General features: G+C 67.5%; 52 protein-coding genes (2 of these 52 only partly in view). 22 read left to right on the top strand and 30 right to left on the bottom strand.

Going from position 1 to position 55285, the window contains the following annotated elements:
- The 4 genes from purH to htpX all read right to left on the bottom strand — a co-directional run.
- Positions 1–1415 carry the 5' portion of a bifunctional phosphoribosylaminoimidazolecarboxamide formyltransferase/IMP cyclohydrolase gene (purH, locus tag FHT98_RS11540; protein ID WP_142114117.1) on the bottom strand. 178 nt of this gene lie to the left of the window's left edge, so the window shows 1415 of its 1593 coding nt (coding positions 1–1415); it begins with the start codon at positions 1413–1415; its stop codon lies beyond the left edge, outside the window.
- A 101-nt stretch (positions 1416–1516) separates the two neighbouring features.
- Positions 1517–3235, bottom strand: coding sequence for a heparinase II/III family protein (locus tag FHT98_RS11535; protein ID WP_248309204.1), 1719 nt, complete (start codon positions 3233–3235; stop codon positions 1517–1519).
- Between the two features lie 84 nt (positions 3236–3319).
- Positions 3320–4684, bottom strand: coding sequence for an RsmB/NOP family class I SAM-dependent RNA methyltransferase (locus tag FHT98_RS11530; protein WP_142114115.1), 1365 nt, complete (start codon positions 4682–4684; stop codon positions 3320–3322).
- A gap of 1 nt (position 4685) precedes the next feature.
- Entirely contained in the window at positions 4686–5615 is a 930-nt protein-coding gene (gene htpX / locus FHT98_RS11525) for a zinc metalloprotease HtpX (RefSeq protein ID WP_091861950.1), read from the bottom strand.
- 116 nt (positions 5616–5731) lie between these two features.
- Between htpX and FHT98_RS11520 the strand changes: the two genes are divergently transcribed.
- Positions 5732–5953, top strand: a complete 222-nt coding sequence (locus FHT98_RS11520) for a DUF1674 domain-containing protein (RefSeq protein WP_185745132.1) — start codon at positions 5732–5734, stop codon at positions 5951–5953.
- 85 nt (positions 5954–6038) lie between these two features.
- Entirely contained in the window at positions 6039–7343 is a 1305-nt protein-coding gene (locus FHT98_RS11515; protein WP_142114114.1) for a class I SAM-dependent methyltransferase, read from the top strand.
- Between the two features lie 83 nt (positions 7344–7426).
- Here FHT98_RS11515 and FHT98_RS11510 read toward each other — a convergent pair whose 3' ends face one another.
- Positions 7427–7744, bottom strand: a complete 318-nt coding sequence (locus FHT98_RS11510) for a DUF2853 family protein (RefSeq protein WP_061965698.1) — start codon at positions 7742–7744, stop codon at positions 7427–7429.
- A 241-nt stretch (positions 7745–7985) separates the two neighbouring features.
- Here FHT98_RS11510 and FHT98_RS11505 point away from each other — a divergent pair, with 241 nt between their 5' ends.
- Positions 7986–8933, top strand: a complete 948-nt coding sequence (locus FHT98_RS11505) for a 2-hydroxyacid dehydrogenase (RefSeq protein WP_142114113.1) — start codon at positions 7986–7988, stop codon at positions 8931–8933.
- A 4-nt stretch (positions 8934–8937) separates the two neighbouring features.
- On the opposite strand, the gene FHT98_RS11500 is transcribed toward FHT98_RS11505, so the two are convergent.
- The 4 genes from FHT98_RS11500 to FHT98_RS11485 all read right to left on the bottom strand — a co-directional run bounded on the left by FHT98_RS11500 (position 8938) and on the right by FHT98_RS11485 (position 12440).
- Entirely contained in the window at positions 8938–9450 is a 513-nt protein-coding gene (locus FHT98_RS11500; RefSeq protein WP_142114112.1) for a L,D-transpeptidase, read from the bottom strand.
- A 110-nt stretch (positions 9451–9560) separates the two neighbouring features.
- Positions 9561–10385: a heme ABC transporter ATP-binding protein gene (locus FHT98_RS11495; protein ID WP_142114111.1), complete on the bottom strand. Its 825-nt coding sequence runs from the start codon at positions 10383–10385 to the stop codon at positions 9561–9563.
- A complete protein-coding gene (locus FHT98_RS11490; RefSeq protein WP_142114110.1) occupies positions 10378–11457 on the bottom strand; it encodes a FecCD family ABC transporter permease in 1080 nt (359 codons plus the stop codon). Before FHT98_RS11490 ends, FHT98_RS11495 begins: the two co-directional genes overlap by 8 nt.
- Positions 11458–11480: 23 nt before the next feature.
- Positions 11481–12440 (bottom strand): heme/hemin ABC transporter substrate-binding protein, encoded by a 960-nt coding sequence (locus FHT98_RS11485; protein WP_244492732.1) that lies wholly within the window; start codon positions 12438–12440, stop codon positions 11481–11483.
- A 360-nt stretch (positions 12441–12800) separates the two neighbouring features.
- On the opposite strand from FHT98_RS11485, the gene hmuQ reads away from it, so the two are divergent.
- From hmuQ to FHT98_RS11470, 3 genes are all read left to right on the top strand, one after another.
- Positions 12801–13148 carry a heme-degrading protein HmuQ gene (gene hmuQ, locus FHT98_RS11480; RefSeq protein WP_061965707.1) on the top strand — a complete coding sequence of 116 codons (348 nt, stop codon included), beginning with the start codon at positions 12801–12803 and terminating at the stop codon, positions 13146–13148.
- Between the two features lie 10 nt (positions 13149–13158).
- Positions 13159–13680 carry a heme utilization cystosolic carrier protein HutX gene (gene hutX, locus FHT98_RS11475; RefSeq protein WP_142114109.1) on the top strand — a complete coding sequence of 174 codons (522 nt, stop codon included), beginning with the start codon at positions 13159–13161 and terminating at the stop codon, positions 13678–13680.
- 140 nt (positions 13681–13820) lie between these two features.
- Positions 13821–15278: a hypothetical protein gene (locus tag FHT98_RS11470; protein ID WP_142114108.1), complete on the top strand. Its 1458-nt coding sequence runs from the start codon at positions 13821–13823 to the stop codon at positions 15276–15278.
- A gap of 3 nt (positions 15279–15281) precedes the next feature.
- Here the strand turns inward: FHT98_RS11470 and FHT98_RS11465 are convergent, their stop codons facing one another.
- Positions 15282–16004: a fused DSP-PTPase phosphatase/NAD kinase-like protein gene (locus FHT98_RS11465; RefSeq protein ID WP_248309203.1), complete on the bottom strand. Its 723-nt coding sequence runs from the start codon at positions 16002–16004 to the stop codon at positions 15282–15284.
- Between the two features lie 166 nt (positions 16005–16170).
- On the opposite strand from FHT98_RS11465, the gene ppa reads away from it, so the two are divergent.
- A complete protein-coding gene (gene ppa / locus FHT98_RS11460; RefSeq protein ID WP_142114107.1) occupies positions 16171–16707 on the top strand; it encodes an inorganic diphosphatase in 537 nt (178 codons plus the stop codon).
- Positions 16708–16761: 54 nt separating this feature from the next.
- Here the strand turns inward: ppa and FHT98_RS11455 are convergent, their stop codons facing one another.
- The gene (locus FHT98_RS11455) at positions 16762–17637 is read right to left on the bottom strand and encodes an HpcH/HpaI aldolase/citrate lyase family protein (protein ID WP_142114106.1); all 876 of its coding nucleotides are present in this window, start codon (positions 17635–17637) and stop codon (positions 16762–16764) included.
- Between the two features lie 91 nt (positions 17638–17728).
- Here FHT98_RS11455 and FHT98_RS26730 point away from each other — a divergent pair, with 91 nt between their 5' ends.
- The 6 genes from FHT98_RS26730 (at position 17729) to FHT98_RS11425 (ending at position 24166) form a co-directional block, all read left to right on the top strand.
- Positions 17729–19441: a serine/threonine dehydratase gene (locus FHT98_RS26730; protein WP_142114105.1), complete on the top strand. Its 1713-nt coding sequence runs from the start codon at positions 17729–17731 to the stop codon at positions 19439–19441.
- Positions 19442–19515: 74 nt separating this feature from the next.
- Entirely contained in the window at positions 19516–20577 is a 1062-nt protein-coding gene (locus FHT98_RS11445) for a MaoC family dehydratase (RefSeq protein WP_142114104.1), read from the top strand.
- A 154-nt stretch (positions 20578–20731) separates the two neighbouring features.
- On the top strand, positions 20732–21130 hold the full coding sequence (gene sdhC / locus FHT98_RS11440; RefSeq protein WP_244512133.1) for a succinate dehydrogenase, cytochrome b556 subunit: 399 nt from the start codon (positions 20732–20734) through the stop codon (positions 21128–21130).
- Between the two features lie 11 nt (positions 21131–21141).
- On the top strand, positions 21142–21534 hold the full coding sequence (gene sdhD / locus FHT98_RS11435) for a succinate dehydrogenase, hydrophobic membrane anchor protein (RefSeq protein WP_061965723.1): 393 nt from the start codon (positions 21142–21144) through the stop codon (positions 21532–21534).
- Between the two features lie 4 nt (positions 21535–21538).
- The gene (gene sdhA, locus FHT98_RS11430; RefSeq protein WP_113584095.1) at positions 21539–23371 is read left to right on the top strand and encodes a succinate dehydrogenase flavoprotein subunit; all 1833 of its coding nucleotides are present in this window, start codon (positions 21539–21541) and stop codon (positions 23369–23371) included.
- A gap of 9 nt (positions 23372–23380) precedes the next feature.
- Positions 23381–24166, top strand: coding sequence for a succinate dehydrogenase iron-sulfur subunit (locus FHT98_RS11425; protein ID WP_142114103.1), 786 nt, complete (start codon positions 23381–23383; stop codon positions 24164–24166).
- 298 nt (positions 24167–24464) lie between these two features.
- Here FHT98_RS11425 and FHT98_RS11420 read toward each other — a convergent pair whose 3' ends face one another.
- On the bottom strand, positions 24465–25706 hold the full coding sequence (locus FHT98_RS11420; protein WP_248309202.1) for an NAD(P)/FAD-dependent oxidoreductase: 1242 nt from the start codon (positions 25704–25706) through the stop codon (positions 24465–24467).
- Positions 25703–26506: a glutamine amidotransferase gene (locus tag FHT98_RS11415; protein WP_113584175.1), complete on the bottom strand. Its 804-nt coding sequence runs from the start codon at positions 26504–26506 to the stop codon at positions 25703–25705. Before FHT98_RS11415 ends, FHT98_RS11420 begins: the two co-directional genes overlap by 4 nt.
- A gap of 249 nt (positions 26507–26755) precedes the next feature.
- Between FHT98_RS11415 and FHT98_RS11410 the strand changes: the two genes are divergently transcribed.
- The 3 genes from FHT98_RS11410 (at position 26756) to FHT98_RS11400 (ending at position 31874) form a co-directional block, all read left to right on the top strand.
- Positions 26756–27394, top strand: a complete 639-nt coding sequence (locus FHT98_RS11410; protein ID WP_142114102.1) for a TetR/AcrR family transcriptional regulator — start codon at positions 26756–26758, stop codon at positions 27392–27394.
- A gap of 65 nt (positions 27395–27459) precedes the next feature.
- Positions 27460–28641 carry an efflux RND transporter periplasmic adaptor subunit gene (locus FHT98_RS11405; protein ID WP_185745131.1) on the top strand — a complete coding sequence of 394 codons (1182 nt, stop codon included), beginning with the start codon at positions 27460–27462 and terminating at the stop codon, positions 28639–28641.
- An 11-nt stretch (positions 28642–28652) separates the two neighbouring features.
- Positions 28653–31874 carry an efflux RND transporter permease subunit gene (locus FHT98_RS11400; protein ID WP_142114100.1) on the top strand — a complete coding sequence of 1074 codons (3222 nt, stop codon included), beginning with the start codon at positions 28653–28655 and terminating at the stop codon, positions 31872–31874.
- Position 31875: 1 nt separating this feature from the next.
- On the opposite strand, the gene FHT98_RS11395 is transcribed toward FHT98_RS11400, so the two are convergent.
- Positions 31876–32394, bottom strand: coding sequence for a winged helix-turn-helix transcriptional regulator (locus tag FHT98_RS11395; protein ID WP_142114099.1), 519 nt, complete (start codon positions 32392–32394; stop codon positions 31876–31878).
- Between the two features lie 100 nt (positions 32395–32494).
- Here FHT98_RS11395 and FHT98_RS11390 point away from each other — a divergent pair, with 100 nt between their 5' ends.
- Complete coding sequence (locus tag FHT98_RS11390) at positions 32495–33055, top strand: dihydrofolate reductase family protein (RefSeq protein ID WP_142114098.1); 561 nt, start codon at positions 32495–32497, stop codon at positions 33053–33055.
- A 10-nt stretch (positions 33056–33065) separates the two neighbouring features.
- On the opposite strand, the gene FHT98_RS11385 is transcribed toward FHT98_RS11390, so the two are convergent.
- The gene (locus FHT98_RS11385) at positions 33066–33968 is read right to left on the bottom strand and encodes a DMT family transporter (protein ID WP_142114097.1); all 903 of its coding nucleotides are present in this window, start codon (positions 33966–33968) and stop codon (positions 33066–33068) included.
- A gap of 166 nt (positions 33969–34134) precedes the next feature.
- On the opposite strand from FHT98_RS11385, the gene FHT98_RS11380 reads away from it, so the two are divergent.
- A complete protein-coding gene (locus tag FHT98_RS11380) occupies positions 34135–35001 on the top strand; it encodes a LysR family transcriptional regulator (RefSeq protein WP_142114096.1) in 867 nt (288 codons plus the stop codon).
- 44 nt (positions 35002–35045) lie between these two features.
- Positions 35046–36089, top strand: coding sequence for a GTPase ObgE (obgE, locus tag FHT98_RS11375; protein ID WP_061965742.1), 1044 nt, complete (start codon positions 35046–35048; stop codon positions 36087–36089).
- Between the two features lie 15 nt (positions 36090–36104).
- Here obgE and FHT98_RS11370 read toward each other — a convergent pair whose 3' ends face one another.
- Both FHT98_RS11370 and FHT98_RS11365 read right to left on the bottom strand, forming a co-directional pair.
- Positions 36105–36881: a hypothetical protein gene (locus tag FHT98_RS11370; protein WP_142114095.1), complete on the bottom strand. Its 777-nt coding sequence runs from the start codon at positions 36879–36881 to the stop codon at positions 36105–36107.
- 7 nt (positions 36882–36888) lie between these two features.
- Complete coding sequence (locus FHT98_RS11365) at positions 36889–38025, bottom strand: DSD1 family PLP-dependent enzyme (protein ID WP_142114094.1); 1137 nt, start codon at positions 38023–38025, stop codon at positions 36889–36891.
- A 120-nt stretch (positions 38026–38145) separates the two neighbouring features.
- On the opposite strand from FHT98_RS11365, the gene FHT98_RS11360 reads away from it, so the two are divergent.
- Positions 38146–39966: an ABC transporter ATP-binding protein gene (locus tag FHT98_RS11360; RefSeq protein ID WP_142114093.1), complete on the top strand. Its 1821-nt coding sequence runs from the start codon at positions 38146–38148 to the stop codon at positions 39964–39966.
- Positions 39967–40106: 140 nt separating this feature from the next.
- Here the strand turns inward: FHT98_RS11360 and FHT98_RS11355 are convergent, their stop codons facing one another.
- The 9 genes from FHT98_RS11355 to FHT98_RS11315 form a co-directional block, all read right to left on the bottom strand.
- Positions 40107–40871, bottom strand: coding sequence for a 5'/3'-nucleotidase SurE (locus FHT98_RS11355; protein WP_142114092.1), 765 nt, complete (start codon positions 40869–40871; stop codon positions 40107–40109).
- Positions 40872–40873: 2 nt separating this feature from the next.
- Entirely contained in the window at positions 40874–42019 is a 1146-nt protein-coding gene (locus FHT98_RS11350) for an MBL fold metallo-hydrolase (RefSeq protein ID WP_142114091.1), read from the bottom strand.
- A gap of 10 nt (positions 42020–42029) precedes the next feature.
- On the bottom strand, positions 42030–43121 hold the full coding sequence (locus tag FHT98_RS11345; RefSeq protein WP_142114090.1) for an ABC transporter ATP-binding protein: 1092 nt from the start codon (positions 43119–43121) through the stop codon (positions 42030–42032).
- Positions 43109–44821 carry an ABC transporter permease gene (locus tag FHT98_RS11340; RefSeq protein WP_142114089.1) on the bottom strand — a complete coding sequence of 571 codons (1713 nt, stop codon included), beginning with the start codon at positions 44819–44821 and terminating at the stop codon, positions 43109–43111. Before FHT98_RS11340 ends, FHT98_RS11345 begins: the two co-directional genes overlap by 13 nt.
- Before the next feature lie 17 nt (positions 44822–44838).
- Positions 44839–45846 (bottom strand): ABC transporter substrate-binding protein, encoded by a 1008-nt coding sequence (locus tag FHT98_RS11335; RefSeq protein ID WP_465246907.1) that lies wholly within the window; start codon positions 45844–45846, stop codon positions 44839–44841.
- Between the two features lie 132 nt (positions 45847–45978).
- Positions 45979–47214 carry a dihydrolipoamide acetyltransferase family protein gene (locus tag FHT98_RS11330; protein ID WP_142114088.1) on the bottom strand — a complete coding sequence of 412 codons (1236 nt, stop codon included), beginning with the start codon at positions 47212–47214 and terminating at the stop codon, positions 45979–45981.
- The gene (locus FHT98_RS11325) at positions 47214–48236 is read right to left on the bottom strand and encodes an alpha-ketoacid dehydrogenase subunit beta (RefSeq protein WP_142114087.1); all 1023 of its coding nucleotides are present in this window, start codon (positions 48234–48236) and stop codon (positions 47214–47216) included. Before FHT98_RS11325 ends, FHT98_RS11330 begins: the two co-directional genes overlap by 1 nt.
- On the bottom strand, positions 48226–49227 hold the full coding sequence (locus tag FHT98_RS11320) for a thiamine pyrophosphate-dependent dehydrogenase E1 component subunit alpha (protein WP_142114086.1): 1002 nt from the start codon (positions 49225–49227) through the stop codon (positions 48226–48228). The genes FHT98_RS11325 and FHT98_RS11320 overlap by 11 nt, the downstream gene beginning before the upstream one ends.
- Positions 49224–50585, bottom strand: a complete 1362-nt coding sequence (locus tag FHT98_RS11315; protein ID WP_142114085.1) for an NAD(P)H-dependent oxidoreductase — start codon at positions 50583–50585, stop codon at positions 49224–49226. Before FHT98_RS11315 ends, FHT98_RS11320 begins: the two co-directional genes overlap by 4 nt.
- A gap of 114 nt (positions 50586–50699) precedes the next feature.
- On the opposite strand from FHT98_RS11315, the gene FHT98_RS11310 reads away from it, so the two are divergent.
- On the top strand, positions 50700–51761 hold the full coding sequence (locus tag FHT98_RS11310) for a sugar-binding transcriptional regulator (protein ID WP_113584111.1): 1062 nt from the start codon (positions 50700–50702) through the stop codon (positions 51759–51761).
- The gene (locus FHT98_RS11305) at positions 51751–52107 is read left to right on the top strand and encodes a hypothetical protein (RefSeq protein WP_061965765.1); all 357 of its coding nucleotides are present in this window, start codon (positions 51751–51753) and stop codon (positions 52105–52107) included. Before FHT98_RS11310 ends, FHT98_RS11305 begins: the two co-directional genes overlap by 11 nt.
- A 6-nt stretch (positions 52108–52113) precedes the next feature.
- Here the strand turns inward: FHT98_RS11305 and FHT98_RS11300 are convergent, their stop codons facing one another.
- From FHT98_RS11300 to FHT98_RS11285, 4 genes are all read right to left on the bottom strand, one after another.
- The gene (locus FHT98_RS11300) at positions 52114–52635 is read right to left on the bottom strand and encodes a hypothetical protein (protein ID WP_142114084.1); all 522 of its coding nucleotides are present in this window, start codon (positions 52633–52635) and stop codon (positions 52114–52116) included.
- Between the two features lie 11 nt (positions 52636–52646).
- Complete coding sequence (locus tag FHT98_RS11295; RefSeq protein ID WP_142114083.1) at positions 52647–53576, bottom strand: nucleoside hydrolase; 930 nt, start codon at positions 53574–53576, stop codon at positions 52647–52649.
- A 1-nt stretch (position 53577) separates the two neighbouring features.
- Positions 53578–54342: an ATP-binding cassette domain-containing protein gene (locus FHT98_RS11290; protein ID WP_142114082.1), complete on the bottom strand. Its 765-nt coding sequence runs from the start codon at positions 54340–54342 to the stop codon at positions 53578–53580.
- 135 nt (positions 54343–54477) lie between these two features.
- Positions 54478–55285, bottom strand: the 3' portion of a protein-coding gene (locus FHT98_RS11285; protein WP_142114081.1) for a sugar ABC transporter substrate-binding protein. The gene runs 137 nt beyond the window's last position; only the last 808 of its 945 coding nucleotides appear in the window; its start codon lies beyond the right edge, outside the window — the gene reads right to left on this strand; the stop codon is at positions 54478–54480.

Here is a 55285-nt window from a genome sequence, read left to right as displayed (position 1 = left end):
GAACCCTTGGCCAGGCTCTCCGCAACGCCCGCAGCCTTCGCCGCTTCGGCGGCCTTCCAGGCGGCGATGCGCGAGGAATCGACGCGGCTCATCTGGCCGGCGCCGATGCCGACCGTGGCGAGGTCCTTCGCGTAGACGATCGCGTTCGACTTGACGTGCTTGGCGACGCGGAAGGCGAAGCGCAGATCGGCGAGCTCACGCTCGCTCGGTTGGCGCTTCGTCACGACCTTCAGCTCCATGTCGTCGACGACGGCGTTGTCGCGCGACTGGGCGAGGAAGCCGCCGGAGACGGTGCGCAGCGACAGGCCGGGCGAGCGGACATCGGGCAGGCCGCCGGTCAGCAGCAGGCGCAGGTTCTTCTTGGCGGCGATCATGGCGATCGCCTCCTCGTCGGCATCCGGCGCGATGATGACCTCGGTGAAGACCTCGACGATCTTCTTCGCTGCGGTCGCGTCGAGCTTGCGGTTCAGCGCGACGATGCCGCCGAAGGCCGAGACGGGGTCGCAGGCCAGCGCGCGCTCATAGGCTTCGAGCAGCGAGCCGCCGGCGGCGACGCCGCAAGGGTTGGCGTGCTTGACGATGACGCAGGCGGCCGAGGCCTCGGGGACGAACTCGGCGACGCATTCGAAGGCGGCGTCGGTGTCGTTGATGTTGTTGTAGGAGAGCTGCTTGCCCTGGACCTGACGCGCGGTCGAGACGCCCGGCCGGTTCTCCGGGGTGCGGTAGAAGGCGGCCCATTGATGCGGGTTCTCGCCATAGCGCATGGTTTCGGCGAGCGCGCCGCCGAGCGCGCGGAAATGCGGGGCGGTGTCGCCGAGCTCGTTCGCGAACCAGTTCGAGATCGCCGCGTCATAGGCCGCGGTGCGGGCATAGGCCTTCTGGGCGAGCTTGCGACGCAAAGTCAGCGTGGTCGCGCCCTTCTGGGCCTCGAGATCGGCGAGGACGGACGGATAATCCGCCGGCTCGACGACGACGGCGACGTCATGATGGTTCTTGGCGGCGGCGCGGATCATCGCCGGGCCGCCGATATCGATGTTCTCGATGCAGTCGTCATAGGCCTTGCCAGCCGCGACGGTGGCTTCGAACGGGTAGAGGTTCACGACGAGCAGGTCGATCGGCTGGATGCCGTGGCCGAGCATCGAGGCCTGGTGCTCGGGATGGGAGCGGATCGCGAGCAGGCCGCCATGGACCTTTGGGTGGAGCGTCTTGACCCGGCCGTCCATCATCTCGGGGAAGCCCGTGAGATCGGAGACGTCGCTGACAGGGAGGCCGGCTTCGGCGATCGCCTTGGCGGTGCCGCCGGTCGAGACCAGCGCGATGCCGAGCTTGTGGAGGGCGCGCGCGAAATCGATCAGCCCCGTCTTGTCGGAAACGGAAAGAAGCGCGCGTTCGACGCGGCGAAGCTCATTCGGCATCGGGATCAGGTCCGGCTTGGATTGCGGAAAGGCAGTTTCGGCAGACGCGCGCGGGCTATCATGCTGCGCTGCAAAAGGCAAAAGCCGCCGTCGCAGAACCGTCACGCGTCGGGAGCGGGTTCCGCGGCTTCGCGCTCGGCGATCGCAGCAGCGACCGTCTTGCCGGCACGGGGATTGGCGGTGCTGATCCGGCTAAAGCGCCAGGTCACGCGCGGCGTCGCCACGGCATCGAAGGCGACGACGAACTGTTCGGTGCGCCGCCGCCCGTCCGAGGAGGCAAGGAAGATGCTCTCCTCGATGGCGATGGTCAGGCCGCCGGCCTCGAAGCTCCAGACCTCGCCCGAGGCCAGCGCCAGAAGCGCGCCGCTGCCGTCCCGAACGAGGCTGGCGCGGACATTCGGGTGCAAGTGGAAGCGCAAGGCGGACGCGAGCGCGGTGCGCGTCCCGGTCAGGGCGACCTCGTCCTCGCCGGCCAGTGCGGCGCCGTCGCGGGCGAGCGTCAGGCGGCGGGTATGGGTCGCACCGAGGCTGCGGCGATAACCGTCATGGCTTGCGACCCATTCGGCGCCATCAGCGCCGTCCTGGCGGGCGACGCGGACGTCGCGAGGGCCGGAGACGACGCGCATTTCGCCGAGAACCATGCCGAAATTTGCGCTGGAGCGATCGTCGAGGACGAGCGTCGAATGAGCGGCGGTGCTGCGCGCGGCGAGCTTCAATTCCGGGGGGCCGAAGCGGCTGGCGCCGCAATTGACGATGATGCGCTGCGGGCCGCTGGAGAATTCGAAGGCGAGGCAGCCGGCATGGGCCTCGACCGAATAGGCGCCGCGCGGCGGCGCGCCGGCATCGGTGACCACGATGCTGCGCTCGGCCGCGAGGCGGCTGTAGCCGGAATAGGCGGCATGTTCGGTCGGCCGACCGCGGGCATCGTCATAGGCCGCGAGCGTCGCCATCAGGTCGGGAGGCGTCGTACCCATGCCGTTGAACAGGGCAAGCGCGCCGTCGCCGTGCCGGAACAGGCGTAAGTGCGGCATCATCCGCTCGATCGCGGTCATCACCCCACGCGGTGGCTCGAGCCCGCGAGCGGCGAAGGTCTCGCGCAGGGGCAGGAGGTCGAGCAGGAATTCGATCAACAGGCGTGGATTGCGCGAGAGATGGCCGCCATCGGGCAGGATCTGCTCGTCGAGCTCCTCGGACAGCAGGATCTCGATCCGGCGCCGGTGACCATCCTGCCCGTCGAGGCAGATCGCGGCAAAGGCGATGGCGATCAGGCCGTTCAGCCGGTCGGCCCCTTCGACGGCTCCGGACAGCGCCAGGCTCAGCCGGTCCGTCAGGCGCGAGACATGGCGCAGATAGCGCTCGTAGAAGGCATGGTCGGCGCCTTCCAGCAGCAGCGGGGAATGCGACAGGAAGGCGATCAGCCGACGTGCAGCGACCGCAGGGCGCCGCGCGATGTCATGGCGGTCGCGACGCCTGGCGATGAAATCCTCGACCAGGCTGCGGGCATTGGCGCGGGCAATCGCGGTGTCGGCGGCGCGCATATGGCGCAGCCAGCCGAAGCCGTAGAGCGCCTCGGCCCAGGCATCGCTCGGCGGCGTCGCGTCGAACGGCGATTCTCCGTGGCTGCGCAGGGTGCGCCCGGCGAAGGCGTAATAGCCTGCATAGAAATCGCCGGCCGTCGTCGGGTCGGCGGTGCGCAGGTCATGCGGGGCGAAGAGCAGGCGCGTGGCATTGCTGCGGCCGAAGGGCCAGAGCCTGCGGGTGGCGCCGACGAACTGGCCGCGGGTCCGCCGCGCCGCCCGTCCGATCGCGGCCTGGGCCAACCCCCGTCGCTCAGCCCACCCGCTCAAATCCCCTGTCGACTCCGTGCCCGGGCGCGGCGGTGCGCCGCGCGAATCCTGGCTCCGTCATAGCCTGATCAGGCGGGTTGCGTAAAATCCCGCCCATCCCGAAAGGCGCGGAGTTTCGCCCTGCAATTGGTGCGGCAGGGTCCGGATATCCCCATTCGAGTCGATCGCATCAGCCAAACCGCCGATTTCCTCCGGGCGGACGGGTTCGCGACTAAACTGGGGATTGCGGGCGAGAAAGGCCGCGGTCTGTTCTTCGCCTTCCTGCGGTTCGAGCGAACAGGTGCAGTAGACGAGGCGTCCGCCGGGCTTCGTCAACGCGGCGGCGGCATCGAACAGGCGCGCCTGAAGGGCAGCCAGCCGGTCGCGATCCTCGGGCAATTTCGTCCAGGCGACGTCGGGATGGCGGCGGATCGTGCCAGTCGCGCTGCAAGGCGCATCGAGCAGGACGGCGTCGAAGGGATCGGCCTTCCAGGTCACGGCATCGGCCGTGACCACCTCGGCGGAGAGGCCGAGCCGCGCCAGATTGGCCTTGAGCCGGCGCAGGCGCGGGCCGGAGCGATCGAGCGCGGTGACGCTCGCGCCGGCCGCGGCGATCTGGGCGGTCTTGCCGCCGGGCGCGGCGCAGAGATCGGCGATGCGCTCGCCGGGTTTTGGGGCGAGGAGCTTGACCGGCAGGGCCGCGGCGGCGTCCTGCACCCACCACGCGCCCTCATCGAAGCCCGGCAGGCCGGCGATGGCCTGGCGCTCGCGCAAGCGCACCGAGCCGATCGGCAGGGCGATGCCGTCGAGTTTTTCGGCCCAGCCGGCGGGGTCGGCCTTGACGGTGAGGTCGAGGGGCGGCTCCTCGCGATGGCTCTGCGCCATCGCGGCGGCGGCATCCTCGCCATAGGCCGTGCACCAGCTTTCGACCAGCCAGTCGGGCGTATCGCCGAAGACCTCCGCCTGGGCCTCGGCGAGGACCGCATCGCGCTCGCGGGCGAGGCGGCGCAGCACCGCATTGCCGAGTGCGGCATAGCGGGCCGAGCGCGCGTCCTCGTGCAGGTGGCGGATGGCGAGGTCGACCGCCGCGTGGTCGGGCACGTCGAGGAACAGGATCTGGGCGGCGGCGGCCGTCAGGATCGGCTCGAACGGGCCGGATTTGCGCGGGCTGCCGCGCTCGAGGCGCGCGTCGATGGCGTGCTGGATCGTGCCGAGGCGGCGGAAGGCCGTGACAGCGATGGCGCGGGCGAGGCTCGCATCGGCGGCGTCGAGCCCGGATTCCGGCAACATCCGCTCCAGGGTCTCGTCGAGGGCGGTGCGGGCGCGCAGGACCTCGTCGATGACCGTGGCCGCAAGCCGGCGCGCCGGCAGGCCCGGGGCATCGTCGAGCTTGGGCGGCGTTTCCGGCCGAGCGGGGCGGCGAGAGGAGGATTGATCTGCCATCTCAGCCCCACGGGCCCGGCTGGCGCGGGGCATTGCCCCAGGGATTGCTGTCGGCCTGGGCGGTGAAGCCGGCTCCGCCAGCACTGCGGCCGATGCCGAGCGCACGCGCCTGCTCCATCAGGGCGGCAATGCGGTTGCCGGTGTCGGGGTGTGTCGAAAACAGATTATCCATGCCGCCGCCGGTCAAGGGATTGATGATGAACATGTGCGCCGTAGCAGGCTTGGCCTCGGCTGTCTCGCTGGGGATGTGCTGAACGCCGGCCGCGATCTTGGCGAGTGCGTCGGCGAGCCAGACCGGATTGCCGCAGATCTGGCCGCCGAGCTTGTCGGCCTCGTATTCGCGCGAACGCGAGATCGCCATCTGGATCAAGGCGGCGGCCATCGGCGCGAGGATCGAGAGCAGGATCTGGACGATGAAGTTCGGGCGGTTGTCGCGCGAGCCGAAGAACATGCCGAAGGTGACGAGCGATGAGATCGCGCCGGCGAAGGTCGCGGTGATCGTCATGGTCAGCGTGTCGTGATTCTTGATATGCGCGAGCTCGTGCGCCATCACGCCGGCCAGCTCCTCATAGGTCAGCGTGCGCAGGATGCCGGTGGTCGCCGCGACAGCGGCGTTCTGCGGGTTGCGGCCGGTGGCGAAGGCGTTGGGCTGGTCTTCGTGGATCAGGTAGACGCGCGGCATCGGCATGTTCGCGCGGGCCGCGAGATCTCGCACCATGCCGTAGAGCTCGGGCGCGGTCGCAGCATCGACCTCCTGGGCATTGTGGGCGGCCAGCGCCAGCCGGTCGGAATTCCAGTAGCTGAAGAGATTGGTCACGACGGCAAAGCCGAGCGCCATCAGCATGCCGCCGCCGCCGCCGAGCAGGTAGCCGACCGCGCCGAAAAGCGCCGTCAGGCCCGCCATCAACATACCGGTGCGCACGTAGTTCATCGAAATCCCTTCTCTGGCGCCATCTGGCGTCGGCCCTCGCATCTGCGAGCATCGTGCCCTATGTGGTGAGGGCAATCCCGATCCTGCAAGAGAATCCTGCAAGGAAACGCGCTGAAATGCCCGATAAGACCGATCAGGACAGGCCGATGGATGCGCCGGAAGCCAAGGTACTGTCCCCCGCCGCGCAGCGTGCTCTGGCGGAAGCGGCCGCGCGCCGCGCTGCAATCGATACCCATGCCGCGGAGGTCGCCAGGCAACGCGAGGTCAATGGCCGCGGCGGGCTGGAGCCGGTGCGTTACGACGACTGGGAAGTGAAGGGCATCGCCAGCGATTTCTGATGGACGGGGCTGCGTATGGCCCCGAAACATTGCCAATCCGCGGCTCTGCGTCCAAACAGGCGCCGGATAGCAGCGGATGTGCCTCATGGATAGCAACGACAAGCGCCTCGCGGCCCTGCGCCGCCTTCTTGCCGAGGCGCATGACAAGCTCGGCCTGAAGCTCGGTTTCCGGCTCTGGGACGGGAGCATGGTTCCAGCTTCCTGGCCGGCGGACGGACTCGCAATCGCCATCGCCGACCCCGGCGTTCTGGCCGCGCTGATCCGCAAGCCCAAGCTCGATACGTTGCTCAACCTGCATATCGCCGACCGGCTCGCGATCGTGAACGGCTCGCTCTTCGATCTTGCCGCGGCGCGGCCGGAAGGGAAGGTCGGCAAACTCGCGCGCAACATCCCTAAGGGCGCGGTCTTCGATGTCATCAGGCGCTTCATCTTCGCGCCGGGCACGGCCGAGGCCGCCGTCGATCACCGCAAGGGCGACGAGATCGCGCGGGACGGCGCGCCGGCCACCAACAAGGCCAACATCGCCTACCATTACGACGTCTCGAACGATTTCTACCGGCTCTTCCTCGACGAGGAGATGGTCTATACCTGCGCCTATTTCAGCGAGGATCACGGCGATCTCGAGCGCGCCCAGCGCGACAAGCTCGACATGATCTGCCGGAAGCTGCGCCTGCAGCCCGGCGACCGCTTCCTCGATATCGGCTGCGGCTGGGGCGCGCTGGTCTGTCACGCCGCCCGCCATTACGGGGTCGAGGCTCATGGCGTGACGCTGGCGGAGGAGCAGCTCGCCCTGGCGCGCGAGAAGGTCGAGAGGCTCGGGCTTCAGGGCAAGGTCACGCTCCACCTCAAGGATTTCACCCAGATGGAGGGGGAGTTCGACAAGATCTCCTCGATCGGCATGTTCGAGCATGTCGGCATCCGCAACCATCCGTCCTATTTCCAGGCGGTGAACCGGCTGCTCAGGCCGCGCGGGCTCTATCTGCATCACTGCATCTCGCGCCGCGCCAAGAAGACCGAGAAGGCCTTCAACAAGATGCCGGCCGAGTATCGCGCGCTGGTGCGCTACATCTTTCCCGGCGGCGAGCTCGATCATCTGGGCATGTCGATCGCCAATCTCGAGCGCCACGGCTTCGAGGTCCATGACGTCGAGGGCTGGCGCGAGCATTACCAGCGTACGACGCGGCTGTGGTGGGAAAGGCTCGAAGCCAACAAGGACAAGGCCGAGGCCGAGATCGGTCCGGAGCGGACGCGGATGTGGCTGCTCTATCTCGCCGGCTGTTCGCTGGCCTTCGAGCGCGGCGGGGCGCTGGTCAACCAGACGCTGGTCACGAAGCGGCGCAAGGGGCCGTCCGGCCTGCCGCTGACGCGCGCAGACCTCTATCGCGCCTGAACGGCACTTCGGCCGGCTTGATGCCGGCCTCCCGTCTTCTCCGATGTCGGGAAGGTCGCCCGGCGCGCGGCCGGGCCGAGGTCTTACTTCTTGACGAAGAGGTCGAGCTTTCCGTGATGCTCGGCCAGCAGGTAATAGAAGGTCAGGCGGGACTTGGTCTTGTCGGCCTTCATGTGCTCGCAGATCGCCTTGACGGAGCCGTCGAGATCGCCGGACTTCAGGCCGAGCTTCTTCTTCAGGAAGTTTTCGCGGACGCGATCGAGTTCGGCCGGATCGGAGCAGGCGACGTAGCGGGTATCGGGTTTGCTCATCACCAGTGCATAGGATTTCGACATGCCGGCGAAGGCCGCTTCGTTGAGCGCCTTCTTGGCAAACTTCTTCACGTCGGCGAGATGGTCCATCTGGTAGCCCCTTCCTGGCCCGTACGGGAGTACGGGTGGTTACGTGTCGCGGGCGGAGGTTAACGCGGTTCTTTGCAGGGGGCGAGGGGGCAAAGGAGCAGATTGCGAGATTTCGGAACGGCCCGGACCAGCCTTTGGTCGAAGGCCGGGATTGCGTGGCGCGGATGACGGGGCCAACGCCAGCATGGGTTGAGCCGGCGCCGATCCGGTGCTGCGATGCAGCATCCCCCGGAGCATGACGATGAAGCCGACGATCCTGATGATGCCGCGTATCGCCGCCGAAGCGATCGCCCGCCTGAAGCAGAGCTACACCGTGATCGGACCGGTCGATGGCGACGCTGCGGCCGCGATCCCGGCGGAGGCGAGGGACGCGCGCGTTCTGGTGACCTATGGCGGGCGCCGGACCAGCGCCGAACTGATGGACGCCTTGCCGAAGCTCGAGCTGATCGCCTGCTATGGCTCCGGCGTCGAGGGGGTCGATGCCGCCGCGGCCAAGGCGCGCGGCATCAGGCTCTGCAATGCCGCCGACGCCAATGCGCGCAGCGTCGCCGAATTCGCGATGGGCCTGATGCTCTGCGCCATGCGCGGCATCGGGCAGGGGGAGCGCTTCCTGCGCGACGGCCTCTGGGGCAAGCCGGGGCACTATCCGGTCGCCAACACGCCGGACCTCGCCGGCCGCAAGATCGGCATCTATGGGCTCGGCGCCATCGGCAGCCGGATCGCGAGCCGCGCCGCAGCCTTCGAGATGGAGGTGGGCTATCACAGCCGCTCGCCCAAGCCGGATCTGCCTTACCGCTTCCATGACAGCCTGCCTGGCCTTGCCGCATGGGCCGACGTGCTGGTGGTCGCTGTCCGGGCCAGTGCCGAGACCCGCAACGCCATCGACGATGCCGTGCTGAACGCGCTTGGGCCCGCGGGTTATGTCGTCAATATCGCGCGTGGCCTCGTCATCGATGAGGACGCGCTCTGCGCCGCGCTTGAACAGAAGCGGATCGCCGGCGCGGCGCTCGATGTCTTCGCTGCGGAGCCGCATGTGCCGGGGCGGCTCCGCGCGCTCGACAATGTCGTGCTGACGCCGCATATCGCGGCGAGTTCGCAGGATGCCAAGAAAGAGCAGTTGCGGATGCTGCTCGGCAATCTGGAGGCGTTCTTCGCGGGACGGCCGATCCTTTCGCCGGTCACCCTCTGAAGGATCAGGGCAGGACGACGACCGGGGTTCCCATCTGGACGCGTGCGTAAAGGTCGATCACGTCCTGGTTGTGCATGCGGAAGCAGCCATAGGATGCGGCCTTGCCGACGGTATTCGGCATGTTGGTGCCGTGGATCGCGTATTGTCCGCCGGGACCGAGGCCGATGACGCGCGCGCCCATCGGGTTGCGCGGCGAGCCGCCGGGAATGACGTCGGGCAGGCGGGGATTGTCGCGCTTGACCTCGGCCGGCGGCGCCCAGGCCGGATCGATCTGCAGTTCCTCGACATATTTGACGCCGCGCCACTGCTTGCCGGCCTTGCCGACGGCGATGGTGTAGCGGATCGCCTCGCCGGGCGAGACGACGTAGTAGAGCTTCCGCTCACCGGTGCGGATCACGATGGTGCCGGGGTCGAAGCGCCCGTCGCGCATTCCGACGACCTCGCGGGCCTGCGCAGGTAGCGCAGCCGCAATGGCGGCCGACAGGGCAAGGGTCGCGACAGCGATATGCCGGAACATGTCTGGAACTCCCTGGAAACTGCGGGAGTTGTGCCGCCGCAGCCGTGAAGCGCGGGTTGAGCGATATGGTGAAGCGATGATTCAGGATGAATCACCGGTGAATCAGCGCTTTAGGCCGCCGGCCTAGCCCGGTGCTGCTGCGGCAGCAGGAAGGGCAGGCCGGGCGCGGGCGCGCGGCTCAGCGTCAGGTCGACCTTGAAGACCTGGCGCAGCAGTGCGTCGTCCAGCGTCTTGGCCGGCGGGCCCTGCGCGATGATCCGGCCCTGATCCATCACGACGAGATGGTCGGCATAGGTCACGGAGAGATTGAGGTCGTGCAGCACGATCAGGACGGCAACACCGCGGGCTGCGATGGCGCGGGCCATGTCGAGCAAAGCGAGCTGATGGCAGAGGTCGAGGCTGGCGATCGGTTCGTCGAGGAACAGGACCTGCCGCTGCGCGACGCTGCGGCCGGCTTCGAGCTGGCAGAGCACGCGGGCGAACTGCACGCGCTGCTGCTCGCCGCCGGAGAGCGTCTGATAACGCCGCCCGGCGAGATCGATCACGCCGGCGGCAGTGAGGCTCTCGGCGACGATCGCCTCGCGCCGCTGGCGGGTCAGGGCCCGGCCGATGCCGTCGACGCCGAGGCTCGCGACCTCGTAGACGCTGAAGGGAAAGGCGAGGCGGGCATGCTGGGCCATCACCGAACGCAGGCAGGCGAGACGCCAGGCCGGCACTGCCGCGAGCGGTTCGTCGGCGATGCGGATATCGCCGCCGGCCGGCTTGATCTCGCCGGTCAGCAGCTTGAGCAGGGTCGATTTGCCGGCGCCGTTGGGGCCGATCAGGATGGTCGTCGTGCCCCCGGTGAGCTCGAGGCTGGCATCGCTGACGAGCTTGCGCCCGCTGGCGAGGAAGCTGACGCCATGGCCGGAGAGGATCGGGTTCGCTTCAGACATCGATCAGGCTCGTGCGGCGCAGGAGCAGCCAGAGGAAGAAGGGTGCGCCGATCGTGGCGGTGACGATGCCGATCGGCAGTTCGGCGGGGACGACGATCAGGCGCGCGACGATATCGGCGCCGACCAGCAGCATCGCACCGCCCAAGGCCGAGAGCGGCAGCAGCAGGCGATGGTCCGGGCCGACGCAGAGCCGGATCAGATGCGGCACGACGATGCCGACGAAGCCGATCAGGCCGGCCGTGGCGACGCTGGCGCCGACGGCGAGCGCGACCAGCAGAATCGCCAGCGCCTTGATGCGCTGGACGGGGATGCCGAGATGGTAGGCCTCGGCCTCGCCGAGCATCAGCCCGTTCAGGCCGCGGGCCAGCAACGGCATCAGGAGAAGCAGCGGCAGGATGATCGGCGCGACCACCGTCAGCTTCGTCCAGCTCGCGCCGCCGAGGCTGCCGAGCGACCAGAAGGTCAGGTCGCGCAATTGCCGGTCGTCCGACATGAAGGCGAGCAGGCCGGTCAGTGCGCCCGCGAGCGCACCGAGCGCGACGCCGGCCAGCAGCATCGTGGCGACCGAGGTGCGACCGCCGCGGGTGGCGATGAGATAGAGCGCCAGCGTCGAGATCAGGCCGCCGCAGAAGGCGCCGGCCGGCAGGGCGGCGAAGGGCAGCTTCATCATCGTGCCGGCGAGCAAGCGGTCGCCCAGCACGATGGTGGTGGCTGCCGCCAGTGCCGCGCCGCTGGAGACGCCGACGAGGCCGGGGTCGGCAAGCGGGTTGCGGAACAGCCCCTGCATCAGGGCGCCGGAGACGGCGAGGCCGGCGCCGACGAGCAGGCCGAGAAGCACGCGCGGCAGGCGGATATTGAGGACGACGAGGACATCGCGGCCCTCGAGCAAGGTGGTGTCCCCGGAAAGCCGCGCCATCAAAATCTCGGCGACGCGGCCGGGTGCGATCGAGATCGCACCCTGGCCGATGGCGACCACGGTCAGGAGCAGGCAGGCCAGGGCGAGCCCCGCCACCGCGAGCAGGCCGGTGCGGCGCCGGCCGGCGATCAGCGTCGTCAGAGGCGAGGAGGCCATGGCTGGGGACGGTGCCGCGAGGGTCACGGGGCGGCTGCGGTCTTGAGCGGCGGAATGGCGGCTTCCGGGTAGATCGCGGCCATCAGGTCGCGCGCCGCCATCGGCGTGCGCGGCCCGAAGCCGAGCAGATAGAGCCCGTCCATATGGACCAGCCGCTTGCCGGTCGCTGCCGGGGTCTGGGAGAAGGCGGGCATCGCGAAGAGCTCGTCGGGCGTGGTGTTATGAGCGCTGCTGTTGCGCATCATCAGCACCATGTCCGGCGCGGCGGCGGCGATCGCCTCGTCCGTCATCGGCTTGTAGCCCTCGATCGCATCGGCGACGTTGATGCCGCCGGCGAGCGAGATGATGCCATCGGCCGAGCTGTTGCGGCCGCCGACCATGGCGCGGCCGTTCTGGAGCGAGAGCAGGAAGAGGACGCGCTTCTTCTTGGCGATGCCGGAGCGCAGCGTGGCGAGCTCGTCGAAGCGCGCCTTGGTCTGTGCCGCCAGGCGCTCGGCCGGAGCGGCTGCGCCGATCGCGGCGCCGATCGCGGCGATCTTGCTGGTGACCCCGTCCGGAGTCAGTCCGTCATGGATGCGGGCGATCTTCACGCCGGATTCGGTCAGCAGCGAGACGGCATCGGGAGGGCCTGCGCCATCGATCGCCATGATCAGGGAAGGCTTCAGCGAAAGCACGCCCTCGGCCGAGAGCGCGCGGACATAGCCGACATTCGCCTTCTGCTTCAGCGCCTCCGCCGGGAACTGGCTGGTCGAATCGACACCGACGATGCGGTCCTGCAGGCCCAGCGCATAGATCACCTCGGTGATGACGCCGCCGGCGACGACGATGCGATCCGGCGTCTGGGCAAGTGCCACGCCCGGCAAGGCGGCGGGGAGTGCGAGCCCACCGAGGCCGAGCGCGCTCAAGGCGAGCGCTGCGGTCATCTCGCGACGGTTCGGCTGCCGCAGGCCGCCATGGGCTTTGGTGATGCGCGAGCCAGACATATCGCAACTCCGTTCGGGCCCAGACGGTGGATTCTACCGACGCGGGCGCCAGGCAAGAAGGTTGTAGCCAGTTTAAAATCATTCAATACAAAGTAGATCCTGTTTTTAATTATTCAAAACAAGATCTTCTTTGCAGTATTATTGACGCTGATATGAGGCTTTACTACAAGGGGTCAAGGGCAACGCCGATGCGCGGCCGGCTTCGTCGGGCGATCTCGCCGGATAGTCGCCTGCCGGCCATGTGCATTTCCGGGTCGAGCCCTCCTTCCGGAGGCGCTCGAACGGATGGCGGTTGCCCTGCCGCGATCGCGGCATCGTTCGTTTCCGCCGGCTCCGGCGCGTCAGATGCAGGGTTTACCGATGTTCATCGCCATGAATCGCTTCAAGGTCGTCAAGGGCGAGGAGGCCGCCTTCGAGACGGTCTGGTCCTCGCGCAAGACCCGGCTCGACGAGATGCCGGGCTTCCTCTCCTTCCATCTGCTGAAGGGGCCGGAGAAGGAAGATCACACGCTCTATTCCTCGCATACGAGCTGGGCCTCGAAGGAGGATTTCACGGCCTGGACCAAGTCCGAGCAGTTTCGCGAATCGCATCGCAATGCCGGCCAGCCGCGCCCGAAGCCGATGTATCTCGGCCATCCCGAATTCGAGGGCTTCGAGACCGTGCTGAGCGAGAGCAACCCGCACCTGCCCCGCCAGGCGGCCGAGTGAGGCTTACCCGATGACGACCGCCGACATCACCGCGCAGGACCCGATGGAGCATGCGCGCGCCCTGCTCGCGGCCAAGCCGGACGGCCTGATCGAGGCCGTCGCGCGCGAGGCCAAGGTCTCGACGCGCGCAGTCCTCGAACTCCTGCCCGCCGGGCAGCGTCAGCTCGTGGCACCCGAGCGCTTCGAGGATGTCTGGAAGGAGCTGGCGAGCTGGGGGACGGTGCTCTTCCTGATGCACACGCCCGACATCGTGCTGGAATGCGAGGGCTCGCTGCCGGTCGGCAGCTTCGGCCATGGCTACTACAACATCCATGGCGACAGCCCGATCGGCGGACATATCAAGGCCGAGAACTGCCGGGCGATCTATCTGGTCGACCGCTCCACCGCGCAGGGCCGGCGCGCCTGCTCGGTGCAGTTCTTCAACGGTTCCGGCGAGGTGATGTTCAAGGTCTTCGTGCGGCGCGATGCCGCGCGGGAACTGCTGCCGGACCAGCTGGCGCGGTTCGAGGCGCTCAAGACAAAATTCGCCTGAGCCGCGAAAAAAACGCCATGGTGCGGTTTATGCTTCGCGCGGTACAAGCTGCGCGAAGCGGCATCAGTGACGGACATGAGCGAAATTAACCAATCGTTAACCATGTTGACGCAGCCTTCGCGGCAGAAGGCCCGTCGGGCATGACCGCATCGCGCGACCGCGAGCTCTCGGGCGACGCGGCGGCCACGCCCGACGAAAGGCTGTCCGACGGTTCGACGATGGGGGGCGATATGGCCGCGCATGTCACCATGGATCGGGCCCATCTGCCGCATGGCCGCCCCGAGCTGACCATTGCGGCCGGGCGGAGGTTCGTGGCGAGGCGGGTTCCGGCTCTGCGCTCGAATCTGGGTTCGGCGCTCCTGCTCGGCCTGCGCTTCATTCAGGCCCGGCTGATCTCGGTCTGGGGCCTGATCATTGCGGCCGCCCTGTGCCCGCCTTTCGTCTTCGCCGCCTTCGCCGTCTTTTCATCGGCTGCGAACTTCATCTCGATCGCCTCGCTCCTGCGATTGGAGGCGGTGTTTTTCCGGAGCAGCGATCGCTTCCGGCTTGGCCTTGCCTTCCGGCTTGCCGCTGCCGTCGGGGTGGCCTTCCTGGCGATCACCACCCTGGTCCTGATCGGGCTCGCCGCGACTGGCTGGGTCGCGCCTGCCGTCGCCTTCTTCTTCCTGGTTTCGCTGGCGGCGCGTTCGGTCCTGCGTTTGCTCTGGTCCGAGGCGACGGCGGAAGGGGATTTCCGCGCCATCGGCAACAGCAATGTCGTGCAGGCGGTGGTCCAGCCGGCGATCATGCTGATCCTGATCGCGATCTTCGGGCCGAAGGCGCTGACCCTGTTCATGGCCGATGCGCTCGGGCATGTGCTGGCGGCGACCTATCTTCTGCGGCGCCGACGGGATTCGGTCGCGGAGCTTGTCCAGCCGGGTCTGTGGTCATGGCGCAGCCTCGCCGAGGCAGCCATCCGCTGGCGGGATGCGCCGCGCGCGCTGCTGCCGTCGGCGCTGCTGGCCTATGGCTTCGCGATCGCGCCGCTGATGGCGCTGCCCTATGCCAGCAACACCGTGCTGGCCGCGCAGATCGCCCTGTCGATGCGGCTTCTGGACATGCCCACCCAGATGTTCGGCACCGTGTCGATCCCGCTCGTGCTGAACCGCCTGCGCGCCCATGCCGGCCGGCGGCGGCGTTTCTGGGCACGCATCATGGCGCTCGGCCTGATCGTCGGCGCGACGGTCCTGTTCGGCGTCATCGCCTTGGTCTCGCTCGTGGCGGATCATTGGCTGGACGGGACGCAGTGGCAGAATCTCGGTGAGGTCATCGCATTGCTGGCGGCGTTCTATATCGGCATTGCCGTGCTCGGGCCGCTGCAGGAAGTGGCGACACTTTCGCGCCAGCCATTCTGGCAGGTTGTGATCAACGGCGTCGCGCTGATCGCTATCGTGGCGGCGATGGCGTGGTTCCGCGCATTGTCGCCGGAGCTGCTGTTGACGATCGGCGCCATCTCGATCCTGCGGACGCTGACGCACACCGTCTTCATCTGGCTACATCTCGACGATTCCGCTGAAGCACCGACCGATGGCCTGGCCGCTTCGGGGGCTGCCCGCTGAAGGTTATTCTCTGCGGATCAGCTTGTCGGCGACCAGCGAGGAGAGAAGACCCGGCTTGAACTCGCGCTCCAGCCGCTCCGGGTCGTAGATCGTGGCGACCCAGTCCAAGAAGGCGATGCCCTTCGCCTCGCCCTCGCGGCGATAGGCCTCGAAGAAGGCGTCGAGGATGCCGGTCTTGGCGAAGCGGAAATGGCCGTAGCGCAGCGAGAGCTGGCGCATCGCTTCGTCGAGCGGGCGCCCTTCATGGATCAGCAGGTAGAGCGCCGAGAAGAAGCCGGCCCGGTCGGCGCCCGATTTGCAATGCACCAGTGCCGGCTCGTTGAGACTCTCGAAGAATGCCTTGGCACCGAGAATGGTCTCGCGCTCCGGGGCGCCACGTGAGCGCAGCACGAAATCGACCAGCTTGATGCCGTGGCGCTCGCACGCCTCCTTCTGGAGCGGCCAGGAGCCGTGCTCGCGCCCGCCGCGCAGGTTGACGATGGTCCTGACGCCCTTGCGCGCGAAGGTGGCGATCTGGCCGGGCGCAGGCTGGGCCGCGCGCCAGAGCCGCGGCGTGACCCGGTGCGCATTGAGATAGGCGAGCCGGAAGATGCCGTGGTCGACCAGCAGCATGTTGGCCCAGGCGCGCAGGCGCTGGCCGCGGCCCTCGATCGGCCGGTCCCAGCGGGCGATGCGGGCCATGCGGCGGGCATAGCGCTCTTCGTCGGGGCGCAGGCGGCTCAGCACGGCCTGATCTCGGGGCTGTTCATGAGGCGCCGGATAGCAGCGCGGGCGCGCCTGCGCAAATCATCAGGCAATGAGCGATCACGGAAGGGCTTGGCGTTTTCGCCGCGAACTTGCATAAGGCCCGGCAAAATTCCCAAGCGAAAATTTCCAAGCGACAGGTTCCAGCATGCGCATCGACGCCATCTCCATCGGCAAGAACCCGCCCGAAGAAGTCAATGTCCTGATCGAAGTGGCGATCGGGGGCGAGCCGATCAAGTACGAGATGGACAAGGAAGCCGGCACGCTCTTCGTCGACCGCTTCCTCTACACGCCGATGCGCTATCCCGGGAACTACGGCTTCATCCCGCATACGCTCTCGGAAGATGGCGACCCCTGCGACGTGCTCGTCGCCAATACGCGCCCGCTGGTGCCGGGCTCGTATATCGCGGTGCGGCCGATCGGCGTGATGCTGATGGAGGACGAGGCCGGCGGCGACGAGAAGATCATCGCCGTGCCCGTGCCGAAGCTGACCAAGCGCTACGAGAACGTGCACAACTACACCGACCTGCCGCAGATCACGCTCGACCAGATCCAGCACTTTTTCGAGCACTACAAGGATCTCGAGCCCGGAAAATGGGTCAAGCTCAAGGGCTGGGGTGATGCCGCCATGGCCAAGAAGCTGATCACCGAGGCGATCGAGCGGGCGAAGGCTGCGAAGGGCTGAGTCCGTTCGTCCAGACGCTTTGAAAGGGCCGCGCTGAGCGCGGCCTTTTTTATTTCAGGCCGCGATCGCGTCCGCCAGCGCGACCGTGCGGCGCGCCATCTCGGCATGCAGCAGTTCGACCATGCGGCCGTCGAGCTGGATCGCGCCCTTGCCGGCGTTCTCCGGCAGGTCGAAGGCGGCGATGACGGCGCGGGCCTTCGCCAGCTCGGCCTCGTCGGGCGCGAAGACCGCGTTGGCCACCGCGACCTGCGAGGGATGGATCAGAGTGCGGCCGTCGAAGCCGAGATCGCGGCCCTGCTCGCATTCGGCCAGGAAACCGGCCTCGTCCTTGATGTCGTTATAGACGCCGTCGAGGATGTCGATGCCATGGGCGCGGGCGGCGAGCAGCGCGCTCGTCAGCCAGGGCAGCATCGGGGCGCGGCCGGGCACGAAGCGGGCGCGCGTCTCCTTGGCGAGGTCGTTGGTGCCCATCACGAAGCAGGAAAGCCGCGTCACGGGATCGCGGGCGGCACGGGCGATGCGCTCGACATCGAGAATGGCGAGTGGGGTCTCGATCATCGCCCAGATCGCGATGGCAGGGTCCGCCCAGAGGCCGTTCAGCAGGCCGCCGACCTCGTGCAGGGTTTCCGGCGCCGAAACCTTCGGGATCAGGATCGCCTGCGGCTTCGCCTCCGTGGCGGCGGCGAGATCCTCAGTGAACCACGGCGTGCCGGTGCCGTTGACGCGGATCACCAGCTCCCGCCGGCCATAGCCGCCGGCCTTCACGGCGGCGCAGACCTGTTCTCGCGCTGTCGCCTTGGCGTCGGGAGCGACGGCGTCCTCGAGGTCGAGGATCAGGACGTCGGCCGCGATCTCGCGGGCCTTCTCAAGCGCGCGGGCGTTGGAGCCCGGCATATAGAGGGCGCTGCGGCGGGGGCGTATCGTGGTCATCGTCTCTCCTGACACGGGCCGGCTTGTGCTGCGCTGCACAGTAGAGCAACGCAGATGCAATGCCAGCGCTGCGAAAGGCGGAGGGAACGAGATGGCGTGGCTTGTCGGGGTGGATGGCTGCAAGGGCGGCTGGATCGCGGCGATCGCGTTCAGCGAAGGGCGGGGTGCGCCGGTGATCCGTGTTGTGCCGCACTTCACCGATCTCTTCACGAGCGAGATCGTGCCCGATCTCGTCGCGGTCGACATGCCGGTCGGCCTCCCCGATCGGGTGAAGGGCTCCGGGCGCGGACCCGAACAGGCGGTGCGCGCGCTGCTGGGCGACAGGCAATCCTCGGTGTTTTCGATTCCGGCGCGTCGAGCGGTCGAGGCAACCGATTATTGGGAGGCTTGTGCACTGGCGCTCGCAGCCTCCGATCCGCCGCGCAAGGTCTCGAAGCAGGGCTTTCACCTGTTCCCGAAAATCCGCGAAATCGATGGCCTGCTGCGTTCCGAGCCCGCATTGCGCGAACGCGTCTACGAGGTTCATCCCGAACTCGCCTTCCGCACGATGCGAGGCGCACCGCTGGTCCATCCCAAGAAGATCAAGGGCGTGGTCAATCCGAAGGGCATGGCCGAGCGGCGCAGCCTGCTGATGGCGGCCGGCATTCCGGCCGAGACGGCGAACTCCCGTCCGCCGCGCGGGGCTGCAGCCGACGACCTTCTCGATGCGCTGGCGGCGCTGGTCGTCACCCGGCACATTGCCGCCGGGCGTGGGTACCCCTTTCCCGATCCGCCGGGACGCGATAGCCACGGTCTTCCGATTGCGATCTGGACTTTTCGTCCAGCTTCCGAGCCTCGTCAGGATATCGTCATGAGCGCACGCCCCGTCACCCGCCCGATGATCGAGGAAGCGGCGGCGCGCATCGCCGGCCATGCCCGGATCACGCCCGTGATGCGATTGGGCACAGGGGCTTTCGGCTCCGTGGCGGATGTCTCGCTCAAGCTCGAATGCCTGCAGCATGCCGGCTCGTTCAAGACGCGCGGCGCCTTCAACAACCTGCTCTCGCTGCCGGTGCCGGCCGCCGGTGTCTCGGCTGCGTCGGGCGGCAATCATGGCGCCGCGGTAGCCTACGCCGCGATGAAGCGCGGCGTGAAGGCGACGATCTTCGTTCCGGAAATCTCGCCCGCCGCCAAGATCGAGGCGATCAAGCGCTTCGGCGCCGATGTCGTGGTCGGCGGTGCCCAGTATGACGACGCACAGGCGGCCTGCGACCGCTTCGTCGGCGAGACCGGAGCGCTCAAGATCCATCCCTTCGCTGCGGCGGAGACCATCACCGGCCAGGGCACGCTCGGCCGTGAATGGGATTTGCAGGAACCGGATCTCGACACCGTGCTCGTGGCTGTCGGCGGCGGCGGGCTGATCTCGGGCATCGCGAGCTGGTTCACTGGGAGCAAGGTCAAGGTCGTCGGCGTCGAGCCGGAAGGCTCGCGTGCCTTGCAGGCTGCGTTCGATGCGAAGGGGCCGGTCGAGGTCAAGGTCGCTTCGGTGGCGGCGGATTCGCTCGGCGCCCGCAATGTCGGCCAGCTCGTCTATGACGTGACCAGGGTCAGCGTTGACCATGTCGCGCTCGTGCCGGATGCGGCGATCACCGAGGCGCAAGGCGTGCTCTGGCGCGATTTCCGCCTTGCGGTCGAGCCCGGCGGGGCGGCGGCGCTGGGGGCGTTGCTCTGCGGCGCTTACAAGCCTGCGCAGGGCGAGCGGCTCGGCGTGCTCGTCTGCGGCGCCAATGTCGATCTGGCGAAGCTGGCTACGATCGTCGGCTGACGTTTGGCCTTTCGTCGGGGCTGGACGCGGAGCTTCGTTGCAACGCACACTTGCCCGCGATCAGGAGGCGATGCATGCCCGGCTCGACGCCAAAGACCAGTTCCGGCCGTTTCTTCGAGGATTTCCACCTCGGCGACAGCATCGTCCATGCCACGCCGCGCACGGTGCGGGCCGGCGACGCGGCGCTCTATACGGCGCTCTACGGCTCGCGCTTCGCGGTGCAGTCCTCGGACGCCTTCGCTGGCGCGATCGGCTATTCGACGGCGCCGATCGACGACCTGCTGGTCTTCCACATCGTCTTCGGCAAGACGGTGCCGGATGTCTCGCTCAATGCGGTCGCCAATCTCGGCTATGCCGATGGACGCTTCCTGAGGCCGGTCTATCCCGGCGATACGCTCTCGACGACCTCTGAGGTGATCGGGCTGAAGCAGACCTCCGCCGGGGATGCCGGCATCGTCTATGTCCGCTCGATCGGCCGCAACCAGCGCAATGAGATCGTGCTGAGCTATGCGCGCTGGGTGCTGGTGCGCAAGCGCGAGCCGGGCACGCCCGCTCATGCCGAGCAGGTGCCGGAGCTGGCCAAGGCCGTGCTGCCGGAGCAGCTCGGCGAGGGTTGCCCCCGGATCGAGCTCGCTGCTTACGACGATGCGCTGGCCGGCTCGCGCTTCCGCTGGGGCGATTATGCCGTCGGCGAGCGGATCGACCATGTCGACGGCATGACCGTCGAGGAGGCCGAGCATCAGCTTGCGACGCGGCTCTACCAGAATACGGCACGGGTGCATTTCGATGCCCACGCGGCGCTGGGCAGCCGTTTCGGCAAGCGCCTGATCTATGGCGGCCATGTCATCAGCCTGGCGCGGGCGCTGTCCTTCAACGGGCTCGGCAACGCCTTCCATATCGCGGCGATCAATGGCGGGCGCCATGTCGCGCCGCTCTTCGCCGGCGACACGGTCTATGCCTGGAGCGAGGTGCTGGGCAGCGCCGAGATTCCGGGGCGCGGCGATGTCGGGGCGCTCCGGCTTCGGCTGGTCGCGACCAAGAACCGCGCTTGCGCGGATTTCCCGCTGAAGGCCGGAGATCAGTATGATCCGAGCGTGATTCTCGATTTCGACTATTGGGCGCTGCTGCCGCGGTAAGCTTTTCGTAAGAAAATGACGATTTTCAGAATCTGTAACTTCGTTATGCGCATGCCGCATTGCAGCGCCGGGACGGTTTCGTTAGACAACCAGTCACTCTAGAATGATCCCAAATGGGTCCGTCCCTATCGACGGACCGCTTGATCGGAGAACGATATTGGCCGAGGTCAAGCCCGCAGCCCGCCCGCTTTCGCCCCACCTGCAGATCTATCGCTGGTCCTGGACGATGGCGATGTCCATCGCCCACCGCGTCACCGGCACGGGGCTTTATCTCGGCACGGTGCTGATCGCTGCCTGGCTGGTCGCTGCCGCGTCCGGCCCCGCCGCCTTCGACATGGCGCAGGGGATCGCCGGTTCCTTCCTCGGCCGGGTCGTGCTCTTCCTCTACAGCTTCTCGCTGATCCACCACATGGTCGGGGGTCTCCGTCACTTCGTCTGGGACATGGGCAAGGGCTACGAGCCCGAGACCCGGATGAACATGGCGAAGTTCTCGCTGGTCGCCTCGGTGAGCCTGACGGTCCTGATCTGGATCGTCGCCCTGGTCCTGCGCTGAGGAGCCCCGCCATGCTGTCCAATTCCTCGATGCGCACCCCGCTCGGCCGCGTCCGCGGCCTCGGTTCCGCCAAGTCCGGTACCGGCCATTTCTGGCTGCAGCGCGTCACCGCCGTCTCGAACCTGATCCTGACGGTGATCTTCATCGGCGTCGTCATCGCGCTGGTCGGCCGGCCCTATCCGGCGGCGATCGCGCTTCTGTCGAACCCCTGCGTCGCGATCCTGATGCTGCTCTTCATCCTCTCGGCCTGCATCCATATGCGGATCGGCATGCAGGTCGTCATCGAGGATTACATCCATGGCGAGGGGGCCAAGGTCCTCGCCGTCATGGCCAACACCTTCTTCGCCATCGCCGTCGGCGCCGCCAGCGTCTACGCGGTGCTGAAGCTGTCTTTTGGAGGCTGATCCGATGGCGATCACAAAATCCCGCCCGGTCCCGGCCTATACCGGCACCGCCTATCCGATCACCGACCACACCTTCGACGTCGTCGTCGTTGGTGCCGGCGGCGCGGGTCTGCGCGCCACGGTCGGCTGCTCGCAGGCGGGCCTGCGCACTGCCTGCATCTCAAAGGTGTTCCCGACCCGCTCGCACACCGTCGCGGCCCAGGGCGGCGTCGCCGCCTCGCTCGGCAACATGGGCAAGGACACTTGGCAGTGGCACATGTACGACACCGTGAAGGGGTCGGACTGGCTCGGCGACCAGGACGCCATCGAATATCTCGTGCGCAACGCGCCGGCCGCCGTCTACGAGCTCGAGCATTGGGGCGTGCCCTTCTCGCGCACCGAGGACGGCAAGATCTATCAGCGCCCCTTCGGCGGCATGACCACCGAATTCGGCGAGGGCCCGCCGGCCCAGCGCACCTGCGCCGCGGCCGATCGCACCGGCCACGCCATGCTGCACACGCTCTACGGCCAGGCGCTGCGCTACAATACCGAGTTCTTCATCGAGTATTTCGCCATCGACCTGATCATGGACGAGGACGGCCATTGCCGCGGCGTGATCGCGCTCAAGCTCGATGACGGCACGCTGCACCGCTTCCGTTCGCAGCAGACGATCCTGGCGACCGGCGGCTATGGCCGCGCCTATTTCTCCGCCACCTCGGCCCATACCTGCACCGGCGACGGCGGCGGCATGGTGCTGCGTGCCGGCCTGCCGATGCAGGACATGGAGTTCGTGCAGTTCCACCCGACCGGCATCTACGGCTCGGGCTGCCTGATCACCGAGGGCGCACGCGGTGAGGGCGGTTACCTCACCAATTCCGAGGGCGAGCGCTTCATGGAGCGCTATGCCCCGTCAGCGAAGGACCTCGCCTCGCGCGACGTCGTCTCGCGCTCGATGACGATGGAGATCCGGGCCGGCCGCGGCGTCGGCAAGGACAAGGACCACATCTACCTCCATCTCGACCATCTCGATCCGAAGATCCTGCACGAGCGCCTGCCGGGCATCTCGGAGAGCGCCAAGATCTTCGCCGGCGTCGACGTGACGCGCGAGCCGATCCCGGTCCTGCCGACCGTGCACTACAACATGGGCGGCATCCCCACGAACTTCCACGGCGAGGTTCTGACCAAGGTCGGCGGTGATCCGGATACGGTGGTGCCCGGCCTGATGGCGATCGGCGAGGCGGCCTGCGTCTCCGTGCACGGCGCCAACCGCCTCGGCTCGAACTCGCTGATCGACCTCGTGGTCTTCGGCCGCGCGGCCGGCCTGCGCTGCGCCGAGACGGTGACCGCGGGCGAGAAGCAGCCTGAGCTTCCGAAGGGCTCTTCGGACCTCGCGCTCACACGTCTCGACAAGTACCGCAACGCTTCGGGCGGCACGCCGACCGCGGTGCTGCGCGACCGGATGCAGCGGACGATGCAGAACAACTGCGCCGTCTATCGCGAGGGCGACACGCTGGAAGAAGGCCACAAGCTGATCCACGAGGTCTGGAACGGCATCGCCGATATCGGCACCACGGACCGCTCGCTGATCTGGAATTCCGACCTGATCGAGACCCTGGAATTCGACAACCTGATCACCCAGGCGGTCGTGACCATGGACTCGGCGCTGAACCGTCCGGAAAGCCGCGGCGCCCATGCCCGCGAGGATTATCCGAATCGCGACGACAAGGACTGGATGAAGCACACGCTCGCCTGGATCGACGACGAGAAGCGGACGATCACGCTCGATGACCGGCCGGTGCACACTTACACGATGTCCAACGACATCGAGTACATCAAGCCCAAGGCGCGGGTGTACTGAGGAACTCCGATGGCTGAATTCACTCTTCCGAAGAACTCCCGCCTCGTCGAGGGCAAGGCCTGGCCAAAGCCGGCCGGGGCCAAGAAACTGACCGAGTTCAAGGTCTATCGCTGGAGCCCGGACGACACCGAGAATCCGCGCACCGACACCTATTATGTCGACCGCGACGATTGCGGGCCGATGGTTCTCGACGCGCTGATCTGGATCAAGAACAAGGTCGACCCGACGCTGACCTTCCGCCGCTCCTGCCGCGAGGGCATCTGCGGCTCCTGCGCCATGAACATGGACGGCAAGAACGGGCTCGCCTGCACCACCGGCATCGACGAGTGCGGGGCCAAGGGCAAGGTCGCGATCTACCCGCTGCCGCATATGCCCGTCGTCAAGGACCTGGTGCCTGACCTGACGCGCTTCTACGCCCAGCACGCCTCGATCGAGCCCTGGCTGAAGACCACAACGCCAGCGCCCGAGAAGGAGTGGCGCCAGGCCAAGGACGACCGCGAGAAGCTCGACGGTCTCTATGAGTGCATCCTCTGTGCCTGCTGCTCGACCTCCTGCCCGAGCTACTGGTGGAACGGCGACCGCTATCTCGGCCCGGCCGCGCTGCTGCAGGCCTATCGCTGGCTGATCGACTCGCGTGACGAGGCGACAGGCGAGCGGCTCGACAATCTGGAAGACCCCTTCCGGCTCTATCGCTGCCATACCATCATGAACTGCGCGAATGCCTGCCCGAAGGGCCTGAACCCGGCCAAGGCGATCGCGGAGGTCAAGAAGATGATGGTGGCGCGTCAGGTCTGAGCCGGCACGAACGCTACTGGCGCGGCCGTCTGACGCGACGGCCTGCGCTTCCGGTGCTCACGTACTGATGTACGCTCCGCTCCGGTTCTCGGCCGCCACGCCAGCCGACTCACGCCAGCGCATTCGCGCTCGGCTCAGCCAGCGTGTCATCCCGTGCGCGCTGCGGCGCAGACACGGGATCGTTCTGCGATAAGGGCGCGTTCTCGTGAGGGAGCGCGCTTTTTCGTTGAGGGGTGCCTTTTCCTGAAGACGCTCCCGCATCTACGCAGCAGCACTGCGTGCGGGAAGACACCCGTTATCAGCGGATATAGCGCCCCGGCCGGAACGGTGTCGGGTCGATCGGCGGCTTCTCGCCGCAGATCATGGCGGCGATCATCTCCCCGGTGATCGGACCGGTCGAGAAGCCGATATGCTGGTTGCCGAAGGCGAGCCAGAGCCCGGGATTGCGGGGCGCCTCGCCGATCATCGGCAGGGAATCCGGCAAGGTCGGCCGCGCGCCGCGCCAGGTTTCGCCGACGACCTCGCCGAGCGGGAAGGCTTCACGCGCCGCTGCCGTCGCGCCGTCGATCTGGCGGTGCTGGTCCGGTGCGTCGCGGAAGGAGAGATCGACACCGCTGGTGACGCGAAAACCCTGCTCCATCGGCGCCATGTAATAGGCGCCGTCGACATCGTAGATCGGCCGCGACAGGCCAGTGCCGGCTTCCGGCTTGAGATGGCGGTGATAGCCACGCTCGACATCGAGCTTGGGATCGATCCCGAGCGGCTTCAGCAGGTCGCCGCTCCAGGGGCCAAGTGCGACGACCACGAGATCGGCTTCGAACGAGCCCGAAGCGGTGCTCGCGCGCCAGCCAGTGCCGTGGTGGGCGAGCCCGGTGATCGCAGCCTGCTCGATCCGGCCGCCCCGCTCGGCGAAGAGCGCCGCATAGGCCTCGGTGACGGCGCCGGGGGAATCGACCGAGCCGACGCAGGGGATCAGGAGCCCGGCCGGGAAGATCGGGTTCAGGCTGGGCTCGATGCCGGAAATGCCTTGCCGGTCGAGAACCTGCGATTCGATGCCGTGGCTTTTCAGGAAATCATGCTCGGCCCGGGCGGCCTCATGGCCGGCCTCGGTGCGCCAGAGCTTGAGCGTGCCGGTCTCGCGCAGGCGGTGCGACACGCCGGCCTCGGTCATCAGGGCGCGGTGGCGCTCGACCGTACTCGCCGTCAGCGCCTGCAGGGCGGCGATGCGAGCTGCCCCCTGCGAGGGGCGGGCCTCCCAGAGGAAGCGCAGCAGCCAGCCCGGCCGGCTGAAGGCGCGGCGCCAACTCAAATTAAGCGCCGGATGGCGGTTGCCGAGATAGCCGGCGATCTTGGCGTAGAGCGAGGGGTTGTTGAGTGGAGCGATCGAGGAGGCAGCGAGCACGCCGGCATTGCCGTAGGAGGTTTCGCGCCCTGGCGCCTTGCGGTCGATCAGCGTCACCGTGATACCGCGCTTCTGGAGCGCGAGCGCGCAGGAGACGCCGACCATGCCGGCGCCGAGAACGAGAGCTTTGCGGGTCAAGGCGATGTCGTTCCGGCTGCCGCCGGCTCCTTCAGCCAATGGTCGAGGAAGGCGTCGAGCCAGAGCCGGATCGCCGGATCGTGCTGGAACCAGCCGGGCACATGGGTATGGCCAAGCTGTGCGCCGGGCATCAGCGTGCGCTCATAGCCGCGCACCGACCAGCGATACATCATCGCCGGCGTCACCTCGGGGTGGAACTGGAGGCCGTAGGCCTTGCTGCCGGCGCGGATGGCCTGCACGGGGAAATCCCCACCGGTGGCGAGGCATTCCGCCCCGTTCGGGCAGTCGAAGCCGTCGCGGTGCCATTGATAGACCGTGCCGGGCCAGGTGAAACCGGCCGCCGCAGCATGGCTGTGGCCGTTTTCGGTGATCGCGAGCGGGTAATAGCCGACCTCGGCGCGGCCCTCGCCATGGGTATAGACCCGCGCGCCCATATGCTTCGCCAGCATCTGCGCACCCAGGCAGATGCCGAGGAAGGCGGCGTCCTCCTTCAGGCAGGTGCCGATCCAGTCGATCTCGGCCTTGACGAAATCCTCGGGATCGTTGGCGCCCATCGGGCCGCCGAAGATCACGGCGCCGGCATGCTCGCGCATCGTCTGCGGCAGGGGATCGCCGAAGCGCGGCTTGCGGATGTCGAGCGCGTGGCCGCGCGCCTGCAGCAGGCGGCCGACGCGGCCGGGCGTCGAGTGCTCCTGATGCAGCACGACCAGCACCGGCTTCGGTGCGGGCCTCGGCCTGCGGGCGGTGAGGGGGGAGCGGGTGCGGCGAGCCGGACGCAAGGGGAAGGCGTGGTCGTTCATCACGAACTTCGAGGTCGCTCGCGCGTCGACATCGGAAGGGACGGCGCGCGGAGCCATGCCAGGTCGTTTTCAAACATGCGGTTCCAGACGGAACGAAGCAAGCAATTTATACGCGGGAATGCGGCAATGATCCGGCCATTCCTGCATGGCCCTGTCGCGACACTGGCGACCGCAAGGGTGATTCGCTTGACGGGCGCCGTCTTATCTGAGATGAGAATGAACATTCATTCTCATTCATGCCGAGTCCTGATGCCGCCCCTGGTTTCCGCATCGCAGCCCGTTGCCGCCCTGACCGAGCGCCATATCCGCATCCTCGATGCGGCCGAGCGCGTCTTCGCGCGCGCCGGTTTCCATGCCGCGACGATGCAGGATGTCGCGGCCGAAGCCAGCATGAGCCCGGGCAATCTCTATCGCTATTTCTCGTCGAAGGACGCGATCATCGAGGGGATGACCGAGCGCGACCGCAGTCTGATCGCGGAGGATTTCGGCAAGCTCTGTCCGCGGAACGGCTCGCTGCTCGACCAGCTCGAGGAGCTTGGCCGCAAGCATCTCGTGCATCAGCCGCGCGAGAAGGCCGTCATCGCCGTGCAGATCTGGGCGGAGGCCGCGCGCAATCCCGGGATGGCGCGGATGTGCGCGGATATCGAGGGTACCGTGATCGAGGGGCTTGCCGCGGCGATCCGCGAGGCCAAGGCCAATGGCGAATTGCCGCCACGGCTCGACGAGGGCCGCTTCCTGATGGCGATCTCGATGATGGCGGACGGATTCTTCTGCCGGCGCGCGATGGACCCGGATTTCGACATTGCTGCTGCCGCCGACACGCTCTTCACCGGCATGCGCCAGCTTTCCCAGACGATGCTCCTGCCCGAAACGGAGACGCAGCCGTGATCTCTGCTCCCGCCGGGCTTGCCCCGTTTCCGACCGGCCGCATGGCCGCAACAGGATCGTTTCCGATGTCCCTTCGTTCGATCGTTCCGCTGAACGCGATGATCGCGCTGGCCCTGCTGGCCGCGCCGCTGCCGCTGCAGGCGCAGACCGCCGGGCAGGCCGCAGCCGCGGCCGCCGGACCCTCCGTCACGGTGACGCAGGCGCAGAGCACCGAGATCGTCCAGAGCGTGGTCGTCTCCGGTTCGATCGTCGCGCGCGACGAAATCCTGGTCGCGCCGGAAGTCGACGGGCTGTCGATCGTCGAATTGCTGGCGCAGGAGGGGGACAAGGTCGCGCGCGGGCAGGTCCTCGCGCGGCTGGACCGGACGACACTCGAGGTCCAGAAGGCGCAAAACGACGCCCAGATCGCGCGCGCGGAGGCGCTGATCGCTCAGGCCAAGGCCCAGATCGCCGAGGCCGACGCCAATCTCGTCCAGGCCAACAATGCCTTCGACCGGACCAAGGCCCTGCGCGAGAGCGGCAATACCAGCGTCGAGACGTTCGACCAGCGCGCCGCCGCCGCACGATCCGGTCAGGCACGCGCGAATTCCGCCCGGCAGGCACTGGCGATCGCCAGTGCCGATCTCGCTCTGGCCCAGGCGCAGGGCAAGGACATCGCCGTCAAGCTGGAGCGTACCGAGATCAAGGCGCGGCGCGCCGGCATCGTCAGCCGCCGGACGGCGCGGCTCGGCGCGATGGCGAGCATGCTGCCGCAGAGCGAGCCGCTGTTCCGGATCATCGCCGACGGCGCGGTCGAGCTCGAGGCGCAGGTCGCCGAAGTCGAGCTTCCCAAGCTCAAGCTCGATCAGGGCGTGGCGGTCCTGCCGGCCGGCGCCAGGGAGGCGCTGGCGGGCCGCATCCGGTTGATCGCGCCGGAGGTCGACAAGGCGTCGCGGCTCGGCCGCGTGCTCGTCGCGCTCGACGGCAATCCGCCGGTCGCCATCGGTTCGTTCGCGCGCGGGATCATCGAGACCGGCCGCAAGCGTGCCCTGACCCTGCCGCTTTCGGCCATCACCTATAACGGGTCGGGCGCGACCGTTCAGTCCGTCAAGGACGGCAAGGTCACGACCAAGCCGGTGACGCTCGGGCTGGTCGGCCATGGCCGCGCCGAGATCGCCAGCGGCATCACCGAGGGCGAGACCGTAGTGGCGCGCGCCGGCACCTTCGTGCGCGATGGCGACATCGTCACGCCGGTCGCGACGAACTGACGGGCAAGCGCATGAACGTCAATTTCTCCGCCTGGTCGATCCGGAAACCGGTTCCGGCCATCCTGATCTTCGTCGTGCTCTGCGTCCTCGGGCTGCTCGCCTTCTCGAAGCTGCCGGTGACGCGCTTTCCGAATATCGACATCCCGCTGGTTTCGATCACCATCACACAGTCGGGCGCGGCGCCGGCCGAGCTCGAAAGCCAGGTCAGCAAGCGCGTCGAGGACACGGTCGCCAACATCACCGGGGTGAAGCATGTCACCTCGACGCTGACCGACGGCCAGGTGCTGACACTGATCGAGTTCCGGCTGGAAACCAATACCGACCGGGCCGTCAACGACGTCAAGGATGCGGTCGCCAAGATCCGCGCCGACCTGCCGCGCACCATCGACGAGCCGATCATCCAGCGCATCGATGTCGAGGGGCAGTCGATCCTGACCTATGGCGCAGCCTCGACCGGCATGACGCTGGAGCAGCTCTCCTGGCATGTCGACGATGTTGTCGCGCGCGAATTGCAGGGGCTGAAGGGCGTCGGCCGGGTCGAGCGCTATGGCGGCGTCGACCGGGAAATCCGCATCTCGCTCGATCCCGACCGGCTGCTCGCGCTCGGCATCACCGCCGGCGAGGTCAACCGCCAGGTCCGCGCCACCAATGTCGACCTGGCGGGCGGGCGCGGCGAGGTCGGTGGGCAGGAGCAGGCGATCCGCACGCTGGCCGGCGCACGCACCGTCGCGGAGCTGGCCGAGACCAAGATCACGCTCTCCGGCGGGCGCGAGGTGCGCCTGAAGGAACTCGGCCGCGTCGAGGATTCGAATTCCGAGCCGCGCGCCTTCGGCCGCCTCAACAAGAGCCCGGTCGTCACCTTCGCGGTGTTCCGCTCGAAGGGATCGAGCGAGCTTTCGGTCAAGGACATCGTGGCGCAGCGCGTCGAGGAGCTGAACAAGCGCTTCCCCGACATCAAGATCACGCCGATCGACGACGCCGTCGCCTATACCCATGGCAACTACAAGGCGGCGATGGAAACGCTGCTGGAAGGTGCGGGGCTCGCCGTCCTCGTCGTCTTCCTGTTCCTGCGCAACTGGCGCGCGACGCTGATCACGGCGGTGGCGCTGCCGCTCTCGGCCATTCCCACCTTCTGGGCGATGGAGCTGATGGGCTTCTCGCTCAACCTCGTCAGCCTGCTCGGCATCACGCTGGTGACCGGCATCCTGGTCGATGACGCCATCGTCGAGATCGAGAACATCGTCCGGCACATGAAGATGGGCAAGTCGCCCTATCGCGCAGCGATGGAGGCGGCTGACGAGATCGGGCTCGCGGTCATCGCGATCACGCTGACCATCGTCGCGATCTTCGCACCGGTCTCCTTCATGGGCGGCGTCGCCGGGCAGTATTTCCGGCAGTTCGGCCTGACGGTGGCGGTCGCCGTGCTGTTCTCTTTGCTCGTCGCGCGCCTGATCACGCCGATGATGGCGGCCTATCTGATGAAGCCGGTCCACCATGCCGATCCCAGGGACGGGTTCGTCATGCGCGGCTATGTCGGCCTGCTCAAGGGCACGCTGAAGAAGCGCCGCATGCCGTTCTTCCCGCGCTTCGACGGCACCGGGCGCTGGCGCACCCTCCCGTTCAACACCGCCTATGCGACGCTGGTGATCGGCTTCATGTTCCTGATCGGCTCGATCCAGGCAACGCAGATGCTGCCGACCGGCTTCATCCCGGACGAGGATACCTCGCGCGTCGTCGCCTCGGTCGAATTGCCGCCCGGCTCGACGCTGGAGGATACCCGCGTCACCAGCGACAAACTGGTCGATGCGCTGAAGACCATCCCCGAGGTGCGCGACGTCTTCGTGCTTGGCGGGGCCTCGCCGACCGGCCAGCGCGAGGTGCGCCGGGCCGCCGTCTTCATCCTGCTCAAGCCCAAGGCCGAGCGCGATATCGCCCAGAAGGAGCTCAAGGTCACCATCGCCGAGAAGCTCGCCAGCGTGCCGGACGTGCGCGCCTGGTATGTCAACGAGCGCGGCGAGCGTGAGATGGCCTTCTCGATCCTGTCGAAGGACGGCGAGGCGCTTGATGCAGCCGTCGCCAAGATCGAGGCGCGGATGCGCCAGGTCGACGGCTATCTCAACGTCGCGACCGCCGGCTCGCTGAGCCGCCCGGAACTGCGCGTCACGCCGAAGCTCGAGGAGGCCGCCACGCTCGGCGTCACGCCGGAAGCGATCTCGGAAGCCGTGCGCGTCGCCACGATCGGCGATGTCGGGCCCAACCTCGCGAAGTTCAATGCGGGCGACCGGCTGGTGCCGATCCGTGTCCAGCTCGACGAGGCCGCCCGCACCGACATGCGCAATATCGCGGCGTTGCGCGTGACCAATGCGACCGGCGTCTCGATCCCGCTGACGGCGGTGGCCACGATCGGCTTCGGGGAAGGGCCGAGCTCGATCGACCGCTATGACCGCGTTCGCCGCGCTCAGATCGGTGCCGACCTGAAGCGCGGCTTCGAGCTTGGCACCGCCCAGGACAAGTTCAACGAGATCGTCAAGGAGGTCGGCCTGCCGGATGGCGTTTGGATCGCTGCGACCGGCGATGCCGAAATCCAGGGCGAGGTCGTGCAGGGCTTCGTCACCGCGATGACGACCGGCCTGATGCTGGTGCTGGCGGTGCTGATCCTGCTGTTCGGCTCGGTCTTCCAGCCGATCACGATCCTGCTCTCGCTGCCGCTCTCCTTCGGCGGCGTGGTGATCGCGCTGCTCGCGACCAACAACGCCGTCTCGATGCCGGTCTATATCGGCCTGCTGATGCTGATGGGCATCGTCACCAAGAACGCGATCATGCTGGTCGATTTCGCGGTCGAGGAGGTCGGGCGCGGCAAGGACCGCTTCACGGCGCTGATCGAGGCCGGCCGCAAGCGCGCGAGGCCGATCCTGATGACCACCATCGCGATGGCGGCGGGCATGTTGCCCTCGGCCTATGGCGTCGGCGACGGCGGCGAGTTCCGCGCGCCGATGGCGATCGCGGTGATCGGCGGCCTGATCGTCTCGACCGTGCTCTCGCTCGTCTTCGTGCCGTCCTTCTACATGGTGATGGACGATCTCTCGCGGGCGACGGGCTGGCTCTTCGGGCGCTTCTTCGGCAAGGCCGAGGACGAAAGCCAGTGGGAGCCGATCGAGGAGCATGCGGCGCCGGCGATCGCGACGGCGGAAGCGATGTCGAAGCCGGCCACGCCAAGGCTGGCGGCGGAGTGAGTCAAGCCGGGGTCGCAGAGATCCCGGCCGCCTGACGCCGCGCCAGCGCATCCCGATAGGCTTGCGTCAGCTCGGCGAGCACTGACTGCTCCGGCGGGGCTGCGTCGAGATGGAGATGCCTCAGCTCCTGCATGAAGCGCTCCCAGAGGGCCGGGCCGCCTTCGCTCAGGAGTTCGGCGCGGATCGAGAGTTCCTCGGTCACGGCTAAGAAGTTTCGACCCCATTCGCCCATCGCCGCGAAGACGGGGACGAGCGCGATGCCCATCTCGGTCAGGCTGTAGATCGCCTTCTGCTTGTGGCTGGCGTCGTCGCGGCGCGAGAGCAGGCCCTTTTCGACGAGGCGCTTCAGGCGGTCGGCGAGAATGTTCGAGGCGATGCCCTCGTCCGATTTCGCCAGCATCTCGCGAAAATGCCGGCGGTTGCCGAACATGATGTCGCGCAGCACGATCAGGCTCCAGCGATCGCCCAGGATTTCCAACGTCAGATTGATCGGACAGCCCGAACGGCCGGTCTCGCGCATGTTCGTCTCCAGAACCGCTTGCAATATAGGATCGGTTTCGCTATCCATCAACTGGTTGCAAATAGAAACTGGTTTTAATCGAGCACAGCAGGAGGATGCGATGGCCAAGGTGATCGTCTGGAATCTGATGACGCTGGAAGGGTTCTTCGAGGGCAGGGAGAAGTGGGATCTCGGCTTCCACCAGGATGCCTGGGGCGACGAGCTTGCCGCGCTCAGCAGCGAGTTCGGGCGCATGGCCGGGCTGCTCGTCTTCGGCCGCGTCACCTATGAGGGGATGAAGGCCTATTGGACCTCGACGGAAGAGGAGGGCGAGACCAAGGCCTTCATGAACGCCCTGCCGAAGCTCGTGGCGTCACGCAATCTGACCGGTTCGGACTGGAACAACACGACGGTGACGGCGGATATCGTCGGGGAGATCACGCGCCGGAAGGCCCTGCCGGGGAAGGACATCTATGTCTTCAGTAGCGCGGAGCTAACGGAATCGCTGCTGGCGGCCGGCCTCGTCGACGAGATCATGATCGCGGTCGCTCCCGTCACGATCGGGCAGGGCACGCCCCTGTTCAAGCCGAATGCGGAGAAGCGGCACTACGCGCTGCTCGCGGCCCGACCGCTCAAGAACGGCGCCGTGATCCTGCATTACGGCGTCAAGCCGGCGGCCTGATCCGCCTACGTCAGCCGCGGCGGACCATCAGCACGGCGGCAAGGATGGCGACGCCGCCGAAGGCCTGGACCGGCGTCGGCTGCTCGCCGAACAGCGCCCAGGCGGCGAGCACGCTGACCAGCGCCGGCCAGACCATCACGAGCGAGGCGGCGCCGGCGCCGTAGCTGCCGAGCGAGAGCGTGATCAGGCCCTGGCCCAGTGCATGCGAGACGAGGCCGAGCGCGGCCACCGCCAGCCAGCCCTGGAGGCTCGCCGGAATGACCTGCTCGCCCAGCATCAGTGCGGCCACAAGGCAGAACATGGCGCAGATCGCACTGGAGACGAGGCTGACATAGCCGGCCCCGGCCCGGTCGCGGGCGCGGCGCACCGCGAGGATATAGGCGGCATAGGAGAAGGCGGCGCCGACGGCGAGGCTGTCGCCGAAGAGATTGCCGGTGACCTGCTCCGCGCCAGTGAATTTCGGCAGCACCAGCAGGATCGCGCCGGCGACCGCCAGCATCAGCGCGCCGAGGATGCGCCGCGAGGGCTTGTCGCCAAGCAGCAGCCAGCCGCCGAGCACGACACCGACCGGGGAGAGATTGCCGAGCAGCGAGGCATTGGCGATCGTGGTATGGCCGAGCGCCGCGTTGTAGAGCGTGACGTCGATGCCGAAGGTCAGGCCGGCCAACGCAACCGCGATAAAGGCGCCGCGGCCGATCTTCTCGCTCGCAGGCCTGCGCTGCTCCAGCGCCGTCCAGGCGACCAGCACCGGCAGCGCGAAGAGCATCCGCCAGAAACCGGCGGCGGCCGGGCCGACATCGGCAAGGCGCACGAAGATGCCGGAAAAGCCGATGCAGGTGGCGCCGGCTAGCAGCGCGAGGAACATCGCCAGCGCGGGCGATGCGGGCCGGACGGGGATCGCGGGAGCGGACATGGTGTCTTCTGATGGATCGTGAGGCCAGCTTCGGTCGCGACGGCGCGGCCGGCTCAGCCTCGTTCAGCCGAGGATATAGTGCGCTTCCATCGATCGGAAAAACGGATTATTCTGATTTAACCATTCTTAAAACCGATGGATCTCGCGCGTCCCAAGGAGGCACGTCATGACCGCCCATTTCGACCTCGCCGCGCTCGGCATGCTGGTGGCGGTGGCGGAGACCGGTGGCTTCACTGCGGCCAGCGCTCGGCTCGGCCGGACGCAGTCGGCGATCTCCGTGCGCATCCAGGATCTGGAAAGCCAGCTCGGCCACAAGCTGCTGGAGCGCTCGCGCCGCGGCGTCACCCCGACCGATGCCGGTGAGCGCCTGCTCGCCCATGCGCGGCGCCTGCTCGCGGTGGAGCGCGAGGCCCTGGCCGACCTTGCCGGCGAGACACCGACCGGCCGGCTGCGCATCGGCGTGCCCGACGATTATATGGACGCCTATCTCAGGCCATTGATCGCGCGCTTCGCGGCGGAGCATCCCAAGGTGGAGCTTGAGGTGCATTGCGATCTCTCGAAGCGGATCGAACCTGCGCTCAAGGCCGGCGATCTCGATCTCGCGGTGGTCTCGCAGGATCCGAGCCGGCCGATGGGCGAGGTGCTCAGGCGTGAGCCGATGATCTGGGTCGCGGCGCGCGGCCATCGCCCGGAACTGCAGGAGCCATTGCCGCTCGCCCTGTTCTCCGAGGGTTGCCGGGCGCGCGCGCGCGTCCTCGGGGCGCTGAGCAGCGCCGGCAAGGCGTATCGGCTGGTCTTTTCCTGCTCGCATACCTCAGGCGTGCTCTCGGCGGTGGAGGGCGGCTTCTGCGTCACCGCGATCACGGAAAGCGCTGTGCCGCCCTCGCTGCGCCGCCTCGGGGCGGCGGAAGGGCTGCCGCCGCTGTTCGAACTGACGGTCGGCTTGCTCATGGCGCCGCGCCCGGGGCTCGCGGCTCAGCGCTTCGCCGATGCCCTGCGCGAGGAGATGAGCGCTTTCCGGCAGGCGGCGTGATCCGGTCCATTGCCCTTTCCTCCGCTCATCACTAGTGAAACAGCATGAAATTCCTCGACCAGGCCAAGATCTATGTGAAGGCGGGTGACGGCGGCGCCGGCTGCGTCTCCTTCCGCCGCGAAAAGTTCATCGAGTTCGGCGGGCCCAATGGCGGCGACGGCGGGCGCGGCGGCGACATCGTCATCGAATGCGTGCAGGGGCTGAACACCCTGATCGATTTCCGCTTCCAGCAGCATTTCAAGGCCCGCACCGGCGAGCACGGCATGGGCAAGGATCGCCATGGCGCGAATTCGCAGGCGATCGTGCTGAAGGTGCCGCCGGGCACCGAGATTCTCGAGGAAGACGGCGAGACCAAGATCGCCGACCTGACCGAGCCCGGCCAGCGCTTCGTTCTGTGCAAGGGCGGTAATGGCGGCTTCGGCAACGCCTATTTCAAGACGGCGACCAACCAGGCGCCGCGCCATGCCAATCCGGGCCTGCCGGGCGAGGAACGCTGGGTCTGGCTGCGCCTGAAACTGATCGCCGATGCCGGCCTCGTCGGCCTGCCCAATGCCGGCAAGTCGACCTTCCTCGCCACCGTCACCGCGGCGAAGCCGAAGATCGCCGATTATCCCTTCACCACGCTGCATCCCGGCCTCGGCGTCGTGCGTGTCGACGGGCGCGAGATGGTGCTCGCCGATATCCCCGGCCTGATCGAGGGCGCGCATGAAGGCCATGGCCTCGGCGACCGCTTCCTCGGCCATATCGAACGCTGCCGCGTGCTGCTGCATCTGGTCGAAGGCACCAGCGAGCATGCCGGCAAGGCCTACAAGACCGTGCGCGAGGAGCTCGAGGCTTATGGCGAGGGGCTGGCCGACAAGCCGGAGATCGTTGCGCTCTCCAAGGTCGACGCGCTGACGCCGGAAGTGCTCAAGGAGCAGGTCGCGCGCCTGAAGCGGGCGGCCAAGCGCATGCCGATCATCCTCTCGGCCGCTTCGGGCGAGGGCGTCGATGCCGCGCTCAGGGCACTCTTCGCCGTGGTCGAGGAAGCCCGTCGCGTGGAAGAGCGCGAGAACGCACCGGTCGAGGACACCGGCTGGCGGCCCTGAGGCTGGGCCGGCGCTCTAGCGGAAATCCCGCCAGGCGCCGACGCGGTGGGTGCTTTCGCGGTCGCGTTCCGCTTCGCCGAAGGGCGCGACCGGCCAGTCCCAGCTTTCATCCAGGAGCGGTAGCTCGACGCCGCGCGTGAGATCGAGGCGATCGGTGATCGCGCCCGCACGGTCGCGCTCGACCATCTCGACATCGCTGAGCAGGACGACACGGCCGTTGAAGCGGCGGAGATCGGCGAGATGCCAGGCGATGCAGCGCGCCGGCAGGTCGACCGGTAGCTGTCCAGCACGGTCGTGGTGATCGTCCAGCCAATCCTCGACGGGCCAGGCGAGCTGCGACATCAGATTGGCGGATATGACGAGATCGAGGCTTGAGTCGGCGGCCAGATCGGCCAGCGGATCGATGCGCCCGTCGTTCTCCTCGGCCAGCCAGCCCATGACGCCGGTGAGGTCGCGGGTCCGGAGCATGACCTTGGGCCTGAAGCACATGCGCAGCCGGATCTGCGGCAGGTGGACGGCATCGACCAGCAGAACCTGCTCGAATTGGCGGCACAGCAGGTCGAGCGGGATGTCGCGCAGCAGGCCCGAGCCGAGAACCGCCACCTTGCGGCGCTGCGACAGCTCCGTGACAGCCTCAGCAACCACGCTGCGGCAGCGTTCGTGATGCGGAGCCCAGGCCCGGCGCTGGCGGTTGCCACGCGACCAGAGCGCGACGCTTTCTCCGACGAGACCCAGCCGGCGGGTCATCCGCGCGGCTGGTGTCGTCAACCGCAGGATGAGCTCCGCGAGCATCGCCCGCTCAGATCAGGGCACCACGCGCAGCGACCGGCCAGAGGGCCTCGACATGGGCGTCGGGCCCGTGCAGGCCGCGGACGCAGACATACCAGTCGTGCAGGTTGACCGTCGGGTCGCAATGACCGGGGATCAGCAGCAAACTGTCGCCGCGATGCGGCATCGCGATCGGGTCGCCGGTGAGGACGCCGTGCTCGTCGGAGGGCTTGGTGTAGATCACGCCCTCGCGGCGGAAGGGCACGGGCATGCCCGAATCGACCGCCGCCGACTTGTGGCCGGCATCGACGATGGCGCGGTCCGGCACCGGCTTGCTCATCACCCCGGCGAGGACGAAGAGAGAGTGTTCAAAGGTGCGGAAGGGCGTGCCGTCGGCCTGGCGATTGCGGGCGTAGTCGGCGTCCATGAAGATATAGGAGCCGGCCTGGATCTCGTTCCAGATGCCGGACTGGGTCTCCAATTCATGGGTGCCGGTGCCGGCGCCGGTGACGATCTCGCATTTCAGGCCGGCATGGCTGAGCCGTTCGACCGTGTTGCGGGCGGCGAAGCCAGCCCGTTCGATCGCCTCGCGGCGCTCGTCGATCGAACGCATGTGCTGGGCGGAGCCGTGATAGGCGTGGATGCCGGCGAAGCGCAGGGTGTTGGAGCGTGCGATCGCCTCGGCCAGCCGGACGGCGCCCTCTCCGGGCGCGACGCCGCAGCGCCGGCCACCGACATCGATCTCGACATAGACGTCGAGGGTCACATCGTTGCGGGCCGCCGCTTCCGCCGCCTCGCGCACGCCGTCGGGGTGATCGACGCAGAGGCCGATCTTCGCGCTGCGGGCGAGGCGGGCCAGACGGTCGAGCTTGGCCGCGCCGACGATCTCGTTGGTGACCAGCACGTCGCCGACGCCGCCTGCAACCAGCACTTCGGCTTCGCCGGCCTTCTGGCAGCACTGCCCGACCGCGCCATGGGCGATCTGCCGCAGCGCGATCTCCGGGCTCTTGTGCGACTTGGCATGGGGCCTGAGCCTGATGCCATGGGCCTGGGTGAAAGCGGCCATGGCGACGAGATTGCGCTCGAACGCATCGAGATCGAGCACGAGGGCGGGGGTTTCGATCTCGGCGAAGCTCTGGCCGGGCTGGGCCGGCGGGGATAGCGGCATGAAGTCTCCTGAATCGGTTATGGCCATGGGAAGACAGCTTCGTGTCCGTAGCAAGGCCCCCCTGTCGCAGCCAGCCATGCACCAGTGGCGCTTGTCGGGCTGTCATGATAGGCCCCGGCCATGAAGATCGGCCGCGTCACCGACGACACCCTTGCGCTCTTTGCCCGTGTCTGGCGTGAGCAGATCAGGTCCTACCTCCCGCAGATGCTGATGATTCTCGGCCTCGTCGTGATCATCGCGGCGACGACGAGCTTCTATCCGCTCCTGATCAAGGCGGCGTTCGACGCCTTCGCCGATCCATTGATGGCCGAATCGACCGGCTTCGTCCGGCGCATGGAGCGATTGGTCTCGAAGTCGATCGGCTACGAGATCGGCGTCATCAACGCGGTCGCGACCGTCGTCGTGATCGTCACCGCCATCAAGGGTTTCTCGCTGCTCGCCCAGACGGTGATGACAAACAATGTCGTCAGCCGCATCGAGGCGGACATGCAGACGGCCCTCTACGGCCATCTGATCGATGCCGACCTGGCGCAGTTGCAGCGGGAAAATCCGGCCTCCCTCACGCAGCGCTTCACCACCGATTTCACCTTCGTCAAGGAAGCGCTGACGCGCATCGTCAACATCGCCATCCGCGACGTTGTCACCGCGATCGCGCTGGTCGGCGCGCTGATCTGGATCGACTGGCAGATGACGCTGGTGGTGTTGCTGATCGCGCCGGTCATCGCCCATCCGATCGGCCGGATCGGGCGCAAGCTCAGGCGGATGGCCAGCTCCCAGCAGGAACAGACCGGGCTGATGGCCAACCTCGTCACCGAGAGCCTGCAGGGCGCGCGCGTCGCCAAAACCGATCGGCTCGAGCCCTATCTGAAGACGCGGGCGGCCAATGCCTTCGAGACGATCCGGGCGCTGAAGATGAAGGCGGCCAATGCGCGCGGGCGCCTCGACCCCTTGCTCGAGGTCGGCGGTGGTCTCGCGGTCGCCGGCGTGCTCGCCGCCATCGGGGTGCGCATCACCGCCGGCAATTCGACGGTCGGCGATTTCACCGGCTATGTCTCGGCGCTCCTGCTCGCGGCCCAGCCGATGCGCTCGCTCGGCAATCTCAACGCCATCGTCCAGGAGGCCGGGGCCTCGTTGAAGCGCTACTACGCGCTGATGGACGAGAAGCCGCAGGTTCTCGACCGTTCGGAAGCGAAGCCGCTGACGGTCACTGCCGGCGAGGTAGCCTTCCGCCAGCTGCGCTTCCGCTATCGCGAGGACCAGCGTGCGCTGGAGGGCATCGACCTCGTCGCGCAGGGCGGGCGGACGATGGCGCTGGTCGGCCGTTCGGGCTCGGGCAAGTCGACGCTGCTGGCGCTGGTGCCGCGGCTCTACGATCCGAGCGAAGGCCGGATCGAGATCGACGGGCAGGATCTGCGCAATGTCACGCTGAGGAGCCTGCGCCGGCAAGTCGGTGTCGTCAGCCAGGATGTCGTGCTGTTCGACGACAGCGTGCGGGCGAATATCGCTTTCGGACGACCGGATGCCTCGCTGGACGAGATCGTCGCCGCGGCGAAGGGCGCCGCCGCGCATGATTTCATCATGGCGATGCCGGGCGGCTACGATGCTTCGGTCGGCGAGCGGGGCCACAAGCTCTCGGGCGGCGAGCGCCAGCGGATCGCGATCGCCCGCGCCATCCTGAAGAATGCGCCGATCCTGCTGCTCGACGAGGCGACGAGCGCGCTCGACACCGAATCCGAACGGCTCGTCCAGCAGGCGCTGGCGGCGCTCATGAAGGGGCGCACCACCATCGTCATCGCGCATCGGCTCTCGACCATTCGCGAGGCCGACATGATCGTGGTGATGGACGAGGGCAAGGTCGTCGAGACCGGCAGCCATGATGAGCTGTTGGCGCGCGACGGCGCCTATGCCCGTTTGCACCGGATGCAGTTCCTGGAGGGGTGAGCCTGCGGAGCATTCCGGGGCCATGGCAGGGCGTCATTCTCGGGCTTGGCCCGAGAATCTCTGGAAAGGTGGGCGCAGGAGCCTCCGTCGGCCAGAGATGCTCGGGTCAAGCCCGAGCATGACGGCGGGGACGTTCGCGCTCAGCTCGCCGACTGCTTCAACGCCTTGTTGAGCTCGCCGGCAAAGGCTGCATCGAGCGGAGCGCCGTCGCTCCAGCAATGGCGGACGATGGCGATGCGGCCTGAATCGATCAGGCTGTTCTCGTCGCCCGGACGGCTGGTATGCGGCCGGCCGCGCCGGATGCGCCAGGTGATCCGGTCGGCCTCTTCCGAGACGATATCCGCAGCGCTCGCGATCTTGTCGCGACCGATGCCGGCAAGGCCGATCTCGGCCGGCAATTCTTTCGGCAGGTTTACGCTCAGGAATGTGCCCTCGCGGGTCCATTGCGCACGCGTCCGCCAGAGGTTTTCGATCAGGGCCGCGAGCGCGGCGACGTCGCGCTCTTCGGACGTGCCGCCCTTGGTGCGGGAGAAGCCGATGGCGGGGAGGTTCCAGAAGCTCGCTTCGCGGGCGATCGAGAGCGTGCCGGAATAGGCGGCATCCTCGGCGGCGTTGCGGCCATCATTGACGCCGGAGAGCACCAGATCGGGCATGCCGCCGTCGCGGAACAGCACGGTCATGGCCGCGACGACGCAATCGGCCGGTGTGCCGTTCAACGCATAAATCTGCGGCTCGCGGCGGGTGAGCGTCAATTCCTTGTCGAAGGAGAGATGGTGGCTCGCTGCCGTCCATTTCCGCTCGGGCGCGACGACCCAGATATCGGCTGCGACGCGTACGGCGGCTTTTCGCAGCAAAGCGATGCCGGGAGCATCGATGCCGTCGTCATTGGCGATGAGGATGCGCATGATCAGATCTCGATGGTATCGCCGGGCTTGAGGCCGGTGACGAGCTTGGGGATGCCGGCAGCCAGCGTGGCAGCGGTCGCGGCATCGCAGGAATGGGCGAGGATCCGGCTGGCGCCACTTGCCGCCGCGATCGCGATGTTCTCGGGCAGTGTCGGATGTGTCGGGAAGCGCAGCCAGTCGGCTTCGCCCGCAGTCAGCATGAGATCGGCCGGGCTGCCCTTGGGAATGCCGCCGGTCAGCAGGACCGGATGACGTTCACGGCGGGCCTGTGCGAGCGCGACCCGGGAGGGACCGGCGAGCCCCATGCCGTCATCGACGAGCAGGGCAGCGTGCGGCAGAGCCTGCCCCTCTTCCCAGAGCAGCGCCTCGGCGAAGCGCGTCGAGAGGACATCGGCGACACCGGGCTTCAGCCATGTCGAAGCGGCGATCTGCTGGGCTAGAGCCTCGCGCATCGAGGGATGGATCGCGATCGGGCCCTCGATCAGGCCGATCAACTCGACGGAGCGGCCGGAAAGGGGGGTCGGCAGCACGGCGCCCTGCGGATGGGCCGCGAGCCAGCCTTTGATGGCTGCGCCGCGTTCGATGGCGGGGATGCGATCGGCGCCGTAAGACGCATCGATCAGCAAGAGATCGCTGGGCGGGAGGGCGTCCATGGCGAAGACCGGGCTATCCGGCACGACGTCGCCGCAATAGCCGAGGCTGCGGCCGCCTGCGCTCAGATGACACCAGATGCCGCCGACGACATGGCCGCTGCGGCCAGTCCGGATGGCGATCGGGCCGAGCGCGAAATCGGTGCCGGGCGCGATGATCTCTGCGGTAGCAGCTTGGGCAAGCGCCCTCTCGTGCGGCGTGGCGTAGGCGGCAAGTGTGGCGTCCGTCTCGGCGACCGATTCCGTGGTCATCAGGATGCGGCCGGAAAAGCCGTTGGCGAGACACCAGCCGAGCGCCGCGACATGATCCTCATGGGCGTGGGTGACGATTATCGCGTCGATGCGTTCGAGCTCGGCGCGCGTGATCGCCGGGTGATAGGCGATGCCCTGTGTGCTGGTGTCGACGCCGACATCGAGCAGAAGACGCGTTCCACCATGTTCGATGCCGACGCAGGTCCGGCCTTTTTCGCCGATCCCGCCATGGACTGTCAGTTTCATGGCGCCGGTCTCACGCAGCCTTGTCCAGGGAGGCGCTCTCCGGGATGATCCAGCCGTCGGTGATGGCGATGCGGATGGCCTCGCCGGCCTGGGCCGGGGCGGGCTCGTTCGCGTCGAGATGCAGGACGATGTCCCGGCTGGCGGCAGGTCGTACCTCCATCCGGAAGAAGCCGCCCTGGTAGGACAGGCGCTCGACCGTGGCGGGGAGGCCGCCTTCGCCGGCCGAGGCGATGCCGATGTCGCGGGCGCGCAGGCAGAGTTTCGCCTGGCCGGAGATCGCCTGATCGGGCCGGCAGCGCACGATAGCCTCGACGCCGAGCACGCCGACCTTGCAGCGGCCGGCCTGCGGCGCGGAGAGGACGGTTGCTGGCAGCACCATGCCTTCGCCGATGAAGCCGGCGACGGTCACGTTGGCGGGCTCGCGGAACAGCAGCGAGGGCGTGGCGAGCTGGAGCAGGCGGCCGCGATCCATCACGGCGATGCGATCGGCCAGCGCCATCGCCTCGGCCTGATCATGGGTGATGTAGACCATGGTCGTGCCGGTGCGCTCGTGGAAGCGGGAGAACTCCTCTTCCATTGAGGCGCGCAGGTGCACGTCGAGATTGGCGAGCGGCTCGTCGAGCAGCACCAGCGAGGGCTCGGTGACGAGGCAGCGGGCGAGCGCGACGCGCTGGCGCTGGCCGCCGGAGAGCAGGCCCGGCCTGCGCTCGGCGAAACCGTTCAGTCCGACGAGATCGAGAGCGGCCGCGACGCGCTTGGCTCGCTCGGGATCGCGCACGCCGGCGACGGTGAGCCCATAGGCGACGTTTTCCGCCACGGTCATATGCGGCCAGAGCGCATAGGACTGGAAGACGATGCCAAGCTTGCGATGCTCCGGCGGGATATGGGTCTGCGCCGAAGAGACGAGCCGGTCGCCGATGCGGATCTGGCCGCCGTCGAGCTTGTCGAACCCGGCGATCTGTCGCAGCAGCGTGGTCTTGCCGCAGCCGGAGGGTCCGAGCACGGCGAGGAACTCCCCATCCTCGACCGCGATCGAGACGTCGTCGAGCGCGAGATAGGAACCGAAACGCTTCTGCGCCCGGTCGATGGTCAGTCGCGCCACGGCAGGACTCCCTGGGGCAGTTTATGGGCGAAGAGGGTGGTGGAGGCCATCAGGCTGATGGTGACGAGCACGGTCACGGCAGCCAGCGCCGAGGCATAGGTGGAATCGCCGCCCTGCTCGAAGGAGAAGACGACGACGCCGAGCGTCTCGGCGCCCGAGGACCAGAGCAAGGCCGAGACGGTGAGCTCGTTGAAGGCGGTCAGGAAGACCAGCAGCGCGCCGGCCACTGCAGCCGGGGCGACCAGCGGGAAGATGATGGTGACGAGCCGGCGCGGCAGGCTGGCGCCGGCGATCTGCGCTGCCTCCTCCAGCGTGCGGTCGATCTGGAGATAGCCGCTGATGACGGGCCGCAGGCCCAGCACCAGAAAACGGGCGAGATAGGCGAATACGATGATCCAGACGGTGTTGTAGAGCGAGACGTTCAGCACCGGCAGCGGCTTGAGGAAGAGCAGGATCGCAGCGATGGCCAGCACGACGCCGGGCATGGCGTAGGGCAGTTCCGCTGCCAGATTGAGCAGGCGCAGGGCGCGGGACTTCTTCCAGACGATGAAATAGCCGAGCGGCACGCAGATCAGGACGATCAGGGTCGCCGCACCCGCCGACATCAGGAAGGAGTTGACGAAGGCGCGCTTCGAGGCGGCGTGCTCGAACAGGACATAGGCGTAGTTGGCGAGCGTCGCGGTCCCGGCGTTGAGCGGCACGCCGAAGGCGGGGATCAGCGAGGTGGTGAGCAGGCCGAGAAAGGGCAGCGCCAGCACGAGAATGGCGAAGCTCCAGAGCCCGATCTCGACGGGTCGGCGCCAGCGGCCAAGCTCGAAGGGGCGGGCCGCGCTCGAGGTCGTGGTGATCCGGAAGTCGCGGCGGCGCAGCATGAAATCCTGCATGAGGATGCCGATCATCGCGATCAGGCCGATCAGCAGGGAGAGGATCGCGACCTCCGAAAGCACCCCCGGGCCAAGGCCGGCGAGGCGCTGGTAGATCAGCGTCGGCAGGACGAGGAAATTGCCGGGAATGCCGAGAAAGGCGGGAATGCCGAAATTCCCGAGGCAGGAGACGAAACACAGCGCGATGCCGGCGACGAGCGGCGGCGTCATCAGCGGCAGCACGACGGTGCGCAGCACTGTGAGGGGGTGTGCACCGGCGGCAAGGCCGGCCTCGATCAGCTCCTTCGGCAGGGCGCGCAGGCCGGCGCGCAGGGTCAGGAAGACCAATGGCGCATATTGCAGGCCGAGCAGCAGGATGATGCCCTCGCGCGAATAGAGCGGGTTGCGGCTGCCGAGCGGCGGCGCCATGCCGATCAGCTTCAGCAGCGTGCTCGATGGCCCGAAGATCTGCAGCCAGGCCAGCGCCGTGACCTGCGGCGCGATCATCAGCGGCAGGACGAAGCAGAAAGTGAAGGCGTTGCGGGCGCGGATGTCGGTCAGCGTTGCCAGCAGCGCGACGGTGCCGCCGATCAGCGTGGCGAGGATGGTGCCGGCGATGGCCGTGGTGAGGCTGTTCCAGGTCGCCGTCCAGGTCGCCGGGCTCGCCATCACCTTGCCCAGCGCCGTCGCCGAGAGCTGGCCGCCGGGGGCGAGGCCCTCGACGATCAGGCGCCCGATCGGCAGCAGCGAGAGCAGCGCGACGAGGCCGACGAGCCCCAAGAGGAGGCCCGTCTCCTCGACGCGCGTGCGCAGCGTCGCGGGGTCGGCGATGGACATGCGCAACGCTTCCGGGCTCAGTTGCCGAACATCGTGGCGAAGCGGGCCTTGTCGGCCTCCGTCGCCTTGACCACGGCGGCGATATCGGAGGCCATGACGTTGATCTTGGTGCCTTCCGGCAGCCAGGCGGGCGAGCCGATGCTGGGCTTGGCCGGGATGTAGCCCATGGCCAGAGCGAGCTTCTGCCCGTCATCGGAGAGGATGAAGTCGACGAAGGCCTTGGCGGCGGCCTCGTTCTTGGTCGTCTTCACGATGGCGACGGGCTCGGTCACGGCCGGGGCGCCTTCCTTGGGGAAGACGAAGTCGACCGGCGAGCCCTGCTTCTTGGCGTTGAAGGCCATGAAATCGACCAGCACGCCATAGGACTTCTCCCCGGTGGCGACGGCCTTGAGCACGGCGCCGTTGCCGCGCACGGCGACGGCCTCGTTGGCCTTCAGACCCTCGAACAGCTTCCAGCCGAGATCGGGACGGGCCGTCATGGTCGAGAGCATGATGGCGGCGGCGCCGGAATAGAGCGGGCTCGGCATCGAGATCTGGCCCTTGTAGGCGGGCTTGTCGAGATCGGTCCAGGAGGTCGGCTTCTCCTTGGCGGCGGTGTTGTAGGCGATGCCGGTGGTGATCAGCTTCGAGCCGAAATAGGTCTTGTCGGCGTCGAACGAGCCGGGCTGGAGCCCGTCCGTCTTGGCACCGGGATAGGCGAGGAGCTGCTTCTGGCCTTTCAGGATTTCCATGCTCGCGGCATCCGCGATCAGGAGGACGTCGGCGCCGGGCTGGCCGGCCGAGATCTCGGCGGCGAGCTTGCCCATCACCTCGGTCGTGCCGGAGCGGAAGATATCGACCTCGACATTGGGATAGGCCTTCTTGAAGGCGGCGACGGTCTGGGCCGCGTCCTTCTCGGGCTGCGAGGTGTAGAGCACGAGCTTGCCCGAGGGCGCCTGTGCGAAGGCGGGCGCGGCGGCGAGCAGGGCAGCGGCAGCCGTCATCATCAGGCCGTGGCGGGTAAAGTGGCGTCGTGTCAGGGTCATGGTTTCATCTCCTCCGTTGTCGCGATGCCGACCTTTACGCCAAATGCGCCGGCCGATCTTCGTGTCTGGTCGTCATGTCAGGTCGTCTCTCGCCGGCCATCCGCAATGCGACGCAGCCGGCGGCATTATCCTTCACAGGAGCAGCTCGGGGTTTTCAAGGGCCTCGCGCAGATCGGCCATGAAACGGGCTGCCGCGACGCCGTCGACGATGCGATGATCCGAGGACAGCGTGAAGTTCGCCATCGGCCGGAGCACGATCTGGCCCTCGCGCCCGACCGGCTTGTCGACGGTGCGGCCGACGGCGAGGATCGCGCCCTGCGGCGGGTTGATGATCGCGGTGAACGAGTCGACGCGGTACATGCCGAGATTGGAGATGGTGAAGGTGCCGCCGCCGAGCTCGGCCGGGGTCAGCGTGCGCTTGGCCATGCTCTCGCGCAGTCTCGCGAACTCGCGGGTCATGGCGGGCATGTCCATGCCGCCGGCATCGCGCAGCACAGGTACGACGAGGTCGCCGTCACGCTCCATGGCGATGCCGATATCGATGCGCTCGTGGAAGCGGGTCGCCTCACCCTCGACGGACGCATTGATCACCGGGTGGTCGCGCAGGATGCGGGCGGCGACGCGGCCGATCAGCACGGTGAGGCTGGGCTTGGGGGCGCCGATGCGCTCGTGACGTCTGGCGAGGCGGCCGAGCAGGTCGCGCGCGGCGCTCATCTCGATCTCGGACGTCAGATAGAAATGCGGGGCCGTGCGCATGCTCTCGGAAAGCCGGTTCGCGACGATCCGACGAATGGCGGAGAAGGGCTGCAGGCGGCCCTCGGAAGCATTCGTGGACACAGATGCTGCTGGACGCGCCTCCTGTGCCGAAGCGCAGCGCGGCCGCTGCTCCAGATGGCGCGTGACATCCGCTTCGCCGATGCGGCCGCGCGGGCCGGTGCCGGTCACGGTCTTGAGGTCGAGCGCGTTCTGGCGGGCGATGCGGCGGGCGAGCGGGGTCGCGCGCAGGCCTGACGAGGTCGGTGCAACCGTAATCACCGGAGCGGCCGGCGCCTCTGCTTTCGAAACGGATGTGGCAGCCGCCACGGTAGCCGCAGCGGCTGCCGGCTCGGACGGTGTGGTGGCGGCCTCACCGTCGAGGTAGATCCACGCAACGGGGGTTCCGACCGAGATCGGCACGCCGGTCTCCGTCTTGATGTTCCGGATCGCGCCGGTGGCGGGGGCCTCGACCTCCATCACGGCCTTGTTGGTGCCGATCTCGAAGATCGTGTCGCCCTGGCGGACAAGGTCGCCTTCCTTGACATGCCAGGCCTCGATCGTGCCCGTCTCCATGTCCATGTCGACCTTGGGAAGGATGACCTCGATGGGCATCAGGCTTCCCCGCGGCGGACGAGATTGCTGGCGGCGGTGACGATGTCGTCCTCCTGCGGGACGGCTGCCTTCTCCAGAACCGGATTGTAGGGGATCGGCGCATCCGCGCCGCCCAACCGGATGATCGGCGCATCCAAGAAATCGAAGACCTCGCTCTCGGCGATCATGGCCGAGATCTCGGCGCCGATGCCCATGGTCTTCACGCCCTCGTAGACGACCAGCAGGCGATGCGTCTTGCGCACGCTCTCGGCGATGGTGGTGAAGTCGATCGGCCGGATCGAGCGCAGGTCGATCACCTCCGCCGAGATGCCGTCCGCAGCGAGACGCTCGGCCGCGGCTTCCGCCTTGCGGGCCATGATCGAGGAGCCGACGATGGTGAGGTCCGTGCCCTCGCGGCGGATCGCAGCCTTGCCGATCGGCACGCGATAGGCCTCGGCCGGGACATGGCCCTTGGTCTTGTAGAGCAGCTTGTGCTCGAAGATCAGGACGGGATTGGGATCGTCGATCGCGGCGAGCAGCAGGCCCTTGGCGTCATGAGGCGTGCTTGGCTGGAGGACTTTCAGGCCCGGTACATGGGCAAACCAGGCTTCCAGGCTCTGGCTGTGCTGCGCCGCGGCACCCGTGCCTGAGCCACCGGGCAGGCGCACCACCATCGGCACGCTCGCCTTGCCGCCGAACATGAAGCGGATTTTTGCCGCCTGGTTGACGAGCTGCTCCATGGCGAGCGTGACGAAATCCGAGAACTGGATCTCCAGCACCGGGCGCATGCCGGTGATCGCGGCGCCGACCGCCGCGCCGGCGATGCCGAGCTCGCTGATCGGGGTATCGATCACGCGGTCCTTGCCGAAGCGGTGGACGAGATCGCCGGAGACGCCGAAGGCGCCGCCATAGACGCCGACATCCTCGCCGAAGAGGAAGACGCGCTCGTCAGCCTCCATCGCCTGACCGAGCGCCTCGCGCACGGCCTCGGCATAGGAGAGCTCGCGGATCTCGCTCACGGCTTCGAGCGTGTCAGAGGGCATAGACGTCACGGGTCAGGTCTTTCGGATCGGGGTCCGGGCAGGCGCGGGCGAATTCCACGGCGGCGTCGATGTCGCGCTGGGCATCCTCTTCCAGCTTCATCAGCGCGGCCGTATCGAAGCGGTCATGCGCCTTGAGCTCGTCCTCCAGCCGCCGGATCGGGTCCTGGTTGCGCCATTCCTCGATCTCTTCCTTGGAGCGGTAGAGATTGCGGTCGCTCTTGGAATGGCCGCGCCAGCGATAGGTCTTGCACTCGATCAGCGAGGGACCTTCGCCGGAACGGGCGCGCGCGATCGCCACTTTCGCGGCAGCCGCGACGCCGGCGAGGTCGTTACCATCCAGGCAGTGGCCGGGCATGCCGTAGGCGCTCGCGCGGTCAGCGACGTTCGCCACCGCCATGGCGCGGCCGATATCCATCGACATGCCGTATTTGTTGTTCTCGCAGACGAAGACGACCGGCAGCTTCCAGATCGAGGCCATGTTGAGCGCCTCGTGGAAGGCGCCCTCGTTCGAGGCGCCGTCGCCGAAGAAGACCATGCAGACCCGGCCGTTCTTCTGCGCCTTGATGCTCATGCCGACCCCGACGGCGATCGGCAGGCCGCCGCCGACGATGCCGTTGGCGCCGAGATTGCCGCCCTCGACATCGGCGATATGCATCGAGCCGCCGCGACCCTTGCAGTAGCCGGTTTCCTTGCCGAAGAATTCGGCGAACATCAGCTTCGGCTCGGCCCCGCGGGCGATGCAGTGGCCATGGCCGCGATGAGTCGAGAGGATGTAGTCATGGGCCTCGAGCGGCAGTGTCGTGCCGACGGCGCTCGCCTCCTGGCCGATCGAGAGATGCATCGTGCCGTGGATCAGGCCGCGCATATAGCTCGCCTCGGCGGCCTCCTCGAACTTGCGGATCAGGTGCATGCGGGTCAGCGCCTGCGCCACCGTCGCGTCGTCGAGCGCGGCGAGTTCCGGCCGCTGGTTCGGCTTCTGGTCAGCGCTCATGAATGGGCTCCGGAGGTCAGCGCGGCGATCATCGCGTCCTGGGCGCGGCGCACCTCGACGATCTTCAGCCGTTCGTCGGGCGTGGCGTCGGCCAGCGTGATGAGTTCGCCCTTGCGGACGGGGCGCGTCATGGTCGCGCCCTGGGCAAGCCCGATCGGCAGCGCCTTGCGGGCCTGCGCGTCGGCGCGGGAGAGTGCGAAGCCGCGATAGCCGTATTCGCCGATGGCATCGAGCGTCTCGCCGACCGCGAGGTCACGCTTGGCAACGCAGCCGACCTCGGAGGTCGGCACCGGCAGCGGGCGCATATGGCTTTGGTTGAAGATCGTGGCGGCGGCGGCCGAAAGCGGCACTTCCAGGCTCGTCAGGTGATAGGGCCGGAAGAAGGAGTAGTACGGGCCGGGGCCGAGATGCAGGTCGCTCATCCGCTCGCGGACGCGGGGATGGCGCATCTCGGCGACCGCGAAGACGCCGGGGGCGACGCCCTTGGCAACGGAGAAGTCGACGACGCCCTTCTGCGAGAGCAGGCCGCCCTCTTCCTTCGGGCAGAAATAATTCTGGAGTTCATCCTTCGGCGCGGCCGGGCCGTGCATGCCGGGGATATCCGGCACGAAGCCGCAGGCATTGGCGATGGCGACCATCTCGACCATCGTCTTCGAGCCGTCGACGAACTCCACGAGCATGCGCGGATTCATGTTCCGGCGCGTGGCTTCCTCGACATAATCGGCCGGCACCGCGTCGATGCGGAACGGATTGTTCTTGCCCTTGCCGGCGGCGACCACCGGATAGCCCATGGCGCGGACGAAATTGATCAGCTCCATCGCGGCAGCGGGCTCGTCGCCGGCGCCAAGCGTGTAAACGACGCCCGCCTTGGCGGCCTCGACCGCGAGATAGGAGCCGATGGTGATGTCGGCCTCGACATTCATCATCACGATATGCTTGCGCGCGGCGATGGCAGTCAGCGCGACGCGCGAGCCGGCTTCGGGATTGCCGGTGGCGTCGATGATGACGTCGACGTTGGGCGAACGGCAGATCAGGTCGAGCGAGGTCGTGGCGGCGATGCGGCCCTTGCGTCTGCTGGCGTCGAGCCCGGCCTCATCGGTGACATTGTCGACCTCGCCCTTGCGCCCGGCGAGCGCGGCGGCCTCCGAAACGCGATCCGGCGCGATATCGGCGACGGCGGCGATCTCGATGCCGGTCATCTGGGAGATCTGGACGACGATATCGGTGCCCATCTGGCCGGCGCCGATCAGGCCGACGCGGACCGGCTTGCCGGCCTTGGCGCGCAATTCGAGGGCCTCGGCCAGGGACAGGCCGACGACGGGCGCGCCCAAAGGCGGCTGCGGCTGGATCGCGGCCATCGTCGATACTCTCCCTAGGACATATGTTCTTATGCAGGAACAAAAGAACATGTCTTTCGTCCTGTCAAGCGCACAGATGTTCGAACGGGTTGCCTTGGACCACGCGATGCGGTGATGCTGTCGCACGTGCTCGCGGTGGCGCGGCAGGGAGCGCTCGTGGAAGACGCATTCGGAGCAGGACAGATCCAGGGCGATGTGCCGGTCGCGGAGGCGAAAGTCCGGGCGGCATGGCTCTACTATGTCGAGGGCCTGACCCAGGAGCAGATCGCCGAGGCGCTGGGCCTGAGCCGGATCAAGGTCATCCGCATGCTGGCGGCGGCGCGCTCCGAAGGGCTGGTCAAGATCAGGATCGATGCGCGCTCGGCCCGGCAGGCGGGGCTGGAGCGCGGGCTCGTCACCGCCTTCGGGCTGAAGGAGGCGGTGGTGGTGCCGGCGGCGCGCGATGCGGCGAGCGTCTCGGCGCTCGTCGGCTATGCCGCGGGCTTGTGGCTCTCCGACAAGCTGACCGACAACATGTCATTGGCCGTTGGCTGGGGGCAGACCCTGCACTTGGCGCTGCGGGGCATGCAGCCGCGTCAGGTCGAGGCGATGTCGGTCGTCTCGCTTCTGGGCGGGCTCACCCATTCGCGCAGCATCAATCCGTCGGCGGTGGCGCGCCGCGTCGCCGACATGTTCGGGGCCGATTGCTTTCAATTGACGGCGCCGGTCTTCGTCTCGAATGCCGAGATCCGCGATGCGCTCTGGCGCGAACCGACCTTGCGGGACCTGCTCGACCGGGCGCGAGCGGCCGATGTCGCGCTGGTCAGCGTCGGCGATCTCGTGCCGGATTCGACGCTGTTCCGTGAAGGGCTCTTGCCGCAATCGGATCTGGCCGGCCTGAAGAAGGCCGGGGCGGTCGGCGATCTCGTCTGCCATTTCATCGATGCCGAGGGCGAATTGGTGGACCATCCCGTGAACCGGCGTATCATGGCGGTGAGCCCGGCCGATCTCAGGGGCATCGGCCTCGTCGCGATCGCGGCCGGCGGCGCCCACAAGGAACATGCGATCCGCGCGGCCTTGCGGGCGAGCGCGGCGAAGGTGCTGATCACGGATGAAGGCGCTGCCGAGGCCCTGCTGGCCGGCGGCGCGAAACAAGCGGCAGAGGGAGCCGAACGGGAGACACGCCATGGCCAATAATTTCGAGCAGTTCGCGCGCAACTCCCTGCAGTTCCGGCCCTCCGACATCCGCCTCATGCTGGAGCGGGTGCATTCCCATGTCGTGAAGCCGCGCATGTCCGCTGAGGAATTGCTGGAGGTCGTGCAGGGCCTCGGTTTCACGACCGTCGAGGCTTTCGGCGACCAGATCGGGCTGGAGCGGCGGACTTCCGAAAGCTGGGCGCGCTACGGGCTGTCGCGCGATGCGGCGCAGTTGCTGCTGGCGCTGTTGAACTATCGCCAGCGCCTGCTCGACGCGATGGACGATTTCGAGAAGACGACCCAAATCCCGCTGGACGGGTTCTTCGAGAACCAGCAGCTGCCGTAAGCCGCGTCAGCGGCAAAAATCGGCGCAGCCGGCTTCCCAAAATGCTTTGCCGGATTCAAGCGCCGGCACGGAGGGGCGCGGCTTGCGGCCGGGCAGGTCGGCCGGGACCGGCTTCACCTGTTCCCACCAGCCATGGGCGCATTGCGAGCGGAAGGCCATCTGGTCGGAGATCGAGGTGCTCTCCTGCTCCAGAACCTTGTCGAGCGCTGCGCAGGTTTCGCGCAGGCGCGTGTCATGGGCATCGCTCGGATCATTGGCATAGTCATGGAAGGCCTCGGTGAAGGCCTCCATCTCGCGGGCGATATGCGGCCAGTCGCTGCGGCCGAGATTCCAGGCATCCATCCATTCGCGCACGACCGTTTCGACGGCTTCGGCCTTCGGCTTGTCCTTGACCTTGCGGGCCGTGGTCAGCATGTGGCGCATCAGTTCGGCGCGGGCATGGGCATGGCGGGCGCGCAGGGCCGCCTCCTGCATCTGCGCGATGGCTTCCGCCGCTTCCTGCTGCAGCGCTTCGACGAAATGCGGCATGGTCCGGTCTCTCAAGGCAGCGTGGCGAGGCGTTCGATCATCCGCTCGAACAGGTCATGGGCCTTCACGGCCGAGACGACATGGGCGTTTGGCTCGCGCTTGAGGCGGCCGTTCCAGTCGATCGTGGTGCGACCGCGCAAGGGGCCGTCGCCGGTCTCGACCGTGACGAAGCAGTCGCGCCCGTCGAACAGTTCCGGCCAGAGCAGGTAGGCGATGACGCAGGGGTCGTGCATCGGGTGGCCGTTCGAGCCGAGCCCGCCGGGGCGCGGGCGGGTCAGCATGCGGTGAACGGCCTTGCCTGTGGCGTTGCCGAGCGCGCCGATGCGGGCGATCTGTTCATGCTTGGCGATGGCCTGGAGCGTGACGCCGAGGCCGAACATCACGATCGGCCGGCCGCAGTCGAACACGACCGCAGCCGCATGCGGGTCGACATAGGTGTTGAACTCGGCGGCGGGCGTGATGTTGCCGAGGCCGATAGCTCCGCCCATCAGCACGATGCGCCTGACTTTCGGCAGGATATCGGGCGCCAGCCGGAAGGCCAGCGCCAGATTGGTCAGCGGCCCGAGCGGGCAAAGCGTGATGCCAGCGTCAGGAGCGGCGCGGCAGATGTCGATGATCGCCTGTACGGCATGGCCGGGCGCGGCGTCGCTCTTTGGCTGAGGCAGGTCGGCGCCCTCCAGCCCGTCCGGGCCGCAGACGAACTCAGCGGTTTCCAGCGCGAAGACCAGCGGGCCCTCGGCGCCACGATAGACGGGGATATCGCCCCGGCCGGCGAGATCGCAGATGCGCAGGGCATTCGCGGTGGTCTGCGCGACCGGGACATTGCCGGCGACGGTGGTGATTGCCTTGAGATCGACCCGCCCGCTGCTGGCGAAGGCGAGCAAGAGGGCGACGGCGTCGTCCTGGCCGGGATCGGTGTCGATAATGATGGCTTCGCGCATCTCAGGCCGCCTTGGCGTTACCGGCCATGATCATGTGGGCGATGTCGTCGGCAGTGAGATCGCCGAGCGGCCGGTCGACATATTTGCGGCCGGCGCCCATGATGACGACGCGGTCGGCCAGCGCGACCACGTCGCGCATGTTGTGGCTGATCAGGATGACGGTGCGCCCGTCGGCCTTGAGCTTGCGGATGAGGTCTAGGACGAGCGCACTTTCCTTGACGCCGAGCGCGGCGGTGGGTTCGTCCATGATGATGATCTCGGCGTTCCAGCGCAGCGCGCGGGAGATCGCGACCGCCTGGCGCTGGCCGCCCGAAAGCCGCTCGACCGGCCGGGTCATATCGGTGACAGCGGCGGAGAGCTGCGCGAGATAGCGCTGCGATTCCGCGATCATCCGCTTCTTGTCGAGAATGCGCAGGAAGGGCAGCAGGACCGGTTTGGTCAATTCCGAGCCCATGAAGACGTTCTGGGCGATGGAGAGGCGTGGCGCCAGCGCGAGGTCCTGGTAGATCGTCGCGACGCCGTTCTCCAGCGCGTCATGCGGCGAGGCGAAGCTGACCGGCCTGCCGCGCAGGCTGATCGTGCCGCTCGTCGCCTCCTCGGCGCCGGAGATCACCTTGATCAGGCTCGACTTGCCGGCGCCGTTGTCGCCGCAGAGCGCCACGACCTCGCCCTTGAAGATGTCGAGATCGACATCGCGGACGGCGACGACCGGGCCATAGGCCTTGCCGATGCCGCGCAGCGAGAGGAGGGGGGTGGGGTGGGTCATGGGTTATCCAGGCGATTGCAAAGCGATTTGCCGTCATTCTCGGGCGAAGCGTAGCGAAGACCCGGGAATCTCATAACCAGAAGACACTGGTTTCCGAGATACTCGGGTCGAGCCCGAGCATGACGGCCTGCACGCTCACTTCTTCAGAAACTGCTGGACGTTGTTCTTGTCGACCAGCACGGCTTCCGTGAAGAGATAGGGACCCGAGGTGATGCTCTCCTTCGGCTTCTTCTCGACGACGATCGCCTGGATCGCATCGACCGCCTGCTTGCCCATCTCGTCGAACGGAACGGCCACGGTCGCCATGAAGGTCGAGTTCGGATCGGCGATGCGCTCGTAGCTTTCCTGGCCGCCATCGACCGAGACGAGCGGGATTTGGCCCTTCTTCACCCCTTGAGCCTGCAGCAGGTCGTCGATGATGTAGGCTTGGCCGTCGAAGGAGGCCCAGATGCCGTTGATCTTGCCCTGGTTCTGCAGCAACAGCGCCTGCATGCCGGCGCGGACATCGTCGCGCCAGCTCTGGGTGCGGGCCATCGAGAACTTGCCGAGCTCCTTCACCGCCTGGTTCTCGGCGAGCACGGCGTCGAGCAGACGCCCGCGGATGCGCGAGGCGACGTTGAGATCGAAGCGGGCCGAGACGATATTACCCTGGTAGCCGAGCTGGCCGAGCAGGTAGAGCGCGGCATCGGCACCGACCTTGTACTCGTTGGTCTGGATGTCGAAGAGCGCATGCGGGCTTGAGCCCGACTGCACGGTGATGACCGGGATCTTGGCGTCCTTCGCCGCTTTGAACTGGGCATCGGCCTCGACCGGCTTGCCCATAGCGATGATGATGGCGTCGACCTTCTTGGCGATCAGCGCGTCGAACTGCTCGGCATGCTTCGGCAGCGCGCCTTCCGAGTTCAGCAGCGTGACGTTCCAGCCCCTGGCCTTGGCGGCGGCG

This window comes from Allobosea sp. AK1 (assembly GCF_006714945.1).
Lineage (GTDB): Bacteria > Pseudomonadota > Alphaproteobacteria > Rhizobiales > Beijerinckiaceae > Allobosea > Allobosea robiniae.
This window is presented reverse-complemented; position numbering and strand designations above follow the sequence as displayed.

What these genes read in the sequence shown, in the direction of transcription:
- FHT98_RS11415 (WP_113584175.1), bottom strand. Translation starts at nt 26,506, where the DNA reads ATGAACGACCACGCCTTCCCCTTGCGTCCGGCTCGCCGCACCCGCTCC.
- FHT98_RS11325 (WP_142114087.1), bottom strand. Translation starts at nt 48,236, where the DNA reads ATGCCCTCTGACACGCTCGAAGCCGTGAGCGAGATCCGCGAGCTCTCC.
- FHT98_RS11320 (WP_142114086.1), bottom strand. Translation starts at nt 49,227, where the DNA reads ATGAGCGCTGACCAGAAGCCGAACCAGCGGCCGGAACTCGCCGCGCTC.
- FHT98_RS11355 (WP_142114092.1), bottom strand. Translation starts at nt 40,871, where the DNA reads ATGCGCATCCTCATCGCCAATGACGACGGCATCGATGCTCCCGGCATC.
- FHT98_RS11495 (WP_142114111.1), bottom strand. Translation starts at nt 10,385, where the DNA reads ATGTCTGAAGCGAACCCGATCCTCTCCGGCCATGGCGTCAGCTTCCTC.
- FHT98_RS11390 (WP_142114098.1), top strand. Translation starts at nt 32,495, where the DNA reads ATGGCCAAGGTGATCGTCTGGAATCTGATGACGCTGGAAGGGTTCTTC.
- FHT98_RS11340 (WP_142114089.1), bottom strand. Translation starts at nt 44,821, where the DNA reads ATGTCCATCGCCGACCCCGCGACGCTGCGCACGCGCGTCGAGGAGACG.
- obgE (WP_061965742.1), top strand. Translation starts at nt 35,046, where the DNA reads ATGAAATTCCTCGACCAGGCCAAGATCTATGTGAAGGCGGGTGACGGC.
- FHT98_RS11405 (WP_185745131.1), top strand. Translation starts at nt 27,460, where the DNA reads ATGTCCCTTCGTTCGATCGTTCCGCTGAACGCGATGATCGCGCTGGCC.
- FHT98_RS11315 (WP_142114085.1), bottom strand. Translation starts at nt 50,585, where the DNA reads ATGGCCGCGATCCAGCCGCAGCCGCCTTTGGGCGCGCCCGTCGTCGGC.
- FHT98_RS11455 (WP_142114106.1), bottom strand. Translation starts at nt 17,637, where the DNA reads ATGACCACGATACGCCCCCGCCGCAGCGCCCTCTATATGCCGGGCTCC.
- FHT98_RS11365 (WP_142114094.1), bottom strand. Translation starts at nt 38,025, where the DNA reads ATGCCGCTATCCCCGCCGGCCCAGCCCGGCCAGAGCTTCGCCGAGATC.
- FHT98_RS11305 (WP_061965765.1), top strand. Translation starts at nt 51,751, where the DNA reads ATGGCCAATAATTTCGAGCAGTTCGCGCGCAACTCCCTGCAGTTCCGG.
- FHT98_RS11505 (WP_142114113.1), top strand. Translation starts at nt 7,986, where the DNA reads ATGAAGCCGACGATCCTGATGATGCCGCGTATCGCCGCCGAAGCGATC.
- FHT98_RS11350 (WP_142114091.1), bottom strand. Translation starts at nt 42,019, where the DNA reads ATGAAACTGACAGTCCATGGCGGGATCGGCGAAAAAGGCCGGACCTGC.
- FHT98_RS11485 (WP_244492732.1), bottom strand. Translation starts at nt 12,440, where the DNA reads ATGTCTGGCTCGCGCATCACCAAAGCCCATGGCGGCCTGCGGCAGCCG.
- sdhD (WP_061965723.1), top strand. Translation starts at nt 21,142, where the DNA reads ATGCTGTCCAATTCCTCGATGCGCACCCCGCTCGGCCGCGTCCGCGGC.
- FHT98_RS11500 (WP_142114112.1), bottom strand. Translation starts at nt 9,450, where the DNA reads ATGTTCCGGCATATCGCTGTCGCGACCCTTGCCCTGTCGGCCGCCATT.
- FHT98_RS11330 (WP_142114088.1), bottom strand. Translation starts at nt 47,214, where the DNA reads ATGCCCATCGAGGTCATCCTTCCCAAGGTCGACATGGACATGGAGACG.
- FHT98_RS11300 (WP_142114084.1), bottom strand. Translation starts at nt 52,635, where the DNA reads ATGCCGCATTTCGTCGAAGCGCTGCAGCAGGAAGCGGCGGAAGCCATC.
- FHT98_RS11395 (WP_142114099.1), bottom strand. Translation starts at nt 32,394, where the DNA reads ATGCGCGAGACCGGCCGTTCGGGCTGTCCGATCAATCTGACGTTGGAA.
- FHT98_RS11425 (WP_142114103.1), top strand. Translation starts at nt 23,381, where the DNA reads ATGGCTGAATTCACTCTTCCGAAGAACTCCCGCCTCGTCGAGGGCAAG.
- FHT98_RS11530 (WP_142114115.1), bottom strand. Translation starts at nt 4,684, where the DNA reads ATGGCAGATCAATCCTCCTCTCGCCGCCCCGCTCGGCCGGAAACGCCG.
- FHT98_RS11295 (WP_142114083.1), bottom strand. Translation starts at nt 53,576, where the DNA reads ATGCGCGAAGCCATCATTATCGACACCGATCCCGGCCAGGACGACGCC.
- FHT98_RS11290 (WP_142114082.1), bottom strand. Translation starts at nt 54,342, where the DNA reads ATGACCCACCCCACCCCCCTCCTCTCGCTGCGCGGCATCGGCAAGGCC.
- FHT98_RS11385 (WP_142114097.1), bottom strand. Translation starts at nt 33,968, where the DNA reads ATGTCCGCTCCCGCGATCCCCGTCCGGCCCGCATCGCCCGCGCTGGCG.
- ppa (WP_142114107.1), top strand. Translation starts at nt 16,171, where the DNA reads ATGCGCATCGACGCCATCTCCATCGGCAAGAACCCGCCCGAAGAAGTC.
- FHT98_RS11360 (WP_142114093.1), top strand. Translation starts at nt 38,146, where the DNA reads ATGAAGATCGGCCGCGTCACCGACGACACCCTTGCGCTCTTTGCCCGT.
- sdhA (WP_113584095.1), top strand. Translation starts at nt 21,539, where the DNA reads ATGGCGATCACAAAATCCCGCCCGGTCCCGGCCTATACCGGCACCGCC.
- FHT98_RS11490 (WP_142114110.1), bottom strand. Translation starts at nt 11,457, where the DNA reads ATGGCCTCCTCGCCTCTGACGACGCTGATCGCCGGCCGGCGCCGCACC.
- hutX (WP_142114109.1), top strand. Translation starts at nt 13,159, where the DNA reads ATGACGACCGCCGACATCACCGCGCAGGACCCGATGGAGCATGCGCGC.
- FHT98_RS11515 (WP_142114114.1), top strand. Translation starts at nt 6,039, where the DNA reads ATGGATAGCAACGACAAGCGCCTCGCGGCCCTGCGCCGCCTTCTTGCC.
- FHT98_RS11335 (WP_465246907.1), bottom strand. Translation starts at nt 45,846, where the DNA reads ATGACCCTGACACGACGCCACTTTACCCGCCACGGCCTGATGATGACG.
- FHT98_RS26730 (WP_142114105.1), top strand. Translation starts at nt 17,729, where the DNA reads ATGGCGTGGCTTGTCGGGGTGGATGGCTGCAAGGGCGGCTGGATCGCG.
- FHT98_RS11370 (WP_142114095.1), bottom strand. Translation starts at nt 36,881, where the DNA reads ATGCTCGCGGAGCTCATCCTGCGGTTGACGACACCAGCCGCGCGGATG.
- FHT98_RS11310 (WP_113584111.1), top strand. Translation starts at nt 50,700, where the DNA reads ATGCTGTCGCACGTGCTCGCGGTGGCGCGGCAGGGAGCGCTCGTGGAA.
- htpX (WP_091861950.1), bottom strand. Translation starts at nt 5,615, where the DNA reads ATGAACTACGTGCGCACCGGTATGTTGATGGCGGGCCTGACGGCGCTT.
- FHT98_RS11410 (WP_142114102.1), top strand. Translation starts at nt 26,756, where the DNA reads ATGCCGCCCCTGGTTTCCGCATCGCAGCCCGTTGCCGCCCTGACCGAG.
- hmuQ (WP_061965707.1), top strand. Translation starts at nt 12,801, where the DNA reads ATGTTCATCGCCATGAATCGCTTCAAGGTCGTCAAGGGCGAGGAGGCC.
- FHT98_RS11380 (WP_142114096.1), top strand. Translation starts at nt 34,135, where the DNA reads ATGACCGCCCATTTCGACCTCGCCGCGCTCGGCATGCTGGTGGCGGTG.
- FHT98_RS11400 (WP_142114100.1), top strand. Translation starts at nt 28,653, where the DNA reads ATGAACGTCAATTTCTCCGCCTGGTCGATCCGGAAACCGGTTCCGGCC.
- FHT98_RS11470 (WP_142114108.1), top strand. Translation starts at nt 13,821, where the DNA reads ATGACCGCATCGCGCGACCGCGAGCTCTCGGGCGACGCGGCGGCCACG.
- FHT98_RS11445 (WP_142114104.1), top strand. Translation starts at nt 19,516, where the DNA reads ATGCCCGGCTCGACGCCAAAGACCAGTTCCGGCCGTTTCTTCGAGGAT.
- FHT98_RS11510 (WP_061965698.1), bottom strand. Translation starts at nt 7,744, where the DNA reads ATGGACCATCTCGCCGACGTGAAGAAGTTTGCCAAGAAGGCGCTCAAC.
- FHT98_RS11520 (WP_185745132.1), top strand. Translation starts at nt 5,732, where the DNA reads ATGCCCGATAAGACCGATCAGGACAGGCCGATGGATGCGCCGGAAGCC.